Source organism: Streptomyces sp. NPDC059499 (assembly GCF_042749285.1).
Classification (GTDB): Bacteria; Actinomycetota; Actinomycetes; order Streptomycetales; family Streptomycetaceae; genus Streptomyces.
This window is the reverse complement of the sequence record NZ_JBHYTT010000018.1, coordinates 1-57,671: the sequence shown is the minus strand read 5'-3', so window position 1 is coordinate 57,671 and position 57,671 is coordinate 1. Positions and strand designations below refer to the sequence as shown.

Below are 57,671 nucleotides of genomic sequence, written 5' to 3'. Positions count from 1 at the left end.
ACGAGTTTTGCCTCGCCGGGCGTGGCTGGGGTTACCGCCCTGTGTATCGCGAAGGGCCGATGTGGGACCTCCACCCCGGGCCGCAATCTGCGGACGATCGTCGATGACGCCACGAAGTACAACCGGTCCCATCCCCGTTACGGATTCCTCGGCGACCCGCTCCGCCCCATCAAGGGCCGCTACTACGGCCCCCTCGTAGCCGCCGACCGCTACTAGAACGCGGGTCTCCACGTCGATCAGGGACCCGGCCGAGCCCCCGCCTCAATGACAACGGACCGACGGCGGCCGAGATGCCCTCGTCGAGCAGACGGCATGGCCACTGAGTCCGTCAGGTGCCCCTGGCCCCCACGACGTGTTGGCCAGGGAACTCTCCAACGGGCGCCAGGTGCTCTTGGCACATCGGTACGGGTCAGAGATTTCGCTGCACGAAGAGCGCAATGACCGTGGTGTGGCGGGTGTGGCAAGCAGCCGCATTCGAAGCTGTACGGAGCCCGGCTCCGCCCCGGATAGGAGTAGTTGTGAATCGTCTCAGCCGGATGGCCCTGGCCACGTTGGTCATGGCGGTGCCAGGCATCGCAGGCACGCATGCTTCCACTGCGGCGGACTCCCACGAGCCGACGTACGTGGTGGTGCTGAAAAACTCGGTGGTTGATCCTGTGGCCACCTCGGCCAAGAACACGGAGCGGTACGGCGGCGCCCGTCAGGCTGTTTTCTCGCACGCTCTGAAGGGGTACACGGCGACGATGACGCCGGCGCAGGCCACGGCTCTGGGAGACGATCCCGCGGTGCGCTTTGTGACCAGGGAAGACACCTACCGCTCCTCTCCGTCGCCGGTCCGGGCGTCTGTGCGGTGCAAGGAGTTGCAGGGCGAGGGGCAGTGCCTGCCCGACTGGGCAGATCGCATCAACGCCGAGCGTTCGTCGACGCGCTCCGGCGATGGCCGAGGGTCGGTCGATGTCAATGTGGCGATCATTGACTCCGGCATTGCTGGGAACCAGCCCGACCTGAACGTCAAGGGAGGAACGGACTGCCTCACCGGCACCCCTGTAGCGCCGGGGGACAGCCTCAATGATGTCGTTGGGCAGGGAACGGCACGCGCAGGCGTGGTGGGGGCCAAGGACAACAACATCGGCGTCGTCGGAGTCGCGCCGGGAACCCCCGTATGGGCTGTCAAAGTTTTCCCGAACGACGGCGGTCCGGCATCGGACGCTGCTGTTCTGTGCGCCCTCGACTGGGTTACCTCTACCCGCACGGACAACGACGCCACCAACGACATCGCGGTAGCCAACATGAGCTTCTCGAAGTTCAACTTCCAGGAGGCCGATGACGGAAACTGCGGTGCGGCCAATCAAGACGCCATGCACGTTGCCGTCTGCAACGCGGTGAAGTCAGGTGTCACGCTCGTGGCCTCCGCGGGCAACTTCCGATACGACCTCGCAGGGGCGGCCCCAGCAGCGTATGACGAGGTGATCACAGCGACCGCCATGGCCGACTTCGACGGCCGGCCGGGTGGCGACGCGGACCCGGACTGCTACGGCTCCGACGCTGGACTGGACGGCCACGCGGACGACCAGGCCTCGCTGTTGTTCAGCAACTTCGCCCGTTCGCAGGCGGACCGCCGGCACACCGTCGCAGCCCCCGGCGTCTGTATCGAGACCACGGGTTCACCCGGATTCCCGTACGTGGTCGAGCAGGGCACGAACTATGCTGCCCCGGCGGTGACAGGAGTAGCGGCCCTGTGTATCGCGAGGGGCCGATGCGGGACCTCCACCCCGGGCCGCAATCTGCGGACGATCGTCGATGACGCCACGAAGTACAACCGGTCCCATCCCCGTTACGGATTCATCGGCGACCCGCTCCGCCCCATCAAGGGCCGCTACTACGGCCCCCTCGTAGCCGCCAACCGCTACTGAGCCGCGCGTCAGCAACCTCAGGCAGTGGCAAGCCGGGCGTGCGATGTGCAGGTCGTGAGTCCACTGCTGTGCACGGATGTGTGTCCGATGACTGTCGTACCCCCTCAGTACGCTCGGGCCATGAGCGTCTCTCTGTACTACTGCGCGAGCCGGGCGATACCGCTGACGGATGCCGAGACGGCCGCTGTCGAGAGCATTGTCACCGCCCACATGGCGTCCTTCCCGTACGAGGACCAGGAGAGTCTGTACCTGTACGACAGCGATGCCGGCCGACCGGACGAGGTGGTTGCCGGGTCCACCAAGATGCCGCTCGATCCTGACCGGGTGCTGCCGGTGCTCGACCATGTGCTGGGTTCGGTCACCGAGCTGCGCCGTGCCCTCCCGGGGGCGGAGTGGCGCGTGCGCCTGGACGACCTCGACGTCCCGTGGGAGGAGGCCGAGGGTTACGCCTTCCCCGGCATGCGCGATGCGGACCCGGCAGCCGATCTGGGCGGTCGCTGAGGCCCGGGCCCCCGTGGGCTTCGGCGGTGGCGCGGTGGTCAGGGTAGACGTGTCAGGTCGCGGAGCCGGCTGACCTGTCGGATTCCGCAGTCGTTGGCGCTGATGTCCGCATTCCTCTGCACGACCGCTGTTGGTCGATGATCCGGTCTGCCGTCGACTTGGAACCCCGAACAGTGGGCCCAGCTGGCGCATGGGCAGGTTCGTGCGCCAGTAGGCCGCGACCAGCAGGGCCCGGTCCTCCAGCGGCAGACTCCACGGTCGGCCCCTGCGGACCGCATCTGCACCCTCGCGCCGCAGAGCCGTCACCAGCTTCCCGAACTGCCGCGGGTTCAGCCCGGTGAACGGGGCTATCCAGGACGGCTCCGAAGCCGTGATGACACCAGGCACGGCGAGATCGTCTCATCTTGATCATCCTGCGGGTCCGGCCAGCCCTGGCTGGACATATCTCGTTCGTCCGGACGGATCCGGCGTGAGAGCCTCGCGCCTGTGGCTACTGAAACCGAGGTGGGAGTGTTGTTGCATCAGCGCGGCTGGCGGACGGCATTCACAGTCGCTGAGAGGGTGAACGCGTGGGCCACCCTGGTGAGCTTCATCGAGCGTGGCTATGGCGACGACATCTACGAGTACACCAACGACCTGTACTGCCGGAACTGGCTGCACGAGGCGTGGCTCCTGCTGGATGAACACATCGTCCAGCTCTGGACCCCGCAGATCAAATCCCTGGACGACCGGTACAAGGCCGCGACCGTGGACGATGATGGCCAAGCACTTGACCAGTTCCTCAGGCTGATGACCGGCAGTACACCGACCTGGGAAGTCCAGGCCGAACGATGGGTCAGCCCAGGATGAAGTCGGTCCCAGGCCCTGGCATTGGCCGTCCCGTAGAGACGGGTTGTGGTCGCCGTTTGCGCGTCTGGTGTGCCCCAGGTGTCCCGGTCGCCGAAGACGAATTCACCGCCATGACGAGGCGGGCGACCGCGGGTGCCGGGCTCGCGGGGTGGGACCGCGCGTCGCAGGACGCGATCCGAGCGCATTCGTCCCAGTACCCGTACCGGGAGATCTTTCAGAAGGAAGGCCAAGCGGGGAATGTCGTAGCCGGCATCCACCACGACCAGGATTTCCCGGTCGCCGTCCGTCCACTGTCCGGCATCGATCAGTCGCTCGACGAGCTCGCGCATCTGTCGGGCCGTGACAGTGGCAGCGTCGTCACCCGGCGCCAGACGTAGTGCGTCCAGCGGCGCAGTCCAGGAACTGCGGCCCGTCTCAAGTGCGCAGATCACCGAGTACGGCCAGCCGGGAACGGGAATGTGCTGGTCCTTGCCCCGGCCGTAGGTGTGGCACAGGATCCGCTGCGGTGAGGTGTGCGCGCTGGGCCGCAGCCAGCAGGTGAGGTCGGCGGCCAGGACCAGTCGGCCGTCCGCCGCCCGCGGCAGAGGCACCGTTGCCAGGGCCCGTTGCAGTCGGGCCACATCGATCCGGCCCGCGGACAGGGCGTCATAGAGCCCGCCGTGCCCGCGTCGGTGTTCGCCGACCAGCGACAGTTTCACGAGCGACCGGACCGGCCCGTCCGCGCACAACACCGCGTCCGCGAGTTCGAGCAGCGCGTCCGCACGCCTGGTCAGGCAGGAGTGGAACTCACCTCTGAAGCGTGACAGTCCCGCGAACGGATCCTGCCGGACGGCATGATGTCGCAGACTCATCCTCATGGCCTTCGTGCTGGGCGTTGTGTGTTCCTTGGTCGGATCACATGCTCAGCCGAAGGCTGTCTGTACGTAGGACAGTTACTAGTCCGACTGATCAAGTACGACGGACCGTTCGAACCTCAAGTTCAGCCGCAGGCTGACCAGCTGGGGCCTCATCAGGCCGCTGCTGGCACTCGACCTCAGCCTCGACACCAGCGGCACGCAGCCGGTCGACGAGAAGAGCCATCTCGGGCATCGTCCCTGCGAACATGCCAGCCCGGATCTGCTGGAACGTCCTCTTCGTCTGAGCCAGATCTCCGGCAAGTTCGGCGCGAAGAACCTTCATCACGTGTACCGGACTGGCGAGGGGATCACTGAGTATGAGCCGTGCCTCGCCGTGCTCGGCCAGAAGACGCCGGCGCAGGGCGTCCGGTACGGAGCTTCCTCCTGGCCCGCACTCGTACAAAGCGTCACCGCAGCCGGAGCAGTGGTAGCCGATGTCCCATTCAAGGCTCTGCCCAACCAACGCCTGTACGCCGATGCACTCCAGCTCCGAGCCGCAGCCCGAACACTGTGCCGGGTACCTGACAGACACGATCAGCACGACATGTCCCATCCACTGGCCCGACCCTGACGACCCAGACTCCCGGGCCCTGAGGTTAAAAGGCAAGTTAGTAAGCCCCACATATGTCGCCCAGTTCGAGGCCCGGGCCAGCAGGGAAGCGGCACCGAGTGGCCATCAGAGGGTTCGTTCCTTGCCAGCAGTTGGCCTGGTGGGCCGGACAGTCCCGTCCTGGCTCGATGCGGGAACGGGGCTGCGCCCTGCAGGCCTTCGTGTTCAGGGCGCTACGGGAGGCGTCCGCGCGCATGGTCGGCAGCCCCCGGAACGGCGCTCACGGGGTGCGGACGGTGAGCTGGGCGTGGGGGAGTCATGCCTGCCGTCCACGGTCAGATGCTGAGCCGGGTGAGCCTCTTCACCGTACTGCAGTGCTTGGTCCGCCCGTGCCGCCACAGCTGCACTGTGGTCAGTGTGAGGAGCCCGGCGAACACCACGAGGAAGACGCCCGCGATCAATGTCTGCCGGCCGCCTGTATCCGCATCGTTGTAGGTGAGCAGGGTGAGGGCCGACAGCAGCATCCCCGCCACGTATACCGAGCGGACGCGCCGAAGCTGCCGCACCGCACGAGGAGCAAGAGCAACACGCTTCACGAGAGCCATGCTCACCTCCGTACCCCCTCCAGGGGCGATGAGACGTCGACTCATCAGACAACTCCCCTCTGCGGAATGGGCCTCAGGGGCGGTGGACGCACCCTCGGACGGGATATCCGCCGTGCGTGACGAGCGCTGATGTGGTGACAAGGGCGGCCGAAGTACGGGCCCGAAGGGTGGGTCCGGCCGTACATGACTCGGCCGGGCCAACCAGGTCACCAGGGTCGGACGGTGGCTCCCGGCCGGCCGGCAGGACTCGAAGGACGCCAGGGACCGGTCGGAGAGTCCGGGTACGCGTCGCGACGTTGCGACGGCGCGATAGGCGGTGTCGTCGGTGCGCGCGCCGATCCAGACCTCCGCGTCCTGCTGCCGCAGGTAGTGTCCGGGGACGTTTGACCGACTCCAGTGGCGCGGCCGAGGGGCCGCCAGGCGGGCAAACGGCGGTACGGATCGAGACGTCGTCGAAGCGTGCAAGGGGCTTCCTCGGTGCGGCTCGGCCGGTGGTCGACGTCAGGCGGGCGGCGTGTACGCCGTTGGTGCCAAAGCGAATTCGGAGCCTTGGGTCCCGGAGCGACGTTCAGGGGTCAGCCCGTGGCCCGGATAGCGGCGATGTCGAACTGGAGGCGGAGCCTCTCGCTCACCATGGCGCCGCCCTCGGCCAGCCTCGCGTTGTACGTCAGGCCCCAGTCGGAACGGTTGATGGTGGTGGTGCCGTCGAAGCCGACGCGTTCGTACCCGAACGGGTCGGTCACGTAGCCGATGTAGGTGAGGTCCAGGACCACCGGGCGGGCGATTCCCCTGATGGCGAGGTCGCCGGTCATGCGGTAGACCTCCTTGCTCGTCATCTGCACGGCGGTGCTGGTGAAGGTGATACGCGGGTGCTTCGCGGCGTCCAGGAAGTCACGGCCGATCAGATGGGCGTCGCGCTGCTCCACGCCCGTGTCGACGCTCGCGGTGGCCAGTGCGATCTGGGCCCTGGAACGAGCCGGGTTCCGGCCGTCGAAGTAGAGGCGGCTCTCGTACTCCGCGAAGGAGCCGCGCACCGTCGTCACCATGGCGTGCCGCACGGAGAACCCGATCCTGCTGTGCGCGGGGTCGATCATCCACTCTCCTGTGAGAGCCGCCAGGGCCGGATCCGGCACCACCGCAGCTGTGGGGGGCGTGGAGGCCACCGGGGCGGTCGGTGCCGCTGTGCGTCGGAGGGTGGAACTGCGGCTGAAGAGGTTCATGATCATCTTGTTACTCGGGGGTAAGCAGCACCCGCAAGGCCGGATGGGGAAACCCGACCATTCATGAGCAGACTTTCACAGGGTGGAGTTCCGGTCGGCGCCATCGGTACGGCGCGAACGGCGTGCTGGTACCCGTCACCGGTCCGGGGATCCGGGGTTGCGGCCTGCGGATATCCAGTTGGGTACGTGGCCGAGGAATGGCAAGGTGACGCCCATGCCGTCGCCCACAGTCGAAGAACTCCTCCGTGAACTGCATGCCTCGCTCACACGGCGCAGGCGCCCGGAGGATGTGGCCCGGCTCATCCAGGATCTGTACGCGGCCCAGGGCACCGAACCCGACGCGGCCACGGAGGCGGCACTCGCGAAGGCCGCCGAGCATTCGTTGCGCAACCTCTGGCACGGCTACACCTCCATGCGGGAGGACTTCGCCCGCCCGGTCGGCGCGCAACGACAGCTCGCCCGTGTGGCATGCCTGTTCGCGGATGTGCCGGAGCTTCCGGACAGTGCGGGAGACGATCCGGACCGGATCGAGGAAGTCATCCGGCGTGCAGGCGACTCCATAGGTCGCGCGTACGGACAGAACGACTTCGGCGTGGACCGTCTCGACCGGGCCGAGCGAGCTGCTGCCGGTCTCGGTGAGGTCTCCAAGCGCCAGTACAACAAGCGCTTCCGTCTCCTGCGCCGTACGGAGGCGAAGCTGGCGCGGCTGATCCACGAGCGACGCCGCCGCGAGGTGACCATGACGGGCAAGGGAGCACTCGCCCACGCACTGCCGTACGCCCTCTTCGCCACGGATCCGGACACGGCGGCCTTCATCGCGTACTTCACGGCACGGGGCTACATGCGCAGTGTGTTCACCAACGGCCGGCAGCGCCAGGTCTACGACGAGGTCGCCGACGCACTGTTCCAGCGCCTGCGCGCGCATCCTGAGCGGACCTGCTGGTCTGCGGTCGCGCACGTGCACCCCACGTCGGAGGTGCTGGGCGCGGTGTCCGACGAGGACATCACCCACCTGCTGGTCCGGTGGAACGGCTTCCTGCGCCAGGTCGCGGAACTGCTGGAGGACGCCTGGAACCGGCATCCGTTGGAGCGCGACACGATGATCGTGCGCCGAGGCGACGACTCATCGACGTGGAACCAGGCCGCACAGGCGTGGAACGCGGCCCGGGCCCACTGGTTCGCGATCCTGTCCGAGCTGGGCCAGGACCAGATCCTGGATCGCGTCTGCCCCGGCAAGGTGCCCCGGCTGATGGCTGCCGATGTGGCGTACTGGCACCGCATGAGCGGCGGCGGGCTGCACCCCGACACCTACATCTGGGCAGAGCTGCCGTTGCCCTGGGAAGTGCTCCGGGGAGAGCGGGAATGCCCGCGCTCACTGGTCGAGGAGGTCTGCGCGCGGCATCGGATGGACCCGGTCGCCGGCGCCTGGACGGCCCCCAGGCCCACGGTCGAGGCAGTCGCCTTCCGCCGGACGCCCGAACTGGTCCACGGCGTTGCCGTGCGGGACCCGCTCATGGCCAGTGCCCTCCGGTCCGCCGGAGTGTTCTCCGGGAAGGGCAAGCGTGCGGCGGCGAGAGAGTGGCTGTGACCGACGGCCCCAGGACCTCGGGTAAAACCGGTTGCCCGGAACAGCGCCCCCGGCCATGATCGACGTGGCGGCGAGGAAGCTCTGCGGAGGAGCGCCCGGCTCTGATCCCGGGTGGACGTAGGTTCGAATCCTGCCCTCGTCGCCGCTCTCACCTCGCACCCGACCTGCTCAAACTGGGCTCGGGAAAGGCCCGTTGAGGCTCTCGGGAGCGCTCTCGTCGATTGCCCGTGATCGAGCGCCGCAGCAACAGCAATCAGCCTCCGGCGTCCCGGAGCGTGATCTGTCCGTTTGCGATCATTCGCGAATCGGCCGGGGTATGACGTGATCGTTAAAGGTCGGAAATCGGCGCGATTGGCGCCCGATGCTTCACTCAACCTCCTTATAGTGGTCCCGCGTTGATCGTATGGCCGCAACGCGCGAAGCCGTCTCCCAGGAGTCCGTACGATGACGACCCCTCGTCCGTCCGCCGCGCCCGCATCCGGCGGTGGCTGCCCCGCGCACGCCGCCACCGCCCCCGTACCGCTCAGCGGCCCGGAGTTCCACACCGCACCGCAGGCCCTCTACCGGACCATGCGGCACGAGTACGGGCCCGTCGTGCCGGTCGAGCTCCCCGGCGGCTTCCCGGCCTGGCTGGTCGTCGGGTACCGCGAGCTCCACCAGGTCACCAGTGACGGCGAGTTGTTCCCGAGAGATGTCGGGCTATGGAACCAGTGGGAGCACATTCCCGAGGACTGGCCGCTGCTCCCCATGGTCGGCCGCCCGATGCCGTCCATCTACTTCACCGCGGGCGCCGAACACCGGCGGCATGCCGAGATGGTGGTGCCCGCGCTCGAGAGCGCCGATCCGTTCGAGATCCGGGGGCATTGCGAGCAGCTCGCCGACCGCCTCATCGACGACATCTGCAGCCGGGGCACGGCCGACCTCGTCGCCGAGTTCGCCGAACCGCTGCCCCTGCTCGTCCTCGCCCGGCTCGTCGGCTTCCCCGACGCCGAAGGAGCGGACATCGCCCGGGTCCTGAAGGACCTGGCCGACGGGGGGCCCGGCGCGCAGGAGGCGTACGGGCGGTTCGCCGAGCACATGCAGCGGCTCGTGGCGGTCAAGCGGGACGCGCCCGGGGACGACATCACCTCCCGGATGCTCGCGAACCCGGAGCCGTTCACCGATCAGGAGTACGCGCTCGACCTCATGGCCATCACCGCCGCCGGCCATCTGACCACGGCCGACTGGATCAGCAACTCCCTGCGGCTGATGCTCACCGAGGACCAGTTCGCCGACTCGCTCGTCGGCGGTCGGCGCAGCGTCGGCGACGCCATGAACGAGGTCCTCTGGGAGGAGAGCCCGACCCAGATCCTCGCCGGCCGCTGGGCGGTCCGCGACACCCAGCTCGGCGGACGGACGATCCGCGCCGGGGACATGCTGCTGCTCGGTCTGGGGGCGGCCAACACCGACCCCCTCGTACGCCAGGACCTGGGGTCCGGCGGTGCCACGAGGCACGGCAGCAACAGCGCGCACCTGGCCTTCAGCCACGGTGAGTACCGCTGCCCCTTCCCCGCGCAGGAGATTGCCGAGATCATCGCCCGTACCGGGATCGAGGTCCTCCTCGACCGGCTGCCCGATCTCGAACTCGCCGTCGCCGAGAAGGACCTCGTCCGGCGGCCGTCCGCCTTCCTGCGCGGGATGAACGCGCTCCCCGTCCGCTTCGCTCCCGTACGTACGACAGGAGATCTGCTGTGAACTGCCCTCACGCGACCGTGGTCATCGACCCCATGGTCCAGAACCTCGACGGTGAGACCGAGCAGCTGCGCCAGGCGGGGCCGCTCGCGCGCATCGAGCTGCTGGGGGTCCCGGCGTGGACCGTCACGCGGCACGCCGAGGCACGTCAACTGCTCGTCGACCCGCGGCTGGTGAAGGACCTGGACGCCTGGGGGCTGTGGAGGAGCGGGGAGGTCACCCACGCGTGGCCCCTGATCGGAATGATCGATGCCGGTCGCTCCATGTTCACGGTCGACGGCGGCGAGCACAGGAGGCTGCGGACGAAGACCTCCCAGGCGCTCACCCCGCGCCGGCTCGAGGCGGTCCGCCCCGCCATCGAGAAGTTCACCGAGGAGCTCCTCGACGCCCTCGCCGAGCAGGGCAAGGACGGGGTCGTCGACCTCAAGGCCGTCTTCGCCCAGCCGCTGCCGATGCGGGTCGTCGGGCTGCTGATGGGGGTGGACGAGGACCAGTTCCCGATGCTGACGAAGCAGTACAAGGCCTTCTTCTCCATGCTCACCCCGCAGGAGGAGCGTCTGGCGCTGCTGCGGGAGCTGGACGTCTTCTACACCGATCTCGTACGGGAGAAGACGGCGCGGGCCACCGACGACCTCACCAGTGCGCTGATCCTGGCCGACGAGGGCGGCGAGCCCCTCACCGAGGAGGAGGTCGTCGGCAACCTCAAGGCCATGGTGGCCGCCGGGCACGAGACCACGATCGGGCTCATCCTCAACGCCGTACGCGCACTGCTCGCCCATCCCGACCAGCTGCGGATGGTGCTGGACGGGGAGATCCCGTGGGAGACGGTCGTCGAGGAGACGCTGCGCTGGGACACGCCCACCACGCACCTGCTGATGCGTTTCGCCACCGAGGACATCCAGGTCGGCGACCAGGTGATCGCCGCGGGAGAGGGCGTCGTCATCTCCTACCGGGTCATCGGACGCGACGCCGAACACCACGGCGAGGACGCCGACTCCTTCGACATCACCCGTCCGACACCGATCCGGCACATGACCTTCGGTCACGGCCCCCACATCTGCCCCGGTGCCGCGCTGTCACGGGTGGAGGCCGGCATCGCACTCCCCGCCCTTTTCGCACGCTTCCCCGCGCTCAAGCTCGCGATACCGGACGACGAGATCCGCAAGCTGCCGGTGATGACGCAGAACGACATGGAGGCCTTCCCCGTCCTGCTGCACGGCTGAGGCGGGTCGGATCAGGAGGGCATGCGCGAGGGCGGGGACGCGTACGGGCGGGAGGCATCGCGCCCGTACGCGGGGGGTGGTCCGGCGGCCCCGACGTCCTCCCGGCTCCTGTTACGCTTTTGACGGGTCATGAGTTCCAGTGGAAAGCCCCGGCTCGCTGGACGGCACCCCGCTCCGCTGCGGGTGCTCCGGGTGACGACCCGCTCCGCGCGGCACCGTGCGGGGAACAGCGGACCACCGGGGACGGGCCCCCGGGGTCCAGGACCCCGGAAGGCGACAACAGCCATGCTTCCCCACCTCATTCACCACGACGCCTGCGCGCGCTACGCGCCCGGCCACCACGTGCACTGGATCCACGCCAAGAAGTGCGTACAGGAACCCGGCCAGGCCGTGGAACTCCTGCTGACCGCGGGCGATGTCCGCGACGACGGCTGGCTGGTCCTTCGCGCGGCCTTCGAACACCCCGGCGGCCTGCCCGAGGTGTGGATGCACGCTCCCGCCGATCTGCGGGAGTTGCTCACGGACCACCGCGGGCGCGTGTACTGGCTGCCGCGCTGGCACGCGCTGCGCTTCGTCGGCCTCGGCGGTGAGGCGACCGGCCTCGTGAACGTGGGGACCGAGGGCGGACCGCTGTGCGGGACGACCGCACCCGATCCCCAGCACACGGGCCGCGGGAACTTCACCTACGGGCTGTAGCCGACCAGCCCCAGGAACGGTTGCGTTCGGCCGGCACCGCCCCTTTCGGGCGGGCCGGTCCGTTCGTGATACCGGACAGAGTCCGGGTTTTCGTCGAATGCGCGCTCAATCCGTTGACGCAAGACGTGTTCGATTCTACGGTCCCGTCCTGGCCGCTCGTCCGGAGTTACGAGCGCCGTTCGGCACGTCGAACACGTCAATGTCATGCGCATGGCAACCTCCTGGCCCTCGGTGACGACTGCCGGGTACCCCGACACGACCGAAGAAGGTCTCCTGATGAGCCGCATCCCGACAAGAATTCCGCGAAGGACCCTCGCCGCCCTGCCCGCCGCGCTCCTGCTGGCGCTCGTGCCGACGAGCGCGTCCGCGTACCCCAACCCCGGTGTCGTCAACGGCGACATCGTCGTCCACGACCCCACCATGATCCGGAGCACGTCCGGCCAGTACCTGCTCTACTCCACCGGCGAGGGCCTCCAGCTCCGCACCTCCACCGACCGCACCGCCTTCGGCCGGTCGGGCAACGCCTTCACGACGAAGCCGAGCTGGTGGAAGAACTACTCCTCCGCATCGGACCCGTGGGCCCCTGATATCTCCTACCGCGGCGGCAAGTACCTGATGTACTACGCCGTTTCGTCCTTCGGGTCGAACACGTCGGCGATCGGCCTCGCGGCGTCCACCACCGGCCTGGCGGGCAGCTGGAGCGACTACGGGATCGTCTACACCTCGAACTCGTCGAGCGACTACAACGCCATCGACCCCAACCTCTTCGTGGACGACGACGGCAAGTGGTGGCTGTCCTTCGGCTCCTGGTGGACCGGGATCAAGATGATCCGCGTCGACCCGTCGACCGGCAAGCAGTACGCCGGAGACACCGCACGCCGCTCGCTCGCCTCCCGCCCCACCGGTACCAAGGCGGTCGAGGCGCCCTCCCTCGTGAAGCGCAACGGCTACTACTACCTCTTCGCCTCGTACGACACCTGCTGCGCGGGCACCAGTTCCACGTACAAGATCAAGGTGGGCCGGGCGACGAGTGTCACCGGGCCCTACTACGACCGCAACGGCGTGAACATGCGCAGCAACGGCGGCACCCCCGTCATGGAGTCCCACGGCCGGTACATCGGCCCCGGCGGCCAGTCGATCCTCGCCGACTCCGACGGCGACCTGCTCGTCTACCACTACTACGACGGCCAGGACAACGGCACCCCGAAGCTCGGCGTCAACCTACTGAACTGGAGCAGCGGATGGCCCGTCGCCTACTGACCCTGCTGAGCGCCCTCCTGCTGGCCCTCGCGCTGGGGCAGCCGGCCTCCACGCAGGCGGCGCCGTCCGGGACGTCCTCCGTACAGGCCGCCGAGGGGCGTCCGTACACCAATCCCGTCAAGGCGCAGAAGGGAGCCGACCCCTGGATCTCGTACCACGACGGCAACTACTACCTGGTGTCGACGAGTTGGACCGACGTCATCACCATGCGCAGGTCGCCGACCCTCGCCGGGCTCGCGACCGCGCCGAGCGTGCAGGTCTGGCAGGGCGACGCCGCCTCGCGCTGCTGCAACATCTGGGCACCCGAACTGCACTACTCGGGTGGCCGCTGGTACCTCTACTTCGTCGCCGGGCAGAACATCGCCGACTACAACCCCACCCAGCGGGTGCACGTGCTGCAGAGCGCGGGTACGGACCCGATGGGCCCGTACACGTACAGGAACCAGCTCGGCAGCACCTGGATGCTGGACCCGAGCGTGCTCACGCTCAACGGCTCGATGTACCTGCTGGGCAGTGCGAGCGGCGGCGGTACGCAGAACCTGGTGATCGCGCCGATGTCGAACCCGTACACGCTCAGCGGCTCGTTCTCGACGATCTCCACGCCGACGTACGACTGGGAGAAGTCGGGCGGCACGGTGAACGAGGGCGCCGAGGTGCTGCAGCGCGGCGGGAAGACGTTCATCGTCTACTCCGCCAGCGGCTGCTGGACCCCCGACTACAAACTCGGGCAGCTCACCCTGACCGGATCCAACCCGCTCTCCGCCTCCTCCTGGACGAAGAAGTCCACCCCGGTCTTCCAGCGCAACAACGCCGCCGGAGTGTACGGGCCAGGGCACAACGGCTTCTTCACCTCACCCGACGGCACGGAGAGCTGGATCGTCTACCACGCCAACGACGCGGCGTCCGACGGCTGCGACAACGGGCGGACGGCGCGGGCACAGAAGTTCACGTGGAACAGCGACGGGACACCGAACCTCGGCACGCCCGTCGCCCTCGGTACGACACTGGCCGGGCCCTCCGGCGAGAGCGCGGCCACGCCGACCGCGTACACGGTGGTCAACAGGGCCACCGGCAAGTGCCTGGACGTGAACGGTTCGTCGACCGCCGACGGAGCGAACGTCCAGCAGTGGACGTGCAACGGCGGCACACAGCAGAGATGGCGCATCGAGGACCAGGGCGACGACACGAGCCGCCTGGTCAACGTCGCCTCGGGCAAGGTGCTCGACACGGCGGACTGCTCCGCAGCCGACGGCGCCGACCTGCGCCAGTGGTCGTGGCTGAACAACACCTGCCAGCGCTTCGGCCTCGTCACCACGGCTGCCGGCGGCTGGGTACGCATCGTCAACCGGGCGAGCGGGAAGGTCGCCGACGTGGCCGACTGCTCGGCCGCCGACGGTGCGGACGTACGGCAGTGGTCGTGGCTGAACAACAACTGCCAGCAGTGGAAGCTCACTCCGGCAGCCTGAGGCCCCGAGCCGCGTGATCCGGACGAGGGGAGGACCCAGGGGTCCGGGCCGCCACCCGGACCCCTGGGTCCTTCGTCACGAGAGGTTCTAGGCTGCGGTCGTATGGTCCCTCTCCTGGCGTTCGCCCCGCACCGTTCCACCACGGCAGGGCTCCTCGCGGACGCGGCGCGCGAGCGCGGTACGGAGGTCGTGATCCTGCCCCGGGACGGGATCCCGGACCGGCTGCGGGGGAGCGGGCGCGCGCACTACTACGGTGGCCCGCACTTCGCCGCGGAGGCCGCCGGGCCCCTGGGGATATCACTCCTGGAACCGGACGAGGGCTGGCTGGACGCTCTGCCGTACGCCTTCACCGGACGCAGGATCAGGCGCGTCAAGCTGTCGGAGGCCCGCAGCGAGAAGGGTCCGGTCTTCGTGAAACCGCCCACCGACAAGAGCTTCCCTGCCGCCGTGTACGAGGACGGCAGCGCGCTCCAGGTGACCTCACCCGGGAGCGACCCGCTGGTCCAGGTCAGTGAAGTGGTGACCTGGGCACAGGAGTTCAGGCTCTTCCTGCTCGACGGAGAGGTCCGGACCGGCTCCCAGTACGCCACCTTCGGCCGACTGGACGCCGCGCCCCTGGAAGGGCACCCGGAGGAGACCGGGATCCGGGACTTCGCGGAGCGGCTGGCGGACGCGTGCGGTGTCACGTTGCCCAGCGGCGTGGTGGTCGACGTCGGACGGATGCGGGGTGCCGGCAGCCGGGACACCGAGCGGTGGGCCGTGGTCGAGGCCAACATGGCCTGGTTCAGCAATGTGTACGCGGCCGATCCGGCCGGTGCGCTCGACGTGGTGCTGCGGGCCGCGGGGCCCCGAGGACTGGTCCGGGAACGGGACCTGCGGTTCCGCAGCGTGTGAGACGGGCCTCCGGCCCCCGGCCCGGAATCCGGCCACGAGCCGTGGCAACCTTTCGGGCGGTCGTGGCGACTACCGGCAGGAACCCCCACCTCTTCCCGACGGAACGGACCAGGCCATGGCAGCGAATCGACGACGTACCACGGCCGCCCCCCGACAGGGCCGCGCCCTGGTGGCGGGAGCGGCGGCGCTCGTGGCCGTCGTGTCGGTGCAGGCGCACGGGTCGGCGTCGGGCACCCCGGCGGCGAGCACCCTCACCGTCGCCAAGGACGGCACCGGTCAGTACACGACCGTGCAGGCCGCCGTGAACGCGATACCGGCGGGCAACACCGCGCGCGTCATCGTCTCCGTCAAGCCCGGCACCTACCGCGAGACGGTGAAGATCCCCTCCACCAAGCAGAACGTCACGCTCCAGGGCAGCGGATCCGGCCGCGGTGACACCGTCATCGTGTACGACAACGCCTCCGGCACGCAGAAACCCGACGGGTCGGGCACCTACGGCACGAGCGGCAGCGCCACCGTCGCAGCCGAGGCGAACGGCTTCCAGGCCCGCAACCTCACGATCTCCAACGACTTCGACGAGGCCGCCCACCAGAACATGAGCGGACTGCAGGCCGTCGCCCTGCGCACCGCCGCGGACAAGGTCTTCCTCGACTCCGTCATCGTCACCGGAGACCAGGACACCCTGCTGCTCGACACCGCGTCCAAGACGACGTCCGGCCGTGTCTACATGACCAACTCCTACGTCGTAGGCAACGTCGACTTCATCTTCGGGCGGGCCAGCGCGGTGATCGACAGGTCGGTCATCACCCTGAAGAAGCGATGGGACGGCAGTTCCGCCGGCTACATCACCGCGCCCAGTACCGCCGCGGACCGCAAGGGCTTCCTGATCAACAACTCGACCGTCAACGGGGACGTCTCCGCGGCGAGCTTCTACCTCGGCCGGCCCTGGCACGCGGGCGGCGACGCCTCCCTCGACCCGATGGCCACCTTCCGGAACACCACGCTCGGTGCCGCGATCAAATCCGCCCCGTGGACCGACATGAGCGGCTTCTCCTGGAAGGACGACCGCTTCGCCGAGTACAGGAACACCGGGCCGGGCGCGGGTTCGGCGAGCAGCAACCGGCCGCAGCTCTCGGATTCCCAGGCCGCGGCCCAGGAGACCGCGGACTGGCTGGCCGGGTGGACACCGTCGGCATCCTGAGTCACGGTGTGCTGGAAGCAGCCGGGGATCCACGCGATCGAAGCGCTTCGACGCCACTCTGGACAGTCCCTGTGAGCGAGTCTAGGCTCCTCGGTGTCTATGCATGTCAGAGTGTAAAGGGAACCGGAAGTGGACGCTGTCGAAGCGCTTCACCAGGTCCCCTTTCGGTCCTCATCTGTAATGGAGAGCTGAATGGTCACGCTTGCCGAGGTCGCCCAGCACGCCGGAGTCTCCGCGAGCACGGTGAGCTATGTCCTCAGCGGGAAGCGGTCCATCTCCGCCTCCACCCGGGAGCGGGTGGAGCACAGCATCCAGCAGCTCGGCTACCACCCCAACGCGGGGGCGCGGGCCCTCGCCAGCAGCCGGTCCAACATCATCGCGCTCATGGTGCCGTTGCGCACCGACATGTACGTGCCGGTGATGATGGAGATCGCCATCGCGGTCGCCACGACCGCACGGACGCACGGCTACGACGTCCTCCTCCTCACCGGTGAGGAGGGCCCCGCCGCTGTCCGGCGGATCGCGGGGAGTTCACTCGCGGACGCGATGATCCTGATGGATGTCGAACTCCACGACGAGCGGCTCCCGCTCCTGCGCGAGTCCGGGCGGACCGCCGTCCTCATCGGCCTGCCCGCCGACACCGCCGGACTCACCTGCGTGGACCTCGACTTCGAGGCCACGGGGGCCCTGTGCGTGGAGCACCTCGCGGGTCTCGGACACCGTGAGATCGCGGTCATCGGTGAAGCCGCCGCCGTCTACGAGCGGCACACCGGCTTCGCCGAGCGGACGGTGGACGGCATACGGGCGAAGGCGCAGGAGACGGGCGTGCGGGTCCTGCACCGGCCCTGCGAGGGCGGGTACGCGGCGATGGCCGGCACCCTGAGCCGGGTCTTCGACGAGCGGCCGGGTACGACCGGCTTCATCGTCCAGAACGAGGCCGCCGTAGAGCCGCTGCTCAACCTCCTTCAGCAGCAGGGCCGTGCCGTGCCCGAGGACGTCTCCGTCGTGGCGATCTGCCCCGAACAGGTGGCCACACAAGCCTCGGTCCGTCTCACCTCCGTCGCCATCCCGGCGCAGGAGATGGGGCGCGGTGCCGTGGAGCAGGTGGTGGCCAAGCTCGCGGGCCGCGGGACGGACGAGGTCGAGCTGCTGGCACCCGAGCTGACCGTACGCGCGAGCACGGGTCCGGCTCCGGCCTGAGCCCCTTCGAACCGGACGGGCCGGTCCCCGCGGGGACCGGCTCCGCCCGTACGTGAGGGCCCGGGGATCAGCTCGACGAGACGTTGAACGAGTTGGTCCTGAAGTCCAGACCGCCCTGCGACGAGGTGATCTCGTAGCCGAACTGGACGTCGCCGATGGTCTCGTTGCCCCACCAGCCCTTGGTGTCCTTGATCCACTTCAGGATCGGCAGGATGTTCACGGTGCCGGAGGAGGAGTCCGAGGTCCGCAGGAACGAGAAGACCTGGTTGGCGCCGTTGTCACCCTTGTAGACGGCCCAGGTGTGGCCGCCCAGGGTCACGTTGCCCTGCGAGGTGCCGAGTGGGCCGACGGCGCCGTTGTAGTTGACCCAGAGCATGACTTCGTAGTCGTAGTCCGTGTCCCAGATGTCGTACGACGTGTTGTAGGCGCCGGAGGACGGGACCGTGACGTTGTAGTTGCTCGTCAGCGACGACAGCGACGTGATCGGCTTGTTCACGATCTTCTTGGCGTTGGGGTACGACTTGATGCCGCCGGTGTTCGGGTGGTTGGCCCAGACGCCCCAGTTGCTGGAGGAGTTGGCCCAGATGGACTGGGCGCCCGCTCCGGAACCCCAGATGTTGTTGTAGAGGATGTAGCCGTCGGACGTGGTGTAGTTGCCCCACTGGTCCGATGAGGACCAGATCAACGCGTGAGCCGGTGCCGCGGCGAAGCCGATCAGAGCCGCCGCCGCTGTCACGGGGGCGAGCAGGAGCCTGGTCAGGGTGCGTCGTTGTGCCATGGTGTCCCTTCCATGGGTGGGGGGAATCGCTACCGCGGTCTCAGGGTGAGGACGCGGTCCACGCCGGCCGTGAGGACCAGCGGAGCCTCGGGGTTGTCCGTGCCGGTCTCGACGAGTACGAACCCGTGTCCCGGGCGTACGTCGACACGGGCGTCGCGCGTCGGGTGCAGGACCGCCGTCGCGCCCTGGGCGGACCAGCTGAGGTCCAGCCCGGCGCCGAACCTGGTCCGGATGCCGCGGAGTTCGCCGGCGGGGCAGGTCCCGGGAACGGCGGGCAGAAGGACCAGGCGGCCGGGTGCCGACTGGACCAGCGCCTCGATGACGGCGGCCGGCAGCGCGTGCGCCGCATCGGCGTTGTAGACGTTGCGCGCCGGATAGTGCGCGCTCATCAGCGAGTCGTGGAAGAAGTCGCCCGCCAGTACCGCGTCCAGAGCGGCGGACACCCGCGACGGGTCACGGAGCCGCGCCGCGATCAGCGCATGGTGGAGATGGCCGTGGGCGGAGTCGTTCTCCGAGCCCCGCAGTTCCAGTGCGCGGTGCGCGGCGGCCGCCTGTCGCGGGGTGTCGTACGGGTTGATCTCGTCCAGCGGCCACACCGGGTAGAGATGGCTGAGGTGACGGTGGTCGTAGGTCTCCTCCAAACCCGGCCACGCCCACTCGGCGAGCGCCCCGTCCTCGTTCACCAGATAGCCCGGGAGCCGGGCCGCGAGCTCCCGCCAGCGGCCGGCGGAGGGGTGGCCACCGGCGCGGTCGGCGGCCGTGGTCAGGGCGTGACGGGCGGCGGCGATGTCCATGGTGGCGTTGACGGTGCCCCAGCTCGCGTTCGCCGGGCGGTTCTCAGGGGAGTAGGACGGCACGATCGCGATGCGGCCGTCCGGGTCCTCGCGGGTGAGGAAGTCCTCGTAGAACAGTGCCGCTTCGACGAGCGCGGCGGTGAGACGGGAATCCGTCGTGCCGCTCGTCACCTCGGCGTGTTCGAGCAGCGGCTGCAGCAGCCAGTCCGCTCCCGCCGTCCACAGGTGCAGCGGGTAGGCGCGCTGGAAGTGCCGGGTGTGGCCCGACTCGCCGTCCGTATGGGACGGAGCGACGATGCCGCGGGCGCCGAAGATCGCACGCGCGTTGTCCTGCCAGTGGGCCAACTGGCCGTGCACCAGGGCGGCATGGGCCTCGGTGACCTCCGGCAGGGCGGCCGTCGCGGCCGAGGAGATCTGGAGGTTGAGGTTGGCGTTCGTGGTGAACGCCCCGGACCACGCGGTGTCCCAGTCGCCGGTCCACAGCCCGGTCAGCCGGGGCGGCAGCAGCCCCGAGGAGGAGAGCAGATGGTAGCGGCCCGCCGCGAAGAGGCGCTCCAGGAGCGCCGGACTCCGCGGCCTGCCGATCAGCTCGCTGCCGGGCAGATCCCGGTCCTGGGCCGCGTCCCGCAGCGTCAGTGTCGTGCGCCCGAACGCCTCGCGGTGCAGCGGCTGATGGCGGGCGAGCAGGGTGGCGTAGTCCTCGTGCGGCAGATCCGCCCACAGGGCGCAGGGGTCGGGGTGGCCGACCCCGCGCCGGACCCGGGTCGCCAGTGTGAGGCTCCGCGCACCCTCGACCCGGATGCCTTCGCCCGCGACGGACACCTTGCCGCCGTCCACCGTGGCGACGGTGACCCCCGTGTAGGTGAGGTCGCTGCCCGGATAGCCCACCCGCAACGCCATCTTGGCGCCGTCCGGGGTCAGCACGGTGGAGCGGCCGACCGCCAGGTGCGCCGGAGCGCCCGGCAGGCCGTGGTCCAGGACGAGGTCGGCGGTCAGCCCGGGATCCGTGATGTGCTGGACGATCACGTCGTCGGCCCTCGACACGAAGACACGGCTGCGCCAGGCCTCGTAGGAGGCGTTGACCTCGCCCGTCGTGAAGTCGACCTCGCGCCGGTAGCCGGCCACGGCTTCGTGCAGTCCCCGGCTCCGGCGGACACGGGTCTGGAACGCGGGGTGGAAGGGCTGCACCCACGCCAGCGGGCGCCCCGCGCCGAACTCCTCGGCCGCCGTGGTGTCCCCGGAGAGCAGCGCGTCCTGGAGGCGGCCCAGCCGGTCCGCGAGCTCCGGCGGCCGTGCCTCCTCGCTGCCGTTCGGCCGGACCAGGGTGTGGTGGTTGACGATGACCCGGTCGTCCGCCGGATCGCCGTACACCATGGCCCCGTGATGCCCGTTGCCGCTGAGGAAGGCGTCCTCCCAGCGGGCGGCGGGGCGCGGCTCCCACGTACCGTCGATCATGCGGAGGCGTCTCTGAGGACGGCCACGCCGTACCGGCCCAGTTCCACCGTGCCGTCGGTCTCGGCGCCCGTGAGGAGATCGGTGTGGCGGCCGGGAACCATGACCGTCACCGTGGACCGGCCGTGGTGGAGCAGGAAGAGCAGGGAGCCGCGGCGCACCGCCTCCACCCCCGCAGGCAGCCCCTCCAGCACGGGGTGTGCGCCCGACTCGGCCGCCACCCGGCCCAGCAGTTCACGCAGGGCATCCGGCTCGGGCAGCGTGGACACGTACCAGGCCGTGCCCTTGCGGAGCACCGCGGGCAGCCCGTCCAGTTCGCCGCCCCGGTAGGCGGATACCGTCTCCGCCCTGCCGTCGGGCTCCAGCTCCTCCGACCACAGGCTGCCGCTGAAGCCGTCGCACTCGACCGACGCGCCCGCGTCCAGCGGCCACCACTCGTGCACCGTGCGGATCCCGAGCAGCTCGCGCAGCCGGCTGTCCATGCCGCCCGGCCGGATCCGGTCCTCGGGGTCCGCGATCCCGGTGAAGAACCCGCAGACGAGGGTGCCGCCACCCCGCACGTACGAGACGAGGTTGTCGATCGCCGCGTCGCTCAGCAGGTAGAGCTGCGGGACGACGACCATGCGGTAGGCGGTCAGGTTCGCCTCGGGGCGGGCGAACTCCGTCCTGGTCCCGTTCTCCCACAGCCCCCGGTGCCACGCCTGCACCACATCCGGGTACGACACGAGCGAGGACGGGCGGCCCTCCTGGGCGCTCGCCCACCACGCGTCCCAGTCGTGCAGGACCGCGACCTCCGCCGCCACGGGCGTGCCGCTCACCTCGGCGCCTATCAGGGCCAGTTCGGCGCCGAGCTGCTTGATCTCCCGGAACACGCGCCCCTGTTCGCCCGCGTGGGTGAGCATCCCGGAGTGGAACTTCTCCGATCCCTGCCGGGACTGCCGCCACTGGAAGTAGCAGACGGCATCAGCGCCCCGCGCCACCGCCTGGAGCGACCAGAGCCGGTTGAGTCCTGTCGGCTTGGGGTGGTTGACCCCGCGCCAGTTGACCGGCCCCGCCGCCTGCTCCATCAGCATCCACGGGCCCGCGGCCTGCGAACGCGTCATGTCGGCGAGCATGGCGTTGTACTGGCCGCCCTGCGGGTCCTGGGGGTCCGGATAGATGTCGACGGAGACGACGTCCTCCTGCTCCGCCCACGCCCAGGCGTCCTGGCCCGACCACAGCGGCATGAAGTTGGTCGTCACGGGGATGTGCGGGGTGTGCCGGGCGACGATGTCCCGCTCGGCGATGTAGCACTCCATCAGGGCGTCGGAGGTGAACCGTTTGAAGTCCAGCACCTGCGCCGGGTTCTTCATGTACTGGGCGCGGCGGGGCGGCAGGATCTCCGCCCAGGTGTCGTAGCGCTGGCTCCAGAAGGCCGTTCCCCAGGCCTCGTTGAGCGCGTCGAGGCCGGGGTGGCGGGCGGCCAGCCAGCGGCGGAAGTGGGCAGCCGTCTCGTCGCACCAGCAGTGCGTGCAGTACTCGTTGTTGATGTGCCACACGGTGAGCGCCGGATGATCCGCGTACCGTGCCGCGAGGTCCTCGGTGACCGCGGCGGCGTAGCGGCGGTAGACCGGCGAGCTCGGGCAGAAGTGCTGCCGCGAGCCGTACGAGACCAGCGTGCCGTCCTCGGCGCGCGGCAGTGTCTCCGGGTGCAGTGCGCCCATCCACGGCGGCGGCGACGCCGTCGGGGTGGCGAGGACGACACCGATGCCGTGCGCGTGCATCAGGTCCATCAGCCGGTCCAGCCAGCCGAACTCCCGTGCACCCGGGCGCGGTTCGATCTTCGCCCAGGAGAACACTCCGACGGTGACGGAGTTGACCCCCGCCTCCTTCATCAGCCGGGCGTCGTCGGCCCACACCTCCTCGGGCCACTGCTCGGGGTTGTAGTCGCCTCCGAAGAGAATGCGGCCACGGGTGGCGTCGTGCAGGGACGGCATGGACTTCTCGTTCCTCATTCGGGGTCCGCGTACTGGATGCCGCGGCCGTTGGTGCCCAGGTAGACGCGGCCGTGGATGCGGGGGTCACCGGTGATGACCTCACCGGTCCACCCCCATCGGTGCGCGTCGTCGTTGATGCGGACCCAGGTCTCGCCCGCGTCGTCCGAGCGGAGCACGGCGACACCGTCGTGCGTGGCGGACACCCGTCCGGTCTGGAAGACCGCGGGGTAGGGGGCCTTGTGGCCGCGGCGCGGCTTCCCGGCGGCCCTGCCGAAGCCGAGGGCGTGCGAGGCCTGGCAGCCGGCCACCGCGGTGAACGTCAGCCCTCCGTCGGTCGAGCGCAGCAGCCCGTTGTCCTTGGCCGACAGCCACAGGTCGCCGGAGCGGCCGGGCGCGGCGGCGATGCGGAACTGCACATCGCCCGACGGGAGCCCGGAGGCGCCCCGGGTGAAGGTGAGGCCCTTGTCAGCGGAGACGAACACCGCGCCGGTGTCGGTGTCGTAGACGTAGAAGCGGGTGGGGTCGAGCGGGTCGGCCACCGGGGCGCCGCCCTTGGGGAAGGTGGAGATCTCGGCCCAGGTCGCGCCACCGTCCGTGGAGCGGTGCGCGGCGTACTTCGTGCCGTCCCAGTGGATGAACGACCAGAGGAGCGTCGCCCCGTCGGCGGACACCGCCACCGGTCCGGGAGCGGAGCCGGCGATCGCGGGCTGGGAGGCGAACGGCTGCCAGCTCGCGCCCCCGTCGTGCGAGTAGGCTCCCGCGGCGTCAGAGCCGGACGGCCAGCCCGTCCGTACGACGTACGAGGGCTTGAGCGCGGCCAGGGCGAGTCCCGTCGCCGTCCCGAAGACCGGGTTCGACGCCATGCCCCGCGAGGGGGAGGAGGTGAGGGAGTCGTGGTACATCACACCGATGTCACCGAGCCCGCTCAGCAGCCGGGCGCCCGACGGAGGTGCGATCAGCTGCCGTACCGCCGACTCCTCCAGACCTCGGATCTCCGGCGCCCAGTGCACCAGGTCGCGTGTTCCGAAGATCGTCGCCCCGGTGCCGTACACGAGGTGTCCGGAGTCGTACGGGTCGACGGCCACGGCCTGGATCCACCAGCCGAACTTCGGGGACTCTCCGCCCCACTTCAGGTACGGCGTCTCCGAGGCGTCGAGGACCGCCGTGTCCTTGAGCGAGGTCCAGCTCGCACCGCCGTCCGTCGAGCGGAACAGGGTGTCCACCGGACCCCAGCGGTTGTTCGTGGAGACGACGACCGTGCCGGGGCGGGTGGCGTCGACCGCGACCCCGCCGTAGCCGAACGCGTCTCCGGCAGCCGGGGCGACCGGGGTGACGTCCGTCCAGCTGTCGGTGACCGTGTCGAGCCGGTGCACCGAGCCGTCCGTCTGGTTGTTGGGCCCGGGGCCGTTCGCGTAACTCACGTACAGCGTCCGGGTTCCGGCGTCGTACGCGGCACGGATCGGCACCTTCGACGAGGCCGTCCCGGCGGACGGCTGACCGGGAACGGGCTCCCAGCCACCGGAGGCGGACGTACGGTACAGAGCCGTCCCCCCGTCACCCCAGCCCGCGTACACCGTGCGGCCCGCGGCCACCAGCAGTGTGACGCCCTGGCCGCTCGCCGACGCGGCCGCCGGGAACGAGGTGTCGGCCGCCCAGGTCGCCCCGCGGTCCGTGGAGCGCAGCAGACCGTCGTGCCGTGTGCCGAGCCAGAGCGTCTCGCTGTCACGCGGGTCGACCAGGAGCCGTTCGCCCGCACCCCTGCCGTCCTCGTTGGCGCCCAGCCGTACCGTCAGGTCCGTCCGCGCCCAGCTGGCACCCCGGTCCTCCGATCTGAGCACCGCGCCCGGACCGGCCCACGACTGCGCGTAGGTGCCGAGCGCCAGGTACAGCCGGTCCGGGTGTGCCGGGTCGACGGCCATGGCCTCGACACCCAGCAGGTTCCAGTCGTCCCAGCCGAGGTGGTCGGTCAGCGCCGTCCAGCGCGCCCGGCCGTCGTCCCACCGGTAGGCGCCCCCGATGTCCGTACGGGCGTAGGCAAGGCCGCGGACGGCCGGGTGGAACAGGATGCCCGTCACGAAGCCGGTCCCGCCGATCACCGCCGTCCGCCAGCGGTGCGGCTGGGACTTCCTGGGCCGCCCGGCCGCCGCGGCCGGGGCGGCCAGGGGCAGCGCGGCCGCGGCTGTCACCGCGGCCGCACCGGCGAGCACCGTACGGCGCCGGGGTGCGTTCTCCTGTGCGGGTTCGGGCTGCGGGACGGACGAAGCGCGCATGACGAACACACCTTCGGGTGGGAGTGGTGGGGTCCTGCTGTTCGGGGAGTTCGGGTGGTTCGAGGCCTTCGGCCCGGTGCTCTCAGCCCTTGACCGCGCCCGTGAGCATGCCTTCCTTGAAGTGCTTCTGCACGAAGGGCGAAAGGACCGCGACCGGCAGCAGCGCCAGCACCATGACCGCCATCTGGATGGCGAGCGGTGACAGATGGCCGGTGTTGATGACCTGGGCCAGGCCGGTGGGCCTCTCCTGCTTGATGACCAGCTGGTTCATCACGTTCTGGAGCGGGAGCATGTCCGGGTCGCTGAGGTAGATCGACGCGTTGAACCAGGCGCTCCAGTAGCCGACCGCGTAGAACAGCGTGATCACCGCGATGACGGCCCGCGAGAGCGGCATCACGATCTGCCACAGGATGCGGACGTCGCCGGCCCCGTCGATGCGGGCGCTCTCGATGAGCTCCTGCGCGGTGCTCATGAAGAAGGCGCGCAGGACCAGGATGTTGAACACATTCAGGGCGCTCGGGAGGATCAGTGCCAGATACGAGTCGGTGAGGCCGAGCCCCTGGACCACCAGATAGGTGGGAATCAGGCCCGCGCCGAAGAACATCGTCGCCAGCATGAAGATCAGCAGCGGCCGGTGCAGAACGGACCCGGTGCGCGAGAGACCGTACGCGCACATGATCGACACCGTCATGCTGAAGAGCGTGCCGACGAGGGTCACGCCGATGCTGACCAGAGCCGCCCGTGTCACCTGGCCGCCGCCCAGGAGCTCCTGGTAGGCGATGAACGTGATGCCGCGGGGGATCACGACCAGGCCGCCGGTCTCGGTGATGGTCTTCACCGAGGACAGACTGGTGACGACGACGACCCAGAGCGGGAACAGGACGCCCAGACAGACCAGCACGAGGACGACGCCCTTGGAGGCGAGCCCCGCCTTCGACGGTTCCTCCTCCCACGCCGGACGCAGACGGCCGCGTGTTCCGGGCTTCACCCCGGCAATGCCGGTGATACCGGCGAGCAGGCTGCTCACTTCTTGTACACCCCCTGCTCGCCCATGAGATGAGCGACTTTGTTGGCCCCGAGGACCAGCAGCAGACCGAAGATTCCCTTGATGATTCCGACGGCCGCCGCGTAGCTGAAGTTGCCGTAGGTGATTCCGACGTTCCAGACGTAGGTGTCGAGGACCTCGGACGCCCCCGGCCCGACGGCCGTGCGCTGGAGCAGGATCTGCTCGAAGCCGACGGTCAGTGCGTTGCCGACCTGGAGCACGAGCAGCAGGGCGACGACCGGGCGCAGGGCGGGCAGCGTGATGTGCCACATCCGCCGCCAGCGGTTCGCGCCGTCCATCGCGCTCGCCTCGTACAGATCGGGGCTGACGGAGGCCAGGGCGGCCAGGAAGACGATGACGCCCCAGCCGGCGTCCTTCCAGATCATCTCGAAGGTGATCAGGAACTTGAACAGACCGGGGTCGGTCATCAGGTCGATGCCGTCGTGACCGTGGTCGCGCAGCGTCTGCGCGATGAGCCCCGCGCCACCGAACATCTGCTGGAACACGGTGACGACCAGGACCCAGGAGAAGAAGTGCGGCAGGTACAGGATCGCCTGGGCCACCGCCCGGACCCGGGGGCGCACGAAGCTGTTGATGAACAGCGCGAGCAGGATCGGGACCGGGAAGAACAGGGTCAGCTGCAGCAGGAAGATCACCAGCGTGTTCTGCAGCGACGACCAGAACAACCGGTCGTTCACCATCTGCTGGAACCACTCGAGGCCGACCCACGGACTCTGCGCCATCGACTGGAACGCGTTGTCCGCGATGTACGGGTCGTAGTCCTGGAAGGCGACGACGTTGCCCGCCAGGGGGATGTACGCGAAGACCAGCAGGAGCAGCATCGCCGGCAGGGTCATCAGGATCAGCGTGCGGTCCCGGCGGAGCCGGTGACGCAGGGTGATGCCCCCGGCCGCCCGGCGCTTCTTCCGCTCCGCCCCGCTCGTCTTCACCGGCGGCGTCCGTGTCGCTCGCGCGCGCCGGTCCTCTGTGCTCAGTGACATGTCAGGAGGCCGACTCGCCGGTCTCGTCGAGCAGCTTCTTGTACCAGTCGCGAAGCTGGTCGCCGCCCTTGGCCTTCCAGTCGGAGACGTTCTGCTGCATGTCGCTGATCTTCTTGCGGCCGCGGACGATGTCCTTCTCCAGGTCCTCGAACTGCGCGTTCAGTTCGGCGTACCGGGCGGGCTCCTGGATCTGCATCCCGTAGAAGAGCGGCTTCTTCAGGTGGGCGCCCTGGCGCTGCTGCCACTCGACCATGCCCTTGGCCACGTCGGGCTGGTCGGCGAAGGCCCGGAAGGGAGCGGGGGAGGCGATGTACTCGTAGGTCGCGAAGACCTGGTTGTTGCCCAGCTCCGTCTTGGTGAGGACACCGTCCTTGAGCGTGTGGTGGGTGCCCTCGACGCCGTACGCCCGCAGACGCTGCTCCTTGGTTCCGTAAGGGGCGGCGGTGTAGTTGGCGAGCGCCAGGATGTCCTCGATGGTCTTCTTGTCGGCCTTCTCGTTGACGAAGCACCAGATGTTCGAGGGCGACGCCGCGTAGAGGACGGGAGTGCCGCCGTCGTGGGCGAAGATGTCCATCGCGGCCATCCTGAACTTCGGGTTGTCCAGCCGCTGGACCGCCGTCTTGCCGTACCAGTCGGAGATGTCGGCGTTGTACATGAGGATCTTGCCCGAGGCGAAGACGTTGCCCAGGTCACCCTGCTCCGCCTTGGCGTCGGGGTGCACGAAGCCGGCCGAGTAGAGCGAGCGCGACCACTCCAGGGCCTCGAGGTACTCGTCCGTCTCGTAGCGGTTGACCAGCTTGCCGTCGACGAGCTTCCAGTAGTACGGCTTCTCCGGCAGCGCCCCGAAGAAGTTGAACGCCGACCACGTCATGTCGGCGCACGCCCACACCTTGCTCTTCGGCGCGTTGATCTCCTTGCAGAGGTCGAAGAACTCCTGCGTGGTGGTGGGGACCGAGTAGCCCTTCTCCTCGAAGATGTCGGCCCGGTAGAACGGGGTGATGTTCGGCGTCGCCTCGGCCGGCATCGGGAGCCCGCGCAGCTTGCCGGCGAAGATCGCCCGCTGCCAGGCGCCGGTGGGGATGGCCGCGAGGTTCGGGTACGCCTTCACCTTGTCGCCGGAGAGGTACGGGCCGAGGTCGGCGAACTTGTTGGCGATGGCGCTCGGTATCTTGCCGTTCAGTTCCCAGCCGGGGACGACGACGGCATCCGGGATGTTGCTGGACGCGAGGACGGCGCCGAGCTTCTGGCCGTAGGTGTTGCCGTCCTGGTTCTGCCACTTGACCTTGACGCCGGCGCCTTCGTCCATCGCCGTCCAGTACGGGTTGCCCTCACCCGGCGAGGTGCCCCACAGCGGCGCCAGGATGCTCAGCTCGCTGCCCTTGCCGAGCTTCTTCGGCACGGAGACGGCGAGCTGAGCGGCGGGCAGCGCGGTGGTGAAACCGGCGGCCGAACCGTTCTTGCTGGGGATGTCCGGGGTGACCACGGCGGACGGCACGTAGGCGGGAAGCACGTCCTTCAGCTTCTTGCCGGTGGTGGTGCCCTCGTTCTTCGAGCTGCTGCCCGAACCGCCGCAGGCGGCGAGGAGCGGGATGCCCCCGCCCACAGCTGCCGCGACGACCGCGGTCGAGGCGAGGAAACTCCTCCGGCTCGGGACGGAGGGGGAGTTCGGCGTCATTGCGTCAACCCTTCGTGGTGCACCAGGACAGTCCGGCGGTGGCGAGTGCCGTCCGGCTCCTGTGTCTTGAGGTAGCGGGCGTTACCGGCCGAGCCGGCAGCACTGCACCGGCTGAGGCGAAGCAGGTCGATCAAGTGTGTCGTCGAAGCGCTTCGATGTTGCAGCGAGATTAAGTGAAGCCATCCGGCCGCACAAGAGTCGGTTTCCAGATTCCTCGGACCTGTTTCCTAACCGTTTCCTGGTGGAACGAGGCCCGGGTGCCCGCAGCGCTCGGCTCGCACCCTTGACACCTGCGGATTGTGCGCAGAGCATCGAAGCGCTTCGAAGATCCTTCGAGGCGCGCCAACCGTGAATACCTCCCACCTTTCCAAGGGGACCCGCACGTGACGGACCTTCCGCTTCCCTTCCGCGACCCGCAGCTGACCTTCGCCCTGCGCACCGCCGATCTCCTCGGGCGGCTCACGCTCGACGAGCGGATCGCGATGCTGCACCAGTTCGCACCCGCGGTGGAGCGGCTGGGCCTCGGGCCGTTCCGTACCGGACAGGAGGCCCTGCACGGAGTCGCCTGGATGGGCCCCGCCACGGTCTTCCCGCAGGCCGTCGGGCTCGGCGCGACCTGGAACGACGAGCTGGTGCGGCGGGTCGGCGAGGCCGTCGGAAACGAGGTGCGGGCCAAGCGCGCCGAGGACGACCGGGTGGGGCTCAACGTCTGGGCCCCGACAGTGAATCTGCTGCGCCACCCGCTGTGGGGACGCGGCGAGGAGGGGTACTCCGAGGACCCGGCGCTCACCTCCGCGATCGCCGTCGCCTACACCCGGGGGCTGCGGGGCGACGACCCCCTCTACTGGCGCACGGCCCCCGTCCTGAAGCACTGGCTCGCGCACAACAACGAGACCGACCGTGACACCGCCTCCTCCTCGGTCCGCCCGCGCGTCCTGCACGAATACGATCTGCGGGCCTTCCGCGGCGCGGTCCGGGCCGGTGCGGTGTCCGGCGTCATGCCCGCCTACAACCTGGTCAACGGCCGCCCCAACCACGTCTCCCCGCTCCTCTCGCAGGAACTGCGCAGCTGGACCGGACTGCCGCTCGTCGTCTGCTCGGACGCCGGGGCGCCCTCCAACCTGGTCGACTCCGAGCACTACTTCGACACGCACGAGGAAGCCACCGCCGCCTCCCTGAAGGCCGGTGTCGACAGCTTCACCGACCACGGCCAGGACTCCACCGTCATGACCGGACGCATCCGCGACGCGCTCGCCAAGGGCCTGCTCGACGAGGAGGACATCGACAACGCGGTCCGCAGGATCCTCGACCTGCGGTTCAGGCTGGGTGAGTTCGACCCCGAGCTCGATCCGTACGCGGGCGCCGCCGACTTCGACACGGCCGGGCACCGGGCACTCGCGCTGGAGGCCGCGGAGCAGTCCGTCGTGCTGCTCCGGAACGACGGACTGCTGCCGCTCGAGCCGCGTGACGGCCGGACCGTCGCCGTCGTCGGGCTGCTCGCGGACGCCTGCAAGCTCGACTGGTACAGCGGCACACTCCTGCACCGCTCGACCCCGCTCGACGGGCTCCGTGAGCGGTACGGCGCCGAGAACGTCCTCTTCGCCGAAGGCGCGGACCGGATCCGGCTGAAGTGCGCCGAGGGCTGGCTGAGGGTGCCCGAGGCCGTGGCGGCGACGGACGGAGAGGCCCGTGGCGCCGAAGGCGCCCTGGACCCCGCGCTCCTCGCCGGCCGCACCGATCTGCCGCCGCTGACCTGCGGCCGGGCGGCCACCGAGCTCGCCCTCGTCGACTGGGGCGAGGGTGTACTCACCTTCCGTACCGACGAAGGCCTGTACCTCTCCGTCGCCGACGACGGCTACGTACGGGCGTCCGCGGACGAGCCGGGAGGCTGGGTCGTCCAGGAGACGTTCCGCCTGGAGGCGGTGGAGGGACACGACGGCGGACACCGCCTTCTGCACATCGGGACCGGTGGGTACGTCACTGTCGCCGCCGACGGCGCAAAGGTTGCCGAGTCCGGCGAGAAGATTCCCGCGGCCCGCGCCACGGTCTTCGAGACCGAGACCGTCGAGCGCGGTGAGGACGCCGTGGCCCGGGTCGCCGCAGCCGCCGACACGGTCGTCGTGGTCGCCGGGAACGACCCCCACATCAACGGCCGCGAGACCGAGGACCGTACGACGCTCGCCCTCCCCGCCCAGCAGGACCGGCTGTGGCGCACCGCGCACGCCGCCAACCCGCGCACCGTCCTCGTCCTCACCTCCGCCTACCCGTACGCGGTCACCGACGCGGCGGCAGAGCTGCCCGCCCTGCTCTGGACCGCCCACGGCGGCCAGGCCGCGGGCACCGCGCTCGCCCGGATCCTCGCCGGCGACGTGTCCCCGGCCGGACGGCTTCCGCAGACCTGGTACGCCCGCGACGAGGATCTCCCCGGCCTGCTCGACTACGACATCATCGGCTCGCGGCAGACGTACCTGTATTTCGACGGGACCCCGCTCTACCCGTTCGGACACGGGCTCGCCTACACCGACTTCACCTACTCCGCGCTGAGGACGGCGCTGGAGGAGGAGGGCCTGCGGGTCTCGCTGACCGTCACCAACGACGGCGCCGTCGCCGCCGACGAGGTCGCCCAGCTCTACGTCCGGGCGGCGGACTCCCCGGCGGACCTTCCGCTGCGCCGCCTGGTGGGTCACCGCAGGGTGCACCTCGCGGCAGGTGCCGCCGAACGCGTCGAATTCCTCGTGCCCGTCGAGGAGCTGGGCCACTGGAGCGTGGCGCACGGCCGCTGGACCGTCGAGCCGGGCGCCTACGAGATCCTGGCCGGGGCCTCCAGCACCGACATCCGGCTCACCGCCACCGCGATCGTCGACGGCGAGGCGTCCGGCCCGCGCCCCGTCGTGGAACGCGGGCTGGAGGCCGCCGACTACGACGAGCAGCAGGGTACGGAGATCCTCGACCGTACGAAGGTGGTGGGCGACACCGTCGCGGCCGTCGACGACATCGGTCAACTGCTCTTCCGCGCCTGTGACTTCGGCGCGGGTGTGCAGGCGGTCGCCGCGTCCGCCGCGGGCGCCGGATCGGTCACCGTGACGGTGGACGGGCGGACGGCGGAGATCGTCGTCCCCGCCACCGCGGGACCGTACGACTACCGCACCGTCGAGGCCGCGCTCGACATCCGTGGGGTGCACGACGTGCGCGTCACCCTGCAGGGGTCCGTGCGGCTCGCCCGACTCGGATTCACCGCGTGACGGCCGCGCCGCCCGTCCCCGCCGCCCGACCGATTCCCTGTGCCTCCGGAAAGGAGTCCTCATGAAGTTCACCGACGGCTTCTGGCTCATGCGTGAGGGCGTCCGCGCCTCCTACGCGACCGAGATCCGCGATCTGCGCGTCGAGGCCGACCGGTTCACCGCGTACGCCGCGGTCAAGCGGGTGGCCGCACGCGGTGACACGCTCAACACCCCTCTGATCACCGTCGACTGCTTCTCCCCGGCCGAGGGCGTCATCGGCGTACGCGTCACGCACCATGCCGGAAAGGCCCGGCGGGGGCCCGACTTCGCCCTCCTGTCCGGCGACGGCACCGCACCCGCCGCCCGCACCCGCAGGGACGGCGCGGTCACCGAACTCACCAGCGGGCCGCTGACGTTGCGCATGGACGGCGACGGCCCCTGGGGGATGACCTTCCTCGACGCGGACGGCCGGCGCCTCACCGGTGTCGACCCCAAGGGCACGGCGTTCGCCACGACCCCCGACGGTGCCCACCACATGGTCGCCCAACTCGCCCTGAGCGTCGGCGAGAACGTCTACGGTCTCGGTGAGCGCTTCACGCCGTACGTGAAGAACGGCCAGACCGTCGACATCTGGCAGGCCGACGGCGGGACCAGCAGCGACCTGGCGTACAAGAACATCCCGTTCTACCTCTCCTCGCGCGGCTACGGCGTCTTCGTCAACCACCCCGGCAAGGTCTCCTTCGAGATCGGCTCGGAGTCCGTCGGCCAGGTGCAGTTCAGCGTCGAGGACCAGTCGCTGGAGTACTACATCGTCGCCGGCCCGACCCCGAAGGAGGTCCTGGCCCGCTACACGGCCCTGACCGGCCGGCCCGCGCTGCCGCCCGCCTGGTCGTTCGGCCTCTGGCTCACGACCTCGTTCTGCACCTCGTACGACGAGGAGACCGTCACCTCGTTCGTCGACGGGATGGCCGAACGCGACATCCCGCTCAGCGTCTTCCACTTCGACTGCTTCTGGATGCGCGAGTACCAGTGGTCGGACTTCCTGTGGGATCCCGAGGTCTTCCCCGACCCGGAGGGCATGCTGGCCCGGCTCAAGGAGCGCGGGCTGCGGATCAGCATGTGGATCAACCCGTACATCGCGCAGAAGTCCGTGCTGTTCGCGGAGGGTGCCGAACTCGGGTACCTGGTGCGGCGGCCCAACGGCGACGTCTGGCAGTGGGACCTGTGGCAGCCCGGCATGGCGCTGGTCGACTTCACCGACCCCGCAGCCCGGGAGTGGTACAACAGCAAGCTGCGCGCGCTGCTCGACCAGGGTGTCGACTGCTTCAAGACGGACTTCGGCGAGCGCATACCGACCGACGTCGTCTGGCACGACGGCTCCGACCCCGAGCGGATGCACAACTACTACGCGCAGCTCTACAACCGCACGGTCTTCGAGCTCCTGGAGAAGGAGCGCGGAACGGGCGAGGCGGTGCTCTTCGCCCGCTCCGCGACGGCGGGAGGCCAGCAGTTCCCGGTCCACTGGGGTGGTGACTGCTTCGCCTCGTTCACCGCGATGGCCGAGTCGCTGCGCGGCGGCCTCTCGCTGAGCCTGTCCGGCTTCGGCTTCTGGAGCCACGACATCGGCGGCTTCGAGGGCACCCCCGACCCGGCCGTCTTCAAACGGTGGCTCGCCTTCGGCCTGTTGTCCTCGCACAGCCGGCTGCACGGCAACGTCTCCTACCGGGTGCCGTGGGCGTTCGGCGAGGAAGCGGTGGACGTGGCAAGGAAGTTCACCCTGCTCAAGCACCGCCTGATGCCGTACCTGTACGGGGTGGCGGCCGAGGCGCACCGCACGGGCGTCCCGATGATGCGCCCCATGCTGGTGGAGTTCCCCGGCGATCCGGCCTCCCGCACCCTGGACCGGCAGTACATGCTCGGCTCCGACCTGCTGGTCGCCCCCGTCTTCACCGAGGACGGAGAGGTCGAGTACTACGTCCCCGAGGGCACCTGGACGTCGCTGCTCACCGGCGAACGGATCACCGGTCCCGCCTGGCGCCACGAGACCCACGGCTTCGACAGCCTGCCCCTGCTGGTCAGGGACGGGGCTGTGCTCCCGTGGGGCGCCGACGACCAGCGCCCGGACAGCGACTGGCTGGACGGCCTCACCCTGCGGGTGTTCGGTTCCGGTGACGGTGAGCGGACGGTCACCGTGCCGGACCTGACCGGTGCCCGCGCGGCGGCGTTCCGCGTCGTACGGGATGCCGCGGGTGCGCACGTCGTGGCGGAGGGCACCGACCGTCCGTACCGCGTCACTGTGGAGGAGTCCGGAGCGACGGGGGAGGGGACGGGGACCGTGACAGTCCTCTGATCCGCCTCCCACCCGCACGACGGCCCGCCGTCGGCCCCAGCCAGGGGCCGACGGCGGGCCTTTCTGCGTTACCAGGGGTACGGCAGTGAGTCATGTCACCCAGAGTGAATTTCTCGGCATACATTCCGCCGGGCCGGACAGGTGTCCAGGCCGCTGGTGCGCCCTCATCCCGGTGCACCCGCGCGGAACAGTGCTCGGCCGGACCGGTGCGGAGCGATTCAGGCACGGAAGGCAGATCACTACATGTCGGCTCACCCCTCGTCGGCTCATCCCGCGACGGTGCTGGACACCATCCACATCGACGGGGCCTGGCAGGCCGCGATGTCGGGCGCGACGCGCGAGATCCTCGACCCTGCCGACGCCACCGTCCTGGCCCTCGTCGCGGAGGGCGGCTCCGACGACACCGACGCGGCCGTCGCCGCCGCCCGCCGCGCCTTCGACGACGGCCCCTGGCCGCACAGGCCCGTCGCCGAGCGCGCCGGGCTGCTGCGCCGGGTCGCCGACCTCCTCCAGCGGGACCGCGAGGAGATCGCGATCACCGAGAGCCGCGACACCGGCAAGACCCTGGAGGAAGGGCGCGTCGACGTCGACGACGTGACCAACGCCTTCCGCTACTTCGCCGACCTCGTGATGAACGAGAGCGGCGGCCGGGTCGTCGACGCGGGCGACCCCGACGTCCACAGCGTCGTCGTCCACGAGCCGGTCGGCGTCTGTGCCCTGATCGCCCCGTGGAACTACCCGCTGCTCCAGGCCAGCTGGAAGATCGCCCCGGCGCTCGCCGCCGGCAACACCTTCGTGCTCAAGCCCAGCGAGGTCACACCGCTCTCCACCGTCCACCTCGTCCGGCTGCTCTCCGAGGCGGGTCTGCCGGACGGCGCGGCCAACCTCGTGACCGGCGCGGGCGACCCCGTCGGCGCCCGGCTCTCCGAACACCCGGACGTGGACCTGGTCTCCTTCACCGGCGGCCTCGCCAGCGGTACGAAGGTGGCCCGGGCAGCCGCACCCACGGTCAAGAAGGTCGCCCTGGAACTCGGCGGCAAGAACCCCAACGTCGTCTTCGCCGACGCGTGCGCCACCGACGAGGACTTCGACACCGCCGTCGACCAGGCCCTGAACGCGGCGTTCTTCCACAGCGGCCAGGTCTGCTCCGCCGGGAGCCGGCTCATCATCCAGGAGTCGGTGGCCGAACGCTTCGTTACCGAGCTCGCCCGCCGCGCCGACGCGATCCGGCTCGGCCGCGGCACCGTGGACGGCGTCGAATGCGGCCCGCTCGTCTCCGCCCAGCAGCTCGCCAAGGTCGAGGCGTTCGTCGCCTCCGCCCGCGCGGAGGGCGCGATCGTGCGCTCGGGCGGCGCCCGCCCCGAACCCTCGGACGTACGGCCCGCGAGCGGCTACTTCTACCGGCCCACCGTCCTGGACGGCTGCCACCGCGAGATGAGGGTGGTCCGCGAGGAGACCTTCGGGCCGATCCTGACCGTCGAGACCTTCCGTACCGAGGAAGAGGCCGTCCGGCTCGCCAACGACACGGACTACGGGCTCGCGGGCGCCGTCTGGACGACCGACGCGGGCCGTGCCCGACGCGTCGCGGGACGGCTGCGGCACGGCACCGTCTGGATCAACGACTACCACCCGTACCTCCCGCAGGCGGAGTGGGGCGGCTTCGGCAAATCCGGTACCGGCCGTGAACTCGGGCCCACCGGGCTCGCGGAGTACCGCGAGGCCAAGCACATCTACCAGAACCTCAACCCGCGTCCGCAGCGCTGGTTCGCGGGCTGAACCGGTCGCCGTCCCCCCGACGTACCCCCGGCTGTTCGCAGCACCACGCACACGCAAGCACCTTGCAGAAGGAGCAGTGACCGATGCCCCCGTCCCCCCGCACCGCACGCCCCGAACCTGTCGACTACGTGATCGTCGGCGGCGGCACCGCCGGCTCGGTGATCGCCTCCCGCCTCACCGAGGACCCCGACGTCACCGTCACGGTCATCGAGGGCGGCCCCACGGACATCGACCGCGACGACGTCCTCACCCTGCGCCGCTGGCTCGGGCTCCTCGGGGGAGACCTCGACTACGACTACCCCACGACCGACCAGCCGCGCGGCAACTCCCACATCCGTCACAGCCGGGCCCGGGTCCTCGGCGGCTGCTCCTCGCACAACACGCTGATCAGCTTCAAGCCGCTGCCCGGCGACTGGGACGAGTGGGCCGCGGCGGGCGCCGAGGGCTGGGACGCGGCGTCCATGGACCCGTACTTCGCCCGGCTGCGCAACAACATCGTGCCGGTCGACGAGAAGGACAGGAACGCCATCGCCCGCGACTTCGTCGACGCGGCGCAGGCGGCGGCCGGAGTCCCGCGCGTCGACAGCTTCAACAGGAAGCCCTTCCACGAGGGTGCGGGCTTCTTCGACCTCGCCTACCACCCGGAGAACAACAAGCGGTCGTCCGCGTCCGTCGCCTACCTCCACCCGCACATCGAGGCCGGCGACCGCCCCAACCTCGAGATCCTGCTGGAGACCTGGGCGTACCGGCTGGAGTTCGAGGGCGACCGAGCCACCGGCGTACACGTGCGCACCGCGGACGGCGAGGAGGTGCTGCTGCGCGCGGCCCGTGAAGTCATCGTCTGCGCCGGCGCGGTGGACACCCCGCGACTGCTCATGCACTCCGGCGTCGGACCGGCGAAGGACCTGGAGGACCTGGGCATCCCCGTCGTCCACGACCTCCCGGGTGTGGGCGAGAACCTGCTGGACCACCCGGAGTCGGTCATCGTCTGGGAGACCGACGGGCCCATCCCGGAGAACTCCGCCATGGACTCGGACGCGGGCCTGTTCGTACGCAGGGATCCCGAATCCCGGGGCCCCGACCTGATGTTCCACTTCTACCAGATCCCCTTCACCGACAACCCGGAGCGCCTCGGGTACGAGAGGCCGGCGCACGGGGTGTCGATGACCCCGAACATCCCCAAGCCGCGCAGCCGCGGCCGGCTCTACCTCACGAGCGCCGACCCCGAGGTCAAACCCGCCCTGGACTTCCGCTACTTCACGGACGAGGACGACTACGACGGGCGCACCCTGGTCGACGGGATCAAGCTCGCCCGCGAGATCGCGAAGACGGAACCGCTGGCCCACTGGCTCACGCGCGAGGTGTGCCCGGGCCCCGAGGTGACCTCCGACGAGGACATCAGCGAGTACGCCCGCAAGGTCGCCCACACCGTCTACCATCCGGCCGGCACCTGCCGGATGGGCGCGGTGGAGGACGCCGCCGCGGTCGTCGACCCCCAGCTGCGCGTCCGCGGCCTGCGGGGCCTACGCATCGCGGACGCGTCAGTCTTCCCGACCATGCCCGCCGTGAACCCCATGATCGGCGTGCTCATGGTGGGCGAGAAGTGCGCCGAACTGCTCTCAGCAGCCCCGACCGCCGGAGGCGATGTCCGATGACCGAAGCCAGTACCCCTGTGTTCAGCGTCCGCGACCTCTGGAAGGTCTTCGGCCCCAAGGCCGACCGCATCCCCGGCAGTGAGCACGCGGAACTGCCCGCCGCCGAACTGCGGACACGCACCGGCTGCACCGCCGCCGTACGCAACGTCTCCTTCGACGTCAAGAAGGGTGAGGTCTTCGTCGTCATGGGCCTGTCGGGATCCGGCAAGTCCACCCTCGTACGCTGCCTCACCCGGCTGATCGAACCCACCAGCGGCACCGTCGCCATCGACGGCGAGGACGTCCTGGCCATGGACCGCACCCGGCTGCGCGAACTGCGCCGCCACCGTGCCGCGATGGTCTTCCAGCACTTCGGGCTGCTGCCGCACCGCACCGTCCTGGACAACGTCGCCTACGGCCTGGAGATCCAGGGCATCGGGAAGGCCGAACGCCGGGCCAAGGCGGCCGAGCTGGTGGACAAGGTCGGCCTGACGGGCCTTGAGAGCCGCCGCCCGGCCCAGCTCTCCGGTGGCCAGCAGCAGCGCGTCGGGCTGGCGCGCGCGCTCGCCGTCGACCCGTCCGTCCTCCTGTTCGACGAACCGTTCAGCGCGCTCGACCCGCTGATCCGCAGGGAGATGCAGGACGAAGTCGTCCGGCTGCACAAGGAGGAGGGCCGCACCATGGTCTTCATCACCCACGACCTGAGCGAGGCACTGCGCCTGGGCACCCGCATCGCCCTGATGCGCGACGGCGGCATCGTGCAGCTCGGCACCCCCGAGGAGATCGTCGGGTCGCCCGCCGACGACTACGTACGCGAGTTCGTACGCGACGTACCGCGCGAACAGGTCCTCACCGTCTCCACCGCCATGCGGCCCCCGGCCGCCGGAGAGAGCGAACACGGCCCGGCGCTGCGCCCCGAGGCGACCGTCTTCGAGGCCATAGAGGCGGTCGCCCGCTCCGGTGACCGGACAGCCCGGGTCATGGACGACGGCAGGCTGGTCGGCATCGTCGACCACGCCTGCCTGCTCGACGTGGTCGCGGGCACGGGGGCCCGCGAGGTGAGCGTCTGATGGCAACCGCCCAGGCCGCCACCACGGCCGCAGCAGTCCCCCCGGGCAGCGGGCCCCTCGCCGCCCTGCGCGGTCGCCCCGCACTCGGCAAACTCCTGATCCTGCTGGCGATCGCCGCGGTCGCCGTACCCCTGCTCCACGCGCGGTGGGGAGGGGGCGTCTGGCCCACGGCCCTGACCGTCGACCTGACCGAGCCGCTCGGCGAGGTCAACGACTGGATCATCGCCAACCGCGACAGCCACCCGCTGTTCCTCTACTTCTTCGGCCACATCAGCAACGCCGTCGTCCTGTCCGTACGCGGCGTCTACCTGGTGCTTCTCGCGCTCGGCTGGGCCGGTGTCACCGCGCTCGCCGCGGTCGTCGCCTGGCGGGTGGCCGGACTGCGGCTCGCGCTGACCGCCGCTCTCTCCTTCGGTGTCTGCGGCCTGCTGGGCATGTGGGTGCCGACCATGCAGACGCTCGCGCTCATGATCGTCGCCGTGCTCGCCTCCGTGGTGCTCGGCATGCTCCTCGGGCTCGCCGCCGGGCTGTCGGACCGTACGTTCCGGGTTCTGCGGCCCGTGCTGGACACCATGCAGGTGCTTCCCGCCTTCGCGTACCTGCTGCCCGTCGTGCTGGTCTTCGGCATCGGAGTGCCCGGCGCGGTCCTCGCGACCGTCGTCTACGCGGCTCCGCCGATGGCACGGCTCACCGCGCTCGGTCTGCGCGGAGCCGACGCCGGCGTCATGGAAGCCGTGGCCTCGCTGGGCGCGACCGGCAGGCAGCGACTGCTGACGGCACGGCTGCCGCTCGCCCGCAAGGAACTGCTCCTCGGCCTCAACCAGACGATCATGATGGCCCTCTCGATGGCCGTCATCGCCTCCATCATCGGCGCCGGCGGCCTCGGTGACCGCGTCTACCAGGCGCTGTCCTCCGTCGACGTCGGTGCCGCGCTCGCCGCGGGCATCCCGATCGTACTGCTCGCCGTCGTCCTGGACCGTACGACCGAGGCGGCCGGCCGGAGGATCGGCGCGGAACCCACCGGACCCGTCGCGCTGCGAGGGCTGCGGGGCTGGGGACTCGCCGCGGTGATCGCCGCCGCCGTCGCCGTCGTCGGGCGGTTCACCGGCGGCCGCGTCTGGCCCGAGAGCGGGATCGTGGCCATCGCGGGCCCCGTCAACACCGCCAAGGACTGGATGGTCGACCACCTGTACACCGGCGTCCCCGTCATCGGCGGCACCGCCGACTGGGCCGCCCACTTCACCGACTGGGTCCTCAACCCGCTGCGCAGCGGACTGCAGGGCCTGCCCTGGTGGTCCGTCCTGCTGGTCGTCGCCGCGCTCGCCTGGACCATCGGCACCTGGCGCACGGCGCTGACGGCCGTGCTGGCCATGGCCGCCATCGGGGTCCTCGGTGTCTGGGAGCCGTCGATGGACACGCTCAGCCAGGTCCTCGCCGCCGTCGCGGTCACCCTGGTCCTCGGCTTCGCCGTCGCCATCGGCGCCGCACGCAGCGAACGTCTCGAACGGCTGCTGCGCCCCGTCCTGGACGTCTTCCAGACCATGCCGCAGTTCGTCTACCTCATCCCGGTCGTCGCCCTCTTCGGCGTCGGCCGCGCCCCCGCCGCCGCGGCAGCCGTCGTCTACGCCCTGCCCGCCGTCGTCCGCATCACCACCCAGGGGCTGAGGGGCGTCGACCCCGCCGCGATGGAGTGCGCCCGCTCGCTCGGCGCCACCCCCGGACAGCAACTGCGCCAGGTCCAGCTCCCGCTGGCCAGGCCCGCCCTGCTGCTCGCCGTCAACCAGGGCGTTGTCCTGGTCCTCGCGGTGGTCATCATCGGCGGCCTCGTGGGTTCCGGCGCACTCGGGTACGACGTCGTGTTCGGCCTCGCCCAGGGCGACCTGGCCACCGGCCTCGTCGCCGGTGCGGCCATCGTCTGCCTCGGGCTGATGCTGGACCGGGTCACCCAGCCCACCACCCGACGCCGCCGGAAGGAGAGCTGACATGGCTCGCACCCGTACCCGCGCACACCTGCGCACGTCCGCGACCGTCGCCTCGGCCGCGGCCCTGCTGGCCGTCACCGGCTGCGGTGCCGCGGACATGACGAAGCAGGCGTCCCCGTTCGCCGCCCCCGCCGACATCAGGACCGTCACGCTCTCCGTGCAGTCCTGGGTCGGCGCCCAGGCCAACGTGGCCGTCGCCCAGAAGCTCCTGGAGGACGAACTGGGCTACCGCGTCGACCTCGTCCAGACCGACGAGGTCCCCGCCTGGGACGCCCTCAGCCAGGGCAGGGTGGACGCCATCCTGGAGGACTGGGGCCACCCCGACCAGGAGAAGCTGTACATCCAGGACAAGAAGACCATCGTCCCCGGGGGCGACCTCGGCGTCACGGGGCACATCGGCTGGTACGTACCCAAGTACTGGGCCGACGAGCACCCCGACGTCACCGAGTGGAAGAACCTCGACAAGTACGCCGACGAACTGCGCACCCCGGAGAGCGGTGACAAGGGCCAGCTGATGGACGGTTCACCGTCCTACGTCACCAACGACAAGGCCCTGGTGAAGAACCTCGGCCTGGACTACAAGGTCGTCTTCGCCGGCTCCGAGGCCGCGCAGATCACCCAGATCCAGCAGTTCGCCAAGGAGAAGAAGCCCTTCCTCAGCTACTGGTACCAGCCGCAGTGGCTGTTCAACGAGGTGCCGATGGTGGAGGTGAAGCTCCCCGAGTACACCGATGCGTGCGGTGCCAAGGACCCGGCCGACATCGACTGCGCGTACCCGCAGACGCCGCTGCAGAAGTACCTCAACGCGGACTTCTCCCAGCGGGGCGGTGAGGCCGCGGCCTTCCTGAAGAAGTTCAACTGGTCGGAGAAGGACCAGAACGAGGTCTCCGAGATGATCGCCTCCGAGCGGCTGGCGCCCGGCGAGGCAGCCGAGCGCTGGATCGAGGAGAACCCCGACGTGTGGAAGAAGTGGCTGGTCCGGTGACCTGAGCCGGGCACCTCCTTCCGGACAGGGCCTCAGCCGCCGCGGCACACGCCGCGAACGGCTGAGGCCCTTCGCGTGACCCGCCGCAGGGGCCTTGCCGTCCAGGCCGCGGCCGGGGTGTCACGCACGGTCCTGGCCAGGGCCGCGCTACGGGAGACCGCACTCCCTCCGGCGCCGGCGCTCCTGCTCGTGGGCGCCGGAGGCGCGGCGCAGTAGGTGTCGTACTACGGCATCGTGGGCGCCGGCTCCCTACCGCTGCTCCCGCTCCTCGTCCCCGCGGCGGTCCGCGCGGCCGGCCTGCCTGCCGCGGCGACGTCGCTGCCCCTCCTGCGACGCGTGAGGCACCCGGCGGAGCCGGATTTGACCAGTTGCACCTGTATCGGCCCGGGGGACAGGGAGTGACGGACGGTCTCGATGCTGATTGGGTGGTGAGGTTGGTTATGTTGTTGCAGGTCCATGACAGTGCGTCCCGTGGGGCGCGACGCGCACGGGCCCTGAACAAGGCGGTTTGGGTGGAGCTGGCTACGGCCTTCAACGACGCGTGGAACCGGCAGCCGGATCCGGCGGACCGGCCCGGCGGACATCGGCCATCGAACCCGCAGTGGGTGCTCGTCTCGGCCCTGTGGTTGCTCGCCGCCTGGACAGTGGAATCCACACCCGGGTGGGCGTCGACGCTGGTACTCGACAAGAGCGGTGGCCCCCGCGACGAGCCATGGCCGGCTCCTTCTGAGCAGCTTGCCGCGATCGCGGACCTGCCGGAGGTCACGGGTGCTGTCCCGTACGCCGGCATGTTGTCGAAGGACAACCACTCCACGCCGCACGAAGAACTGGTGTCGCTCATCGCCGGGGCGGCCCACGTGCAGGACGCGCGTCGGACGTCGTTGGTGCGGTACTTCGCAAACGAGGCAGTGGGCGGTGACCTACTGCGTCTCACCACGACCGACGATGACCCAGCCCTGCACCTGTTGCACCGGGACTACCGCGGCACGATGCGGGTGACCCTCGCGCCGGCACCGACGGTGCAACAGCCGCCGGTCATCGCTGCCGACGGTGGCGACGGTGCGATCCGCACCCGGATTTCCTGCCTCGCCACGCTTCTGAGCGACCTCCTCATGGTGAACAACAACAACTCTGTCGACTTCCGGTTCCGGATCGGCACGCTCCCCGAGGACGACGCACAGGTCGGCGACCGCCTCACCGCCGCTTCCTGCTGGTGGTCGGCCACCCGCGAGGACGCCGAGGAGTACGCCGACGACAAACAGAGGTTCCGCCCGATTACGTTCACCGAACTGCGGACGTCGCTCCACAACGACGCCCGGCTCTCCCTCGTCGACAACTGGGACGGCTCGTGGAGCGGCATCGACGAGATGCCCGAGGTCCCGGCCGGCCACGTCGTGAATCATCTCGTCGACGACCTGGTCGACGTCATCGAGGGCCGGCTGGGCGGCGCGCTCGTCGCGGTGAACGGGTACCTGCCCACCGGGTGGCCGCCGGCGGACCCCACCGGCGAGGACGACGACGGCGAGTACACGTACGTGCTGTTCGTCCGGGGTGACGAAGTGGGTGTCCTCGACATCGACCGATCCTGCTGAGCGTGTACAACGGCACGAGGGCGCGGTCACCGGCGAGCCGTTCACCGAGTGGGTACTGCAGGACACCGGCGGACGTACGGCGATCCCCGCGTGCAGAGTCCTCAGGTGTTCAACGGGTTTTCTGCCCCGGTCGCGGCGGATGCCGGACGGTAACCGGTTCTTCGTGCCCCTTTCGGGCTTCGAGTACTGCACGTGGCGCACGGACCTACCCGGAGGGCGGGACGCCGTCCCAGCGCGGGACCAATGCGGGGCTGCGCGATTCGACCAGGGCCAGTCGGCCGGACACCGGCGGCGGGAAGCGGCTTCCGTACAGTTCGGCGGCCGCGGCGATCTGCGCGCGGGCGAAGGTGGCGGCCGGGCACCTTCGCGGTCCGAGGCCGAACGGCAGGAACCAATGCGGCGCCGGCGTCGTCTGCCATCGGCGCAGGGTGTACTCGTCGGGCCGGGCCCAGGCCCGCTGGTGCCGGTGGATGAGCCAGGGGCTGATGACGACCAGGTCCCCCGCGGCGAAGGGGAAGGCCCGGCGCGGCTCCACGATCCGCCGGGCGATCATGAAGCTCGGCGGGTACATCCTGAGGACTTCGTCCAGGGCCGGGCGGGTGCACTGCGGGGCGACACCGAGAGAGACGGCGCTCAGGACGGCCGCCGTTGTGCTGCCCCAGCCCGCCAGGATCATGGCCCGGAGCTCCTCGGCGATGCGGGGCGTGGTCCAGCCCTCGTCGCGCAGGTGCAGGGTGAACCCGGAGCGCGAGCCCTTGACCAGCGCGTGGACGAAGGAGGCGAGGTCGTCCTCGGTGCCGGCGGGGCGGCAGGCGGTCGGCCCGGCCGGCCGTTCCAGCCGGGCCCAGCTCGTCCGTACGAGCTCCCGGAGCCGTCCGCCGTCCACCGCACCCGGCTCCTGCCCGGTGAGCTGGGCGAGCAGCGAGGCGGACAGGGCTTCGGTCAGCGGCCCCGGCCCCGGCGGTGACTCCCGCCCTCGGAGCGCCGCCGTGAGGTGTCCGGCCAGCAGGTGACGCCGCCGGGCCTCCCACCCCAAGGCGGTGACGAGCCGGCGCTTTACGCCGCGCACGTGGTCGGCGTGTAGGACGCCGACGCCGCCCAGCAGCCGTTGGGAGTGCGCGGGCCGCGACTTCTGCCCGGCGGACGAGGTCAGCAGCGCGCGCGCGTTGGGCAGGTCCGAGACGAGCCAGCCGGTCTCGCCGCCGAAGGCACACGGTGACACCGGTCCTGCGGACGCCGTGTCATGAGACCTTATCGCGTCGAAGAGTTCGGGCCGCTGCGCCAGCGACAGGCCCGGGAACCGGTCGCCGGGGCTCACCCGGATTCCGCCACCGGCCGGCCGGGTGAGCCCCCGGCCTTGAAGCGCAGCAGCGTGCGGGCGCTGGGCTCCTTGATGGCGGGGCCGCGATGCAGGGCGGCGTAGTTGTCGAAAACGAGCACGCGGGAGGGGGCGACCACTGCCTCGTACCAGCGCGTCGCGCCATCCACCGCGCGCTCCAGGGACCGGCAGGCGAGGGACACGGCGGGCGGGCCGCCGTCGATCACCTCGTCCAGTGCGGGGCGGAACCAGCGGGGTACGACGCCCCGCACCGGAGCGCGGAGCTGCGCCAGTTCGGGGTAGCGCAGGCGCCAGGCGACGTCGTGGTCCCGCAGAACATCCAGTGCCTCAGCCGCACCGGGCCACGACGCGTCCACCTCGTCCCACGGCAGCACGCCGGTCGCGGGCTCGTGCAGGGCGGGGTCCGCACGCAGGAGGCCGAGGATCGTCCACCGATTGGGCGTGACCCAGGGGGTACTGTCGGTGTGCCAGTTCTGCTCGTAACGGTCGGCCCCACCAGTCGGCACCTCGGAGACCGATCCGCCGAGCGTGGGGTCGACGGGGTGGTGGACGTGCCCGAGCAGGGCGCCAACGGCCGACACCACGGCGAGCGTCCACCGGGACTCGGAGAAGCTCAGCGTGACGCTCCGCGCGGATCCGGCCAGCGCCGAGCGCAGCGAAGCGGTGAAGTCCGGGTACTGCTCGTCGGCCCGGCGCAGCTCGTCGAGCCGTCCCGAGCGGCGGGCGGTGTCCAGCCCCTCCGCAAGCTGTGACGGCGCCTGCGCGGGCCAATCGTCCAGAGTCCGGGCCCAGCGGGCGGGAACGGGCAGGTGCGGAACGGACAGAGGCGGCATCTCAGTTCACCGCCCCTTCCCCGAAGTGCCGGGACAGGAGCCTGCGGACCTGTTCGATGCTCTGCGTACTGGCCTGCTCGGTGACGAACACGTCCAGGTCCTCGTGGTGGGTGACCTCGCCCCAGGCCCCGTCGAACGCCTGTGACATCCCGGTCAGCACACTGAGCCCGAAGGAGGGGTACGCCGAGTCCATGGCGTGTGCGAGGAAGAACGCGAGGCTCCGCTGACGGGTGGTGTAGGGGTCACGCTCCCGGTAGTTCTCCAGACTGAAATTCGGATGGCAGGCGTCGAGCAGCAGCTTGGGGGCCTTCCACACGGGCATCACCACCCGGTGCCTGCCCACGGTGCGGACCGGATAGGAGAGCGGGCGTCGGCCGTTCATCACCATGAACATGGCCTCGGCCAGCAGATCCTCGCGGTTGTATCCGAATGCCAGGTCGCGCAGACCCTGCTGGTCGGCGAGTTTCCGCGCCGTGCGCAGGATCAGGAAGGTTCCGAAGAAGTGCAGCGCCTCGTGAGTGAAGGTGTCGCTGAAGTCCTTGTAGAGCTCGTCCATCGATGTTCTGACGCCGAGGAGTTCCGCAATGTCCTCGGGGCTCAGTACACGGTGGTCGATTCCAAGGTCCTGGCACAGCACTCCCGCCCGAACCGCGGCCTCCGGAGAGAAGACGGCGCCGAATACCAGGGTGAAGGCTGTGAGCCGGTTGCGTGGAACGGAGTTGGCGAGCCCGTAGGCCAGCGCGTTACTGTCACCACCCCCGGAGATGCCGAATACGCAGCCGCCGTCGGAAAGCGCGTACTTCTCCTCAAATTCGGCCACCTGCGAGGCGACGATGCTCCGGGCCTCGTCCTGCCCCACCGTCGCGTGAACTTCGTGTGCCGTTCCGTCCGGCGCCGTGCGAACAGACCGGAAGCCGATCCCCGCGCCCGGTGGGCCGACAGGCCCCAGGGGTTCCCCGTCGGCAGGCAGCACCGTGGGGAACAGTGTGTTGCGGATGGCCCGCACGAGCAGCCGTTCGGCGTCTTCGGGCAGGTCGTCCAGCCGTGTCGTCAGGGGGACAGGCGTCGCGGTGGCACCTTTGACGACGTAGGGCTGGAACATGGTCTCCGGGAGGCGGTTGGCGGCGAGAAGCTCGCCGATCGTCAGGTCCGCCAGCCCCAGGGTGCGGGTGCCGAGTACGTCCTCAAGGTGGACGGGCAGCTGTTGCGACACGCATCCGCTCCTTTGTCAGGGTCAGACCTGGGCGGTGAGCGCGGAGGTGCAGAGGACGAATTCGACGCCCTCCGCTGTCATCCGGTCCATTCCGAGGGAGGGCAGCGTGGTGAACACGATGTCTTCCGCCCGCAGGTCGTCTTCGGTCCCTGTGCGATCAATGATTTCCACGAACATTGATTCCCCCTGGGGGTGGTCGGCGGTAAGGCCGTACGCGATCGGGGGCTCACCGTAGCACCGAAATTTGGTGATCAGAATGGAACCTGGAAATTATCTGGTTCTGCTTTTAGGGCGTCCGGAGGGGTGCATGTTTCTTAGGGATATCCGAGTTATCGGGAGGGGCTGGTGGGATCCAGAGAATTCCGGGCGGGAATTCCCAGATAATTCCGACCCCCAGTCGCCACCTTCCTTCGGCAGGCAGTAGTCTCGCGAGAGACCCGCAAGAAGACCGTGTCCAGCTTCGCCCGGAACCCGGCGCGATCACGCAGCGGTCTCGGCCTGGCCCACCCTGTTCCACGGCACCGGCCCATGCGCCAGGGATTCTCACGCAGTTGATGAACGAAGCGATGTGGGGGCCGCCGGTGCACCCGTCCCGTTCGGTGCCTATGTTCTGAATGATCTGGTCGCGGGTGGCGTCGAGTTCCTGGGGACAGCGACGGCGAACCCCTGCTGATCCGCACCACGCTCCTGGACGCCCGGGACAGGCGTACCTACGAGCGTGAGCTCCTGCGAGCCAGTCAGGAGGCCGAACACGACCGCGAACGCCTGCAGCGCACCCTGATCCCGTCGGCTCTCGAACCGGTTCCGGGCCTGGACGTTGCCGCGCACTACCACTTCGCCTCCCCCGACGAGGTGGGCGGTGACTTCTACGATCTGTTCCCGCTGGCCGCCGGACGCTGGGGGTTCTTCATGGGGGACGTGCGCGGCAAGGGTGCGGGGGCGGCAGTGGTGACGTCCTTGGCGCGGTACACCCTGCGAGCCGCAGCGGTCTCCGATCCCGTACCGGCCACGGTGCTGGGCAACCTCAACACCGCGCTCGACCAGCATTTCCATGAGGACGAACCGACCTTCTGCACCGTGATCTTCGGCCTGCTCACACCCGTGGGGAACGATGTGGGATTCCATGTCGTCCTGGCCGGCGGCGGTCACCCCCCTGCCCTGCTGCTGCGTGCCGACGGCAGCGCCGACTACCTGCCGACGCCGGGCGGGCAGCTGGTCGGTGTCGTGCCGGATGCGCAGTTCACCACAACCACCATGGACCTGGGGCCCGGTGACACTCTGCTGCTCTACACCGACGGTCTGACCGAGGCGCGCACCGGGAACGCAGGTGGACGCTACGGCGACGAAGCCCTCCTGGACTTCGCGCGTTCCCTCGCACCCACCTCGGCCCCCGGTGCCGTCGAAGCCCTTTCCGCACTCCTGGACTCGTTCGGCGAGGGACTCGACGACGACACCGCGCTCCTGGCGATGAGCGTGCCCCCGGGCGAGCGGTGATGGACCGGGGCCGAGGGCGGCGATCAGGCCCCGGCCCCTGCGGGTTCAGCGGTCGTGACCGACGGGAGCACCGAGGTGCGGAGCGCCTGGTTCGGCTCCGCACCTGAAGCATGTCGGGCCGCCCGGTGGGGCACGGACCCGCGTCAGTGGGATGCGGCGGTCAGCCGACGGGCCGGGCCGCCGCCTCCGTTCCGGGCCGCTCGAACTGCGTGCGGTACAGCTCCTCGTACCGCCCGCCGAGTGCCAGCAGCTCCTCGTGCGTGCCCCGTTCGGCGACCCGGCCCTCCTCGATGACCAGGATCAGGTCGGCGGCCCGCACCGTGGAGAGCCGGTGGGCGATCACCAGGGCGGTGCGGCCCTCCAGGGCCTCGGCCAGGGCCTCCTGGACGGCCGCCTCCGAGGTGGAGTCCAGGTGCGCGGTCGCCTCGTCGAGGATGACGACCCGCTGACGGGCCAGCAGCAGCCGTGCGATGGTGAGCCGTTGCCGTTCGCCGCCGGAGAGCCGGTAGCCGCGCTCGCCGACCACCGTGTCCAGGCCCTCGGGCAGGGACGCCACGAGGCCGTCCAGGCGGGACCGGCGCAAGGCGTCCCAGATGTCGTCCTCCGTGGCCTCCGGCCGGGCCAGGAGCAGATTGGCGCGCACCGACTCGTGGAAGAGGTGCCCGTCCTGGGTGACCATGCCGAGGGTCTCGCGGATGGAGTCGGCGGTCAGATCGCGTACGTCGACGCCGTTCAGACGTACGGAGCCCGCATCGGCGTCGTACAGCCGCGGCAGCAGCTGGGCGATCGTCGACTTGCCCGCGCCGGACGAGCCGACGAGCGCGACCATCCGTCCGGGCCGCGCGGTGAAGGAGACGTCGTGCAGCACCTGCGTACCGCCCCGTGAGTCGAGCGTGGCGACCTCCTCCAGTGAGGCGAGGGAGACCTTGTCGGCCGACGGATAGCCGAAGGACACCCCGTCGAACTCCACGGACACCGGACCGTCCGGCACCCGGCGGGCATCCGGCTTCTCGGCGATGAGCGGCTTCAGATCGAGGATCTCGAAGACCCGCTCGAAGCTCACCAGAGCACTCATCACCTCGACGCGTGCACCGGCCAGTGCCGTCAGCGGGGCGTAGAGGCGGGTGAGCAGCAGGGCCAGGGCGACGACCGCCCCGGGCTCGAGGCTGCCGCGCAGCGCGTAGTAGCCGCCGAGTCCGTAGACCAGCGCGAGGGCCAGGGCGGACACCAGAGTGAGCGCCGTGATGAACGTGGACTGGAGCATGGCCGTACGGATGCCGATGTCGCGGACCCGGCCCGCTCGGGCGGCGAACGCGGTGGACTCGTCGGCGGGGCGGCCGAAGAGCTTGACGAGGGTCGCGCCCGGCGCCGAGAAGCGCTCGGTCATCTGCGTGCCCATGGTGGCGTTGTGACCGGCGGCCTCGCGCTGCAGCGCCGCCATCCGGGAACCCATCCGGCGGGCCGGCACGACGAACACCGGCAGCAGGACCAGGGCGAGCAGCGTGATCTGCCAGGAGATCGTGAGCATCACGGCCAGGGTCAGCAGCAGGGTGACGGCATTGGAGACCACGCCGGAGAGGGTGCTGCTGAAGGCCCGCTGGGCGCCGATCACATCATTGTTCAGCCGGCTGACCAGCGCACCGGTCCGGGTCCGGGTGAAGAAGGCGACCGGCATCCGCTGCACATGGTCGAACACGGCGGTACGCAGATCGAGGATCAGCCCCTCGCCGAGCGTGGCGGACAGCCACCGGGTGAGGAGACCGAGCCCGGCCTCCGAAACGGCGATCAGGGCGATGAGCAGAGCGAGCCGCGTGACCGTACCGGTGTCCCGGCCCTGCACGATCGCGTCGACGACGCGTCCGGCGAGCACGGGTGTGGCCACCGCGAGCAGCGCGGTGGCCACACTGAGGAGCAGGAAGCGCTGGATCCGCCCCCGGTGCGGCCGGGCGAACGCCGCGATGCGGCGCAGCGTCGCCCGGGAGAAGGGCCTGCGGTCCTGTTGCGCGTTCATCGTGCTGTGCAGCGATGTCCACGCCGTGACTTCCATGTCCATGCGAGTGCCTCCGGAGTCGGGTCCTACGCATGGAACGCTATGACCTCAAGTAAGCTTCAGGTCAACCCTGAGGGGATCGGCGCGCCCGTACGGTCGCCATGACCTCCCGGTCCGGCTGCAGTGTCAGTGTCGGCATGGGGTTGATCACGCCCGGATCCACCTCCAGTTCGAAACGGCGCGCCAGGACGGCGAGGACCAGGACCGCCTCGACCATCGCGAAGCGCGTACCGAGGCAGACCCGGGGGCCGCCGCCGAACGGATACCAGGCGTACTCCGGGATCTCGTCCCCGTGCTCCGGGTCCCAGCGCTCCGGACGGAACGCCTCCGGCCGCGGGAACCAGCGCTCGTCCCGGTGCGTGGCCCACTGACTGCTCCACACCCGGGTGCCTTCCGGCATCGGAACGCCGCCGATCCGAGCCCCTTCCTTCGCGATGCCGGTGACGAGCCAGATCGTCGGATACAGCCGCAGGGTCTCCTTCACCACCGCCTGGGCGTAGGTCAGTTGCGCGTAGTCGTCGATGCCGGGCTCCCGGTCGCCCAGTACCCGGTCCAGCTCCTCGGTGAGCGCCGCGCGTGCCTCGGGGTTGCGGGACAGCAGGTACCAGGCCCACACGAGTGTCGAGCTGGTCGTCTCGTGCCCGCCGATGTACAGGGTGACCGTCTCGTCGCGTATCTCCTCGTCGGTGAGGTGCGCGCCGGTCTCGTCCACCGCCGTGAGCAGCCGGCTCAGCAGGTCGGGGCGCTCGCCCTCCCCGTCGCGGTGGCGGGCCACCACCCGGCCGACCTCGGCGTCGATCACCGCGGCGGCCTTCTTGATCCTGGCCCGGCCGGGCGTCGGCACCCAGTCGGGCAGGATCGCGCCGAGGCCGCTGAACTCCTTGCCGATCTCCTGCTGTGCGATGTCCATCGCCCGGCCCATCGACTCCGCGTCCGCCGGGGTGTCCACCCCGAAGATCGTGCGGACCGCGATCTTCTGGGTCAGGGCCGCCATCTCCCGCTTGATGTCGATGCGTTCGCCCCCGGACCAGGTGTCCGCGAGGTCCACCGTGCAGGCCGTCATCGTCGACGCGTACGACTTCACCTGCTTGGGACGCACCGACGGCTGCACCAGCGAACGCTTGCGCCGCCAGTCCGGACCGCGCGCGACCACCACGCCGTTGCCCATCACCGTGCGGAACGCGATCCCCAGCAGCGGCTGGTCGAAGGTGCGTTCCGTCTCGGTGAGCAGCTCGCCTATGCAGTCGGGGTCGGAGATGAAGACGCAGTTGTTGCGGCCGAAGCGCCAGCTCACCATGGACCCGTAGCCGCGCAGCCGCTCGAAGAAGGCGAGCGGGTCCTTCCCGAACTGCGGCAGACTCCCTAAAAGGGGCAGGCCCTTCGGACCCGGTACGAGCGTATGACCGCGCGGCTCGGCATCGACAGCCGCACCGGTTTCCGTGGACATGAGGGACTCCCGTCATCTGCCGTGTGGAGTACGTGAGTTGCTGAGCGTAGCCCCCAGCCTGACAGGTGTTCGAACGTGACGGTCCTATGCCGGCCGCTTCGGCTGGAGCCCCGCGTACACCCCGCCCCCGCGCACCAGCTCCTCGTGCGTACCCACCTCGGCCACGCGGCCGCGGTCCATCGCGACGATGCGGTCCGCCGCTCGGATCGTGGAGAGCCGGTGCGCCACCACGAACACCGTGCGGCCGTGTACCAGCCGGGCCAGCGCCTCCTGGACCAGTGCCTCCGACCGGGTGTCCAGGGCGGACGTCGCCTCGTCCAGGATCAGCACCCGCGGATCGCGGATCAGGGCCCGGGCAATGGCGAGGCGCTGCTTCTGACCGCCCGAGAGCCGTGCGCCGCGCTCACCCACGACCGTGTGGATTCCGTCGGGCAGTGACTCGACGAACTCCAGTGCGTTGGCGTCCGCGAGCGCGCGGCGGACCGCCCCCTCCTCCGTGTCGCCCATGCCGTAGGTGACGTTGTCCCTGATGGTGCCCTCGAACAGGATCGACTCCTGCGGGACCACGGACAGGAACTGCCGGTAGCTGCGCAGATCGAGCGTCGCCATGTCCGTGCCGTCGAGCAGGATCCGCCCCGATGTTGGCCGGATGAAGCCGATGAGGAGGTTCAGTACGGTCGACTTTCCCGCGCCGGACGCTCCCACCAGCGCCACCGTCTCACCCGGGCGGGCGGACAGGGTGAAGTCCTCCACCGCGGCGCCGCCCGAGCCCTCGTACGCGAATCCGACCTGCTCGAAGTCGATGCGGCCTTCGACCCGGTCCACCAGGTCCTTGCCCGCGTTGTTCTCCAGGTCGGGTGCCTCCAGCACCTCGCCGGCCGAACGGACCGACTCCAGGCCCTTGCTGATGACCGGGGCCAGGCTCAGCAGGGTGGACATCGACCCGGTGAGCGTGGTGAAGAAGGCGCTCAGCATGACGACATCGCCCGCGGTGATCGGCAGCCAGCCGTGGTACGCGACGAGGGCCGAGCCCGCGAGGCAGGCCACGCCCAGGGAGTTCAGGAGGATCCAGGCGAGCGCGCCGAAGCGGCCGTTGAGCAGATCGAGGCGCAGACCCGCGAGCAGCACCTGACGCAGTGAGCCGTCGACACGGCCCAGCGCCGCGTGCTCCAGGCCGTGGGCCCGGGTGATGGGGATCAGGCTCGTCATCTCGCTGACCCGGGCCGAGAGCTGCTCGACCTCCTGGCGGAACGATTCGTTGTGACTGCGCAGCCTGGACCGCAGCTTCATGACCAGCAGGGCGGCGAGCGGGACGACGACCAGGAACACAGGAAGGAAGGACGGCACCCGTACGGCGATGACGACGAGACCGCCGGTCAGTGTGACGATGCCGGCCAGCCCCATGTCGGCGGACTGCTGGACCATCTGCTCGACGGTTTCCACATCCCGCACCACCTTGGCCTGCAGGACCCCGGCGCTCGTCCTGGAGTGGTAGCCGATGGACAGCTGCTGCATCCGGCGGCAGAGCGCGTCGCGCAGCGAGGTGCCCATGCGCCGCACACTGCCGTTCAGGCAGCGCACGTACAGCAGGTGCAGCGGGTAGTTGAGCACGAGCACGAAGAGCAGGGCGCCCGCGTTCGCCCACAGCTCCCGCTCCGGGCGGTGCTGGACGACGACGTCGATGATGTTCGCGGTGATCAGCGGCAGCAGCCAGATGGGGCTGTGCTTGACGATGAACGCGGCCACGCCGAGGGCGAGCCGGCGCCGGTCGGGGCGCAGGAGGTAGCCGAGGGTGCGGATGGGGTGTTCGCCCCGGTAGCGGTGGTCGAGGGCGGAGAGCTGCCGTGGCAGAGAAAGCGGTTGCTGCATACGATCAGCCAAACCCGGCAGGTCCCACCGTGCAAGGCCGTTTCGCATCGTGGCGCACCGGGTCCTGCCGCGTCCGTACGTCCCAACGGGAGTGGCCCCCGCCGGGGGGGCGGGGGCCACTCGTACGGGTACCGTCCGGGGCTACTTCAGACCGAACGCCCGGATGATCTCCTGGTCGACGCTGAGCCCGTCCGGGCCCTTGGCGGATGCGCGCAGCGAGACGAACGACCCCGGGGTGTCCGGGAGGTTGAGCTTCACCGTCCAGCGGCCATGTGCCGACTTCACCGGCGGGACCGACTTCCAGGTCCTGCCGTCGTCGTACGACACCGACAGCTTGGCCGTCTCGCCCTTGAACTGCTCACCGGCGAACCAGTGCTGGGTCTCGGCGCCCAGCCCCAACTTCAGCGTCCGGCCCGCCTCGGCGTTGCCCCGCAGGTCCGTGGGCACGTCGAAGGAGAGGTTGAGCAGCTTCAGGTCGTACTGCCTGAAGTCGCCCTCCCCGTTCGGGTGGTGCGTGAACCCGTACTCGGTACGGGTTTTCGTCGAGGTCCGCCAGACTTCGGCGTCGCGGGACGACACGGCCACCACCCGGTAGGGCTTGGCCTGCCGGGGCAGGCCGACCGAGAACGCGCGGCCCTTCGACTGCTTGACCAGTGTGTCGCCGTCGTACAGGGAAATATTGCCTGTGTCGTACTCGGCCTGGGGCATCGCGCCGGAGTGTCCGCGGCCCGAGTCGGACCACATCGGGATGTTGACCTGGACACCGTTGTTGGTCGTGACCGTGCTGATGTACCCCTGGCCGAAGCGCGGGTGCTGCACCGGGGCGAACCACTCGGCGGTGTAGGTGCGGTCGGCCCGGTAACGGTCGGCGTCCCCGCGCTGCTCCAGGTCGCCGATGTTCTCGAAGCCGGCCTTGTGGTTCTCGTACCAGAAGCTGTTCCCCACCTGCGGGGTGACGTACTCGGTGCGGACGTCCGGGTACGCCTCGTACTCCGTCAGGCCCACACCGCGGCCGCGGCCGATCTCGCGGACCGGGACGTAGTAGCGGAAGCCGCCGCCCACGGTGTCCTTGTGGCCGTGGTACTTGCTGGTGACCTTGGCCAGGTCGTCCTCGTCCGGGCGGTAGTCCAGGGGGCGGTCAGGGATCGCGTCGCGGTACACCCGCACCAGGTCGTAGAGGTAGTCGGGGAAGCGCTTCTGGTCCACCCGCAGAATGCCGCGTCCCGACTTCGCCTCGGTGATCAGCCGCGCGCCGTCGCCGGCGCGGACGGAGGCCACGGTGATCTCCTGGCTTCCGTAGCCCTCGTACAGGCGGCCCCGGCTGTCGTTGACACTGATCAGCATGGCCGCCCCGGCGGCAGCGGCGTTCCTGCCGCGGGTCGCGGCGTCGACCTCGTCGCTGCGCTCGACGATCACGGCCTTGCCGCGGGCGTCGATCCCGGAGTAGTCGGACTCGGCGCCCTTGCCCGCGTAGACGGTGGCGAGCTTGCTCCTGCCGTCCTTGAACGCGGTGCCGTTCTGGCCGACCAGTTGCACCTCGTGCCCGCTGCCGGTCTCGGCGTCGAGGAACTCCTCGCGCAGCCGCCAGCGCGTCATGAAGCTGAACTCGCCCTTGGTGACCTTCTCGGTCGGCCCGAGATACACCGTCTCGTAGTACGGCAGCAGCACGAACTGGCTGTCGAAGCCGATGCCGCCGGTGCCGGTGCCGTTCTCGTACATCCGGTGGAAGTCGAGGATCGTCTGCGAGACCTCGGTCTCCTTCGGCGCCCGGACGTTGGCCGCGCGCGCCTTGCTCGCGTCGAGCGTCACCGTGGTCGGCCCGTCCACCACCGTCTCGGGGGCGGTCAGGAAAGCCACACCGAGCGAGTCGGGGCGCTCACCTTCGACGTCCAGATAGGACCAGGCGGTGTACGTACCCGGGGGCACCCTCAGCGTGGTCCTGCCCTGGACGGCGACCGGCACCGGGATGCTGTTGCCCTCGAAGGTGAGGGCGACGACGCCGTTGGCCGGCTTGCCGTCGCGGCCCTTCAACTCCAGCGTGTAGTCGTAGAGTTCACGCTCCTTGTACAGCGCGAATCCGGTGTGGGCCGCGACCTTGTCGCCGTTCTTGGCGATGACCTGGCCGGAGAAGGAGGTGTTGGACGGGACGTCCGTCGGGTCGAGGGCCAGCGTGACGTCGGTGGAGCCGTTCGCGGGGACGACGACGGTGGAGGCCGACAGGGTGTATGCCGGGTCGTCGGTGTCGAGCGACAGGTCCAGCGTGACGTCGCTGGAGCCCGTGTTGCGGTAGGTGATGGTGCGCTCGGTCTTCGCGGCGCCCTCGTACGGCCACTTGTGGACCGCGGCCGGCACCGATCCGGTGGCCTCGATCGTGGTGTCGACGGCCTCGATGACGTCCAGCCGGCCGGTGCCCATCGCGTACGGGCTGTAGGCGTCCAGCTTCTTCGATGTGGACATCAGCGCGTTCTTGATGCGCTGGCCGTCCCAGTCGGGGTGGCGCTGCTTGAGGATGGCCGCGGCGCCCGCGACGTGCGGGGTGGCCATCGAAGTGCCGTTCATCGAACGGTACATGCCGCCCGTCCACCCCGGCACCGCCTGCGAGGCGGCGGCGCTGATCGCCACTCCCGGCGCGGAGATGTCCGGCTTCAGCGCGTAGGAACCGATCAGCGGACCCTGGCTGGAGAACGAGGCGCGCTTGTCGGCCTTGTCGACCGCGGCAACGGTCAACGCCGAGGCGGCCGAGGCGGGGGAGCTGACGCTGCCGGGGCTGGAGGAGTTGCCGGCCGCGATCACGAAGAGCGGGCCGCCGTTCGCCGACAGGGCGTTGACAGCCTGTGCCTCGGGCGAGTTGCCGTCGTCGCCGCCCTGCGAGCCGAGGCTCATGGAGACGACGTCGGCGCCCTGTGCCTTCGCCCATTCCATGCCCTCGACGATGCCGGACTCGGAGCCGTAGCCGTTGTCCGCGAGGACCTTGCCCACCAGCAGGTCGGCGCCCGGTGCCACGCCCTTCTTCGAGCCGTCCGAGGCGGCGCCGGAGCCGACGACGGTGGAAGCGACGTGGGTGCCGTGGCCGTGGCCGTCGGTGACTTCCTCGCCGGGGATGAAGCTCTTCGTCCCGACGATGCGGTCCTTGACGTCAGGGTGCGTCGGGTCGATGCCGCTGTCCAGCACGGCGACCTTGCTGCCCGTACCGTCGAAGCCCTTTGCCCAGGCCTGCGGTGCGCCCACCTGCGGCACGGACTCGCTCAGGGTGGCCTTCACCCGGCCGTCCAGCCACAGCTTCCCGATCCCGCCGTCGAGGGTGCGGGCGTTCTTCGCGGCCGGGGTGACGGCGTTCCAGAAGGCGCGCGCCTGGGCCTTGTCGGCCTTGAGGGCGGTCGCGTCGATCGACTCGAGCGTACGGACCTTGGCCGCGCCCCTCGGGGTGGCCGGGGGCCGCGCGGAGCGGGTCTCGAGGGCGGAAGCGATCACCGGGATGCCGTCCGCGTGCTTGTCGTCGAGGTTCATCCCGGCAAGTTCGGTGACGTTGAACAGCCTGTGGTCGATCCGGTCGGCGGCCAGCAGCGGCATCACCTCGGCCGGGAGGACGTAGGTGTCCTCTCCGTACCGCTGGATGTGCACCCCGCCGGTCGCGCCCTCGGGGCGGTCGACGGTCACCACGTCGTTGTCGCCCGGGAGTTCCTGGTAGTGCACGACGTCACCGGTGACCAGCGTGATGTCGTAGGACTGGGCGCCGTCCTGCCGCGGGGCCTGTGCCGCGCCCGTCGTGCCGGCGTTCGCCGCGCTCTGGGGCAGCAGGAGTCCGCCGCCGAGCGCGAACGCGGTGGCGGTCGCTGCCAGGGCGGACCGCCGTCTGGATATGAAGGTCATGCCCGAGATATTTACGGAGCCTTTAACTCTGCGCACCGGTCCGCGGGCGGGGGGGGGGCGCCCGGGGGGGGGGCCCCCCCCCCCCCCGGGGCCGGGGGTCCGGGGGGGGGGGGGTTTAAAAAAAGAAACGGGGGCGCGCCCCACCAACGGTTGATGGAGGGT

The 57,671-nt window shown here is 69.9% G+C and carries 40 protein-coding genes, 1 tRNA gene, 4 pseudogenes and 1 riboswitch (1 of these 46 running past the window's edge); of the genes and pseudogenes, 24 read left to right on the top strand and 21 right to left on the bottom strand.

Annotation, left to right across the window (positions count from 1 at the left end; genetic code table 11):
* The 3 genes from ACFW9O_RS30875 to ACFW9O_RS30865 form a co-directional block, all read left to right on the top strand.
* Window positions 1–216, top strand: the 3' portion of a protein-coding gene (locus tag ACFW9O_RS30875) for a S8 family serine peptidase (RefSeq protein ID WP_384613875.1). Its footprint begins 1,152 nt before the window's first position; only the last 216 of its 1,368 coding nucleotides appear in the window; its start codon lies off the left edge, out of view; it ends in the stop codon at window positions 214–216.
* A gap of 302 nt (window positions 217–518) precedes the next feature.
* A complete protein-coding gene (locus ACFW9O_RS30870) occupies window positions 519–1,913 on the top strand; it encodes a S8 family serine peptidase (protein ID WP_384613873.1) in 1,395 nt (464 codons plus the stop codon).
* 120 nt (window positions 1,914–2,033) lie between these two features.
* Window positions 2,034–2,414, top strand: coding sequence for a hypothetical protein (locus ACFW9O_RS30865; protein WP_384613871.1), 381 nt, complete (start codon window positions 2,034–2,036; stop codon window positions 2,412–2,414).
* Window positions 2,415–2,547: 133 nt separating this feature from the next.
* Here the strand turns inward: ACFW9O_RS30865 and ACFW9O_RS30860 are convergent.
* A pseudogene (locus tag ACFW9O_RS30860) lies at window positions 2,548–2,801 on the bottom strand (transposase family protein); the annotation flags it as partial.
* A 99-nt stretch (window positions 2,802–2,900) separates the two neighbouring features.
* On the opposite strand from ACFW9O_RS30860, the gene ACFW9O_RS30855 reads away from it, so the two are divergent.
* Entirely contained in the window at window positions 2,901–3,263 is a 363-nt protein-coding gene (locus tag ACFW9O_RS30855; protein WP_384613870.1) for a hypothetical protein, read from the top strand.
* Here ACFW9O_RS30855 and ACFW9O_RS30850 read toward each other — a convergent pair.
* The 5 genes and pseudogenes from ACFW9O_RS30850 to ACFW9O_RS30830 form a co-directional block, all read right to left on the bottom strand.
* Window positions 3,203–4,114 (bottom strand): annotated as a pseudogene (locus ACFW9O_RS30850) (transposase); the annotation flags it as partial. The gene ACFW9O_RS30855 and the pseudogene ACFW9O_RS30850 overlap by 61 nt on opposite strands.
* Before the next feature lie 97 nt (window positions 4,115–4,211).
* The gene (locus tag ACFW9O_RS30845; protein ID WP_384613868.1) at window positions 4,212–4,700 is read right to left on the bottom strand and encodes a hypothetical protein; all 489 of its coding nucleotides are present in this window, start codon (window positions 4,698–4,700) and stop codon (window positions 4,212–4,214) included.
* Between the two features lie 344 nt (window positions 4,701–5,044).
* The gene (locus tag ACFW9O_RS30840; RefSeq protein WP_384614008.1) at window positions 5,045–5,314 is read right to left on the bottom strand and encodes a hypothetical protein; all 270 of its coding nucleotides are present in this window, start codon (window positions 5,312–5,314) and stop codon (window positions 5,045–5,047) included.
* A 249-nt stretch (window positions 5,315–5,563) separates the two neighbouring features.
* Window positions 5,564–5,779: pseudogene (locus tag ACFW9O_RS30835) on the bottom strand (AbfB domain-containing protein); the annotation flags it as partial.
* Between the two features lie 110 nt (window positions 5,780–5,889).
* Entirely contained in the window at window positions 5,890–6,534 is a 645-nt protein-coding gene (locus ACFW9O_RS30830; RefSeq protein WP_384613866.1) for a YceI family protein, read from the bottom strand.
* Between the two features lie 214 nt (window positions 6,535–6,748).
* Here ACFW9O_RS30830 and ACFW9O_RS30825 point away from each other — a divergent pair, with 214 nt between their 5' ends.
* The 10 genes from ACFW9O_RS30825 to ACFW9O_RS30780 all read left to right on the top strand — a co-directional run bounded on the left by ACFW9O_RS30825 (window position 6,749) and on the right by ACFW9O_RS30780 (window position 17,793).
* On the top strand, window positions 6,749–8,122 hold the full coding sequence (locus tag ACFW9O_RS30825; protein ID WP_384613864.1) for a hypothetical protein: 1,374 nt from the start codon (window positions 6,749–6,751) through the stop codon (window positions 8,120–8,122).
* Between the two features lie 69 nt (window positions 8,123–8,191).
* A tRNA-Gln gene (locus ACFW9O_RS30820) sits at window positions 8,192–8,264 on the top strand.
* 302 nt (window positions 8,265–8,566) lie between these two features.
* On the top strand, window positions 8,567–9,856 hold the full coding sequence (locus tag ACFW9O_RS30815) for a cytochrome P450 (protein WP_384613862.1): 1,290 nt from the start codon (window positions 8,567–8,569) through the stop codon (window positions 9,854–9,856).
* Window positions 9,853–11,076: a cytochrome P450 gene (locus ACFW9O_RS30810; RefSeq protein ID WP_384613860.1), complete on the top strand. Its 1,224-nt coding sequence runs from the start codon at window positions 9,853–9,855 to the stop codon at window positions 11,074–11,076. The genes ACFW9O_RS30815 and ACFW9O_RS30810 overlap by 4 nt, the downstream gene beginning before the upstream one ends.
* 125 nt (window positions 11,077–11,201) lie before the next feature.
* A riboswitch (SAM riboswitch) is annotated at window positions 11,202–11,312 on the top strand.
* 49 nt (window positions 11,313–11,361) lie between these two features.
* A complete protein-coding gene (locus tag ACFW9O_RS30805; RefSeq protein WP_351172076.1) occupies window positions 11,362–11,772 on the top strand; it encodes a hypothetical protein in 411 nt (136 codons plus the stop codon).
* Between the two features lie 276 nt (window positions 11,773–12,048).
* The gene (locus ACFW9O_RS30800) at window positions 12,049–13,032 is read left to right on the top strand and encodes an arabinan endo-1,5-alpha-L-arabinosidase (RefSeq protein WP_351172109.1); all 984 of its coding nucleotides are present in this window, start codon (window positions 12,049–12,051) and stop codon (window positions 13,030–13,032) included.
* Window positions 13,014–14,498, top strand: a complete 1,485-nt coding sequence (locus tag ACFW9O_RS30795; RefSeq protein WP_384613858.1) for a family 43 glycosylhydrolase — start codon at window positions 13,014–13,016, stop codon at window positions 14,496–14,498. Before ACFW9O_RS30800 ends, ACFW9O_RS30795 begins: the two co-directional genes overlap by 19 nt.
* Window positions 14,499–14,600: 102 nt before the next feature.
* On the top strand, window positions 14,601–15,392 hold the full coding sequence (locus ACFW9O_RS30790; protein WP_384613856.1) for an ATP-grasp domain-containing protein: 792 nt from the start codon (window positions 14,601–14,603) through the stop codon (window positions 15,390–15,392).
* A gap of 115 nt (window positions 15,393–15,507) precedes the next feature.
* Complete coding sequence (locus tag ACFW9O_RS30785) at window positions 15,508–16,593, top strand: pectinesterase family protein (protein WP_384613854.1); 1,086 nt, start codon at window positions 15,508–15,510, stop codon at window positions 16,591–16,593.
* A gap of 192 nt (window positions 16,594–16,785) precedes the next feature.
* A complete protein-coding gene (locus ACFW9O_RS30780) occupies window positions 16,786–17,793 on the top strand; it encodes a LacI family DNA-binding transcriptional regulator (protein WP_351172086.1) in 1,008 nt (335 codons plus the stop codon).
* Window positions 17,794–17,860: 67 nt separating this feature from the next.
* Here the strand turns inward: ACFW9O_RS30780 and ACFW9O_RS30775 are convergent, their stop codons facing one another.
* From ACFW9O_RS30775 to ACFW9O_RS30745, 7 genes are all read right to left on the bottom strand, one after another.
* Window positions 17,861–18,571 carry a hypothetical protein gene (locus ACFW9O_RS30775; RefSeq protein WP_384613852.1) on the bottom strand — a complete coding sequence of 237 codons (711 nt, stop codon included), beginning with the start codon at window positions 18,569–18,571 and terminating at the stop codon, window positions 17,861–17,863.
* A 29-nt stretch (window positions 18,572–18,600) separates the two neighbouring features.
* Window positions 18,601–20,820: a glycoside hydrolase N-terminal domain-containing protein gene (locus ACFW9O_RS30770; RefSeq protein WP_384613850.1), complete on the bottom strand. Its 2,220-nt coding sequence runs from the start codon at window positions 20,818–20,820 to the stop codon at window positions 18,601–18,603.
* Window positions 20,817–22,793 (bottom strand): beta-galactosidase, encoded by a 1,977-nt coding sequence (locus ACFW9O_RS30765; RefSeq protein ID WP_384614005.1) that lies wholly within the window; start codon window positions 22,791–22,793, stop codon window positions 20,817–20,819. Before ACFW9O_RS30765 ends, ACFW9O_RS30770 begins: the two co-directional genes overlap by 4 nt.
* 14 nt (window positions 22,794–22,807) lie before the next feature.
* The gene (locus ACFW9O_RS30760; RefSeq protein WP_384613848.1) at window positions 22,808–25,063 is read right to left on the bottom strand and encodes a WD40/YVTN/BNR-like repeat-containing protein; all 2,256 of its coding nucleotides are present in this window, start codon (window positions 25,061–25,063) and stop codon (window positions 22,808–22,810) included.
* Between the two features lie 82 nt (window positions 25,064–25,145).
* On the bottom strand, window positions 25,146–26,069 hold the full coding sequence (locus tag ACFW9O_RS30755; protein ID WP_384614004.1) for a carbohydrate ABC transporter permease: 924 nt from the start codon (window positions 26,067–26,069) through the stop codon (window positions 25,146–25,148).
* A 17-nt stretch (window positions 26,070–26,086) separates the two neighbouring features.
* Window positions 26,087–27,109 carry an ABC transporter permease subunit gene (locus ACFW9O_RS30750; RefSeq protein ID WP_351179060.1) on the bottom strand — a complete coding sequence of 341 codons (1,023 nt, stop codon included), beginning with the start codon at window positions 27,107–27,109 and terminating at the stop codon, window positions 26,087–26,089.
* Window position 27,110: 1 nt separating this feature from the next.
* A complete protein-coding gene (locus tag ACFW9O_RS30745) occupies window positions 27,111–28,784 on the bottom strand; it encodes an extracellular solute-binding protein (protein WP_384613846.1) in 1,674 nt (557 codons plus the stop codon).
* Between the two features lie 383 nt (window positions 28,785–29,167).
* On the opposite strand from ACFW9O_RS30745, the gene ACFW9O_RS30740 reads away from it, so the two are divergent.
* The 9 genes from ACFW9O_RS30740 to ACFW9O_RS30700 all read left to right on the top strand — a co-directional run bounded on the left by ACFW9O_RS30740 (window position 29,168) and on the right by ACFW9O_RS30700 (window position 43,394).
* Window positions 29,168–32,026 (top strand): glycoside hydrolase family 3 C-terminal domain-containing protein, encoded by a 2,859-nt coding sequence (locus ACFW9O_RS30740; RefSeq protein WP_384613844.1) that lies wholly within the window; start codon window positions 29,168–29,170, stop codon window positions 32,024–32,026.
* Window positions 32,027–32,087: 61 nt separating this feature from the next.
* The gene (yicI, locus tag ACFW9O_RS30735; protein ID WP_384613842.1) at window positions 32,088–34,355 is read left to right on the top strand and encodes an alpha-xylosidase; all 2,268 of its coding nucleotides are present in this window, start codon (window positions 32,088–32,090) and stop codon (window positions 34,353–34,355) included.
* Window positions 34,356–34,598: 243 nt separating this feature from the next.
* On the top strand, window positions 34,599–36,131 hold the full coding sequence (locus ACFW9O_RS30730; protein WP_384613840.1) for an aldehyde dehydrogenase family protein: 1,533 nt from the start codon (window positions 34,599–34,601) through the stop codon (window positions 36,129–36,131).
* A gap of 83 nt (window positions 36,132–36,214) precedes the next feature.
* Entirely contained in the window at window positions 36,215–37,786 is a 1,572-nt protein-coding gene (locus ACFW9O_RS30725; RefSeq protein ID WP_384613838.1) for a GMC family oxidoreductase, read from the top strand.
* The gene (locus tag ACFW9O_RS30720) at window positions 37,783–38,835 is read left to right on the top strand and encodes a betaine/proline/choline family ABC transporter ATP-binding protein (RefSeq protein ID WP_351179078.1); all 1,053 of its coding nucleotides are present in this window, start codon (window positions 37,783–37,785) and stop codon (window positions 38,833–38,835) included. Before ACFW9O_RS30725 ends, ACFW9O_RS30720 begins: the two co-directional genes overlap by 4 nt.
* Window positions 38,835–40,817 carry an ABC transporter permease gene (locus ACFW9O_RS30715; protein ID WP_384613836.1) on the top strand — a complete coding sequence of 661 codons (1,983 nt, stop codon included), beginning with the start codon at window positions 38,835–38,837 and terminating at the stop codon, window positions 40,815–40,817. Before ACFW9O_RS30720 ends, ACFW9O_RS30715 begins: the two co-directional genes overlap by 1 nt.
* 1 nt (window position 40,818) lies before the next feature.
* Entirely contained in the window at window positions 40,819–41,802 is a 984-nt protein-coding gene (locus ACFW9O_RS30710) for an ABC transporter substrate-binding protein (protein ID WP_384613834.1), read from the top strand.
* A gap of 75 nt (window positions 41,803–41,877) precedes the next feature.
* On the top strand, window positions 41,878–42,018 hold the full coding sequence (locus ACFW9O_RS30705) for a hypothetical protein (RefSeq protein WP_384613832.1): 141 nt from the start codon (window positions 41,878–41,880) through the stop codon (window positions 42,016–42,018).
* Between the two features lie 296 nt (window positions 42,019–42,314).
* A complete protein-coding gene (locus ACFW9O_RS30700) occupies window positions 42,315–43,394 on the top strand; it encodes a hypothetical protein (protein ID WP_384613830.1) in 1,080 nt (359 codons plus the stop codon).
* A 205-nt stretch (window positions 43,395–43,599) separates the two neighbouring features.
* Here ACFW9O_RS30700 and ACFW9O_RS30695 read toward each other — a convergent pair whose 3' ends face one another.
* From ACFW9O_RS30695 to ACFW9O_RS30680, 4 genes are read right to left on the bottom strand one after another with little or no spacing between them, the layout of a single operon-like run.
* Window positions 43,600–44,712, bottom strand: coding sequence for a cytochrome P450 (locus ACFW9O_RS30695; protein WP_384613828.1), 1,113 nt, complete (start codon window positions 44,710–44,712; stop codon window positions 43,600–43,602).
* Window positions 44,709–45,566, bottom strand: coding sequence for a hypothetical protein (locus tag ACFW9O_RS30690; protein ID WP_384613826.1), 858 nt, complete (start codon window positions 45,564–45,566; stop codon window positions 44,709–44,711). The genes ACFW9O_RS30695 and ACFW9O_RS30690 overlap by 4 nt, the downstream gene beginning before the upstream one ends.
* Window position 45,567: 1 nt before the next feature.
* On the bottom strand, window positions 45,568–46,779 hold the full coding sequence (locus ACFW9O_RS30685; protein ID WP_384613824.1) for a hypothetical protein: 1,212 nt from the start codon (window positions 46,777–46,779) through the stop codon (window positions 45,568–45,570).
* Between the two features lie 21 nt (window positions 46,780–46,800).
* Window positions 46,801–46,950: a hypothetical protein gene (locus ACFW9O_RS30680; protein ID WP_384613822.1), complete on the bottom strand. Its 150-nt coding sequence runs from the start codon at window positions 46,948–46,950 to the stop codon at window positions 46,801–46,803.
* A gap of 468 nt (window positions 46,951–47,418) precedes the next feature.
* Here ACFW9O_RS30680 and ACFW9O_RS30675 point away from each other — a divergent pair.
* Window positions 47,419–48,273, top strand: a pseudogene (locus ACFW9O_RS30675) (PP2C family protein-serine/threonine phosphatase); the annotation flags it as partial.
* 160 nt (window positions 48,274–48,433) lie between these two features.
* On the opposite strand, the gene ACFW9O_RS30670 reads toward ACFW9O_RS30675, so the two are convergent.
* From ACFW9O_RS30670 to ACFW9O_RS30655, 4 genes are all read right to left on the bottom strand, one after another.
* On the bottom strand, window positions 48,434–50,326 hold the full coding sequence (locus tag ACFW9O_RS30670) for an ABC transporter ATP-binding protein (RefSeq protein WP_351179255.1): 1,893 nt from the start codon (window positions 50,324–50,326) through the stop codon (window positions 48,434–48,436).
* Between the two features lie 61 nt (window positions 50,327–50,387).
* Window positions 50,388–51,770 carry a cytochrome P450 gene (locus ACFW9O_RS30665; protein WP_384613820.1) on the bottom strand — a complete coding sequence of 461 codons (1,383 nt, stop codon included), beginning with the start codon at window positions 51,768–51,770 and terminating at the stop codon, window positions 50,388–50,390.
* An 84-nt stretch (window positions 51,771–51,854) separates the two neighbouring features.
* Window positions 51,855–53,639 carry an ABC transporter ATP-binding protein gene (locus ACFW9O_RS30660; protein WP_384613818.1) on the bottom strand — a complete coding sequence of 595 codons (1,785 nt, stop codon included), beginning with the start codon at window positions 53,637–53,639 and terminating at the stop codon, window positions 51,855–51,857.
* A 141-nt stretch (window positions 53,640–53,780) separates the two neighbouring features.
* Window positions 53,781–57,509, bottom strand: coding sequence for a S8 family serine peptidase (locus tag ACFW9O_RS30655; protein WP_384613816.1), 3,729 nt, complete (start codon window positions 57,507–57,509; stop codon window positions 53,781–53,783).
* Window positions 57,510–57,671 lie beyond the last annotated feature (162 nt).

Bases quoted from the DNA above. Each gene is read 5' to 3' on its own strand.
- ACFW9O_RS30865 (WP_384613871.1), top strand. From the start codon at position 2,034: ATGAGCGTCTCTCTGTACTACTGCGCGAGCCGGGCGATACCGCTGACG.
- ACFW9O_RS30840 (WP_384614008.1), bottom strand. From the start codon at position 5,314: ATGGCTCTCGTGAAGCGTGTTGCTCTTGCTCCTCGTGCGGTGCGGCAG.
- ACFW9O_RS30830 (WP_384613866.1), bottom strand. From the start codon at position 6,534: ATGAACCTCTTCAGCCGCAGTTCCACCCTCCGACGCACAGCGGCACCG.
- ACFW9O_RS30825 (WP_384613864.1), top strand. From the start codon at position 6,749: ATGCCGTCGCCCACAGTCGAAGAACTCCTCCGTGAACTGCATGCCTCG.
- ACFW9O_RS30815 (WP_384613862.1), top strand. From the start codon at position 8,567: ATGACGACCCCTCGTCCGTCCGCCGCGCCCGCATCCGGCGGTGGCTGC.
- ACFW9O_RS30805 (WP_351172076.1), top strand. From the start codon at position 11,362: ATGCTTCCCCACCTCATTCACCACGACGCCTGCGCGCGCTACGCGCCC.
- ACFW9O_RS30800 (WP_351172109.1), top strand. From the start codon at position 12,049: ATGAGCCGCATCCCGACAAGAATTCCGCGAAGGACCCTCGCCGCCCTG.
- ACFW9O_RS30795 (WP_384613858.1), top strand. From the start codon at position 13,014: ATGGCCCGTCGCCTACTGACCCTGCTGAGCGCCCTCCTGCTGGCCCTC.
- ACFW9O_RS30790 (WP_384613856.1), top strand. From the start codon at position 14,601: ATGGTCCCTCTCCTGGCGTTCGCCCCGCACCGTTCCACCACGGCAGGG.
- ACFW9O_RS30785 (WP_384613854.1), top strand. From the start codon at position 15,508: ATGGCAGCGAATCGACGACGTACCACGGCCGCCCCCCGACAGGGCCGC.
- ACFW9O_RS30780 (WP_351172086.1), top strand. From the start codon at position 16,786: ATGGTCACGCTTGCCGAGGTCGCCCAGCACGCCGGAGTCTCCGCGAGC.
- ACFW9O_RS30775 (WP_384613852.1), bottom strand. From the start codon at position 18,571: ATGGCACAACGACGCACCCTGACCAGGCTCCTGCTCGCCCCCGTGACA.
- ACFW9O_RS30770 (WP_384613850.1), bottom strand. From the start codon at position 20,820: ATGATCGACGGTACGTGGGAGCCGCGCCCCGCCGCCCGCTGGGAGGAC.
- ACFW9O_RS30765 (WP_384614005.1), bottom strand. From the start codon at position 22,793: ATGCCGTCCCTGCACGACGCCACCCGTGGCCGCATTCTCTTCGGAGGC.
- ACFW9O_RS30760 (WP_384613848.1), bottom strand. From the start codon at position 25,063: ATGCGCGCTTCGTCCGTCCCGCAGCCCGAACCCGCACAGGAGAACGCA.
- ACFW9O_RS30750 (WP_351179060.1), bottom strand. From the start codon at position 27,109: ATGTCACTGAGCACAGAGGACCGGCGCGCGCGAGCGACACGGACGCCG.
- ACFW9O_RS30745 (WP_384613846.1), bottom strand. From the start codon at position 28,784: ATGACGCCGAACTCCCCCTCCGTCCCGAGCCGGAGGAGTTTCCTCGCC.
- yicI (WP_384613842.1), top strand. From the start codon at position 32,088: ATGAAGTTCACCGACGGCTTCTGGCTCATGCGTGAGGGCGTCCGCGCC.
- ACFW9O_RS30730 (WP_384613840.1), top strand. From the start codon at position 34,599: ATGTCGGCTCACCCCTCGTCGGCTCATCCCGCGACGGTGCTGGACACC.
- ACFW9O_RS30725 (WP_384613838.1), top strand. From the start codon at position 36,215: ATGCCCCCGTCCCCCCGCACCGCACGCCCCGAACCTGTCGACTACGTG.
- ACFW9O_RS30720 (WP_351179078.1), top strand. From the start codon at position 37,783: ATGACCGAAGCCAGTACCCCTGTGTTCAGCGTCCGCGACCTCTGGAAG.
- ACFW9O_RS30715 (WP_384613836.1), top strand. From the start codon at position 38,835: ATGGCAACCGCCCAGGCCGCCACCACGGCCGCAGCAGTCCCCCCGGGC.
- ACFW9O_RS30710 (WP_384613834.1), top strand. From the start codon at position 40,819: ATGGCTCGCACCCGTACCCGCGCACACCTGCGCACGTCCGCGACCGTC.
- ACFW9O_RS30690 (WP_384613826.1), bottom strand. From the start codon at position 45,566: ATGCCGCCTCTGTCCGTTCCGCACCTGCCCGTTCCCGCCCGCTGGGCC.
- ACFW9O_RS30670 (WP_351179255.1), bottom strand. From the start codon at position 50,326: ATGGACATGGAAGTCACGGCGTGGACATCGCTGCACAGCACGATGAAC.
- ACFW9O_RS30665 (WP_384613820.1), bottom strand. From the start codon at position 51,770: ATGTCCACGGAAACCGGTGCGGCTGTCGATGCCGAGCCGCGCGGTCAT.
- ACFW9O_RS30660 (WP_384613818.1), bottom strand. From the start codon at position 53,639: ATGCAGCAACCGCTTTCTCTGCCACGGCAGCTCTCCGCCCTCGACCAC.
- ACFW9O_RS30655 (WP_384613816.1), bottom strand. From the start codon at position 57,509: ATGACCTTCATATCCAGACGGCGGTCCGCCCTGGCAGCGACCGCCACC.